The sequence below is a fragment of the uncultured Bacteroides sp. genome, assembly GCF_902491285.1.
In the GTDB taxonomy this organism is placed as follows: domain Bacteria; phylum Bacteroidota; class Bacteroidia; order Bacteroidales; family Bacteroidaceae; genus Bacteroides.
In genome coordinates, this window is record NZ_CABUHK010000032.1 from 1 (window position 1) to 52,181 (window position 52,181).

Here is a 52,181-nt window from a genome sequence, read left to right on the forward strand (position 1 = left end):
CTATGTTCCTAATTTTCAAATAAATAATTCTAACCCTTATATCGAACTCACGTTAAATATTAGTTTTGTTATTCACACCGCAAAGATAGCAGCCACCCGGAAAAAGCACCGAATCCTGAATCCATAAAGAATACATCATGCGTCTACACCCCTTCCCAACATACATTGGGGACTCTAAGCGTAGTATTTTTAGACTCAGAACGTACCTCTTATTTGCCACAAATCCATTGCAAAAAAAGCACATTCAAACAAAAAGACTTATATTTGCAGTCTAACCAACAATCTATTATAAAATGAATTTCGGCAAATTTTTATTTTATATGTATATCTTCTTGCTGTCCGCCCTGAAATGTACGGCGCAGGAAATATCCTTCAACCACCTGACTACGAACGATGGCCTTTCCAACAATTCGGTCATGGCTATCTATCAGGATGGAAAAGGCTTTATGTGGTTTGGTACCCGAAATGGTGTAAATCTCTATAACGGCAACAGATTCATCACCTACAAGTTTAGTAAAAACAATCCCAATAGTCTGATAGACAACAAAGTATTACACATTACCGGTGACGGAAAAGACGAGATTTATATCATAACCGCCCAAGGTATTTCTGCATTTAACACAGCCCGAAATCAATTTAAAACGTTATTGCAGGGTACAACAGGAACCATGTGCTACCATAAACAATTGTATATTTCACAAAAGAATAAAATCTATCGATATGAAAACAAACGTTTTGTGCCTTTTTATGAATTGAAGGACTCCCCTTCTGTCAATATCAACGCCTTATATATAGAAGATGAATATACTTGGATAGGAACGGAAGAACACGGGCTGTTCCGGCTCGATAACAAACAAGAAGCCGTTCATCTCCTTCCACAAGGGAATATTACCAATATCTTCAAGGATTCTACAGGGAAAGTATGGATAGGCACTTGGGAACAGGGAGTTTATATCATCAACGGTGCCTCAATCTCCAATTTCAAACACAACGAGAATGACCCGACAAGTATCAGTTCTAATTTCGCGCGGAACTTCTGCGAAGACAAGGATGGGAATATATGGATAGGCACCTTCAACGGTTTAAATAAGTTCAATGCCTCCAACAATACCTTTACCCACTACCAGAAACAAGAGACGGACAAAAGTCTGACCAATTCGTCCATCTGGAGCCTGCTATGCGACAGACAAGGAACGATCTGGGCGGGAACCTATTTCGGAGGAGTCAACTATTTCAACCCCAAAAGCCAGATATACCGGCACTTCCAAGCTGCAAAAACGGAAAATAACGGCCTAAGTGCTCCCATAGTAGGATGCATCACGGAAGATAGCCTGCACAATGTATGGATAGGTACCGAAGGCGGAGGAATCACTAAATATAATCCTCAAACAAATACATTTCAATGGTACAAACACAGCAGCAATCCCAATAGTCTTTCACACAATAATGTAAAAACCATCTATTACGATCATCCTAACAAAATCTTATGGATAGGTACCCACATGGGAGGATTGAACAAGCTGGATCTTCGCAGTAACAAATTCACCCGTTATCATACAAATAGCGACAAGGGTTCTCTCCCTTCAAATATTATCCGGGAAATTGTTCCTTACAAAGACAATCTTCTTCTTGCCACTCACAAAGGAGTCTGCCAGTTTAATCCCAAAACTGAAAAAGCGGTTCTTTTATTTCAGGATAGTCCTATTAGCGGTACCGTATCGGTTCATGTAGATTATCAGGGAACGCTTTGGATCAGCGGAAACGGAGAAGGTGTCTATGCCTATCGGGACGATACAAAGAAAACAGAAAACTATAAACATAACCATGCGTTAGAACATAGTATCAGCAGCAATCATATCGGACGCATCTACGAAGACAGCCAGAAAAGACTATGGTTCTGTACTTCCGAAAGCGGTGTCGATTTATATAAACACGAAACGAACGACTTCGAGAACTTCGACGAACAAAAGAATGGCTTGGGAAGCAACTGCGTATATGATGTATGCGAGCTTTCTCCGAATAAGATTTTATTCACCACCGATATCGGGTTCTCTATTCTGGACTATCCCAGCCGCAAATTCACAAACTATACGAAAGAGAACGGACTTCCCCTATCTGCCATTAATGAACGTTCTGTTTTTAAAGCATCCAACGGAGACATCTATATCGGAGGAACGGACGGTATGATTTCTTTTCGGGAAGAACATATCAACTATGTCCCCCAAAGCTATCAAATCCATCCTTTCAGCTTGTCTGTCAACGGGCAAGCCGTACAAGTCAACGATGACAACGGGATTCTGCAACACTCTCTTACCGACAGCCCTCAAATCACATTGAAGGCCGACCAGTCCATGTTCAGTATCGAATATGCCATATCCAATTATATTCCTTCCAACAGGGATGACCTTGAATACTTTCTGGAAGGTTTCTCCAAAAACTGGACCGGCCTGTACGGACAGCACACTATCACCTATACCAACCTGAATCCGGGAAAATACACATTAATAGTACGTGCCAAAAACAATCAGCTCATTCCCGAAAGTCATCTCGACATTAAAATATTACCACCGTTCTACCGCACTGTCTGGGCTTACCTACTTTATACGCTTTGCATCGGTGTTATCCTCTATTTCATCGTCCGCACTTACAAGAATCGTATCAAACTTCAGGAGTCTCTGAGATACGAACAAAAACATGCGGAAGATATCGAACAGCTCAACCAGACAAAGCTCCGTTTCTTTACGAATATCTCCCATGAGTTCCGCACTCCATTGACACTCATCATCGGGCAGATGGAAATGCTGTTACAGGCACGTTCCTTCGCGCCTTCCATTTACAACCGGATTCTGGGTGTATATAAAAACTGCCTGCAAATGCGTGAGCTGATTACCGAACTGCTCGACTTCCGCAAACAGGAGCAAGGATATATGACAATCAAAGTGAGCGAACACAACCTGGTAGACTTTGTATACGAAAGCTATCTGTTGTTTCAAGAATATGCCGCGCAACGGCAAATCACATTCAGATTTAACAAGGCACAGGACGTAATTCCGGTCTGGTATGATAAAAAACAACTCCAAAAGGTGATGAACAACCTGATATCCAATGCATTCAAGCACACCAAAGAGGGAGGAAAAATCACAGTTTCCGTGCGTAAAGGCAACAAGGAAGTAGTGATTGAAGTTACCGACAACGGTTCCGGCATCGCCCAGAAAGACTTGAACAAGATCTTTGACCGTTTTTATCAGACCGAACAATCAACTTCCCCATCTTACATGGGAACAGGAATCGGATTGGCACTGACCAAAGGTATTATCGAGCTGCATCACGGAAGTATAGAAGTATATAGCGAACCGGGCGAGGGAGCGACCTTCAGTGTACATCTCCAAACGGGCAAGGAACATTTTACACCCGAACAAATCTGCGAATCCGAAGAAGACTCCCCTATTGAAGGAAACCTGCTCCCGGACTTTGCCCAAAATCTTCTGAGCGAACAAGAAACCTTAAACTCCGACTCCTATGCCGAGAAAAAACGGGATATAAAAATTGTCATTGTGGAAGATAACGAATCTCTCCGGGAAATGCTCGCCGGCATATTCGCCCCATTCTACCAGGTGTTCACCGCTTGCGACGGAGAAGAAGGATGGGAGAAAGTGCAATCGGAGCATCCTCATCTTATACTAAGCGATGTTGTAATGCCCAAAATGTCGGGAACTGACTTATGCAAGCTAGTCAAGGAGAATTTAGAAACCTGCCACATTCCGGTGGTACTCCTCACGGCAAGAACGTCTATCGAACATAGTATGGAAGGGCTGCGCCTGGGTGCCGATGACTACATAACCAAACCATTCAATGTCAACATCCTGTTATCCCGTTGCAACAATCTGATTAACAACCGAATCATGTTACAGGAGAAATTCAGCAAGCACCCGCAGGAAACCCCGCAAATTATAGCTACCAATCCGATGGACAAGGAGTTTATAGACAAAGCCATGAAAATTATAGACCAGCATATAGACAACATGGAATTCAATGTAGATATGCTTGCCCGTGAAATAGGAATCGCACGAAGCAAGCTATTCACCAAGCTGAAAGATATCACCGGCAAAACTCCGTATGACTTCATTGTAACCATCCGTTTAAAACGGGCGGCAATCTTGTTGAAAGAGCATCCGGAACTGAATATATCGGAGATATCCGACAAACTAGGTTTTTCGTCTCCACGGCAGTTCAGCAAGAGTTTCAAAGAAAAATATCAGGTAGTGCCGCAAGCATATCGAAAAGGAGAAAGTGACGAAAAGGCGGTTTAAAACAGTTTTTGGATTCAGGAAGCACCTATTTGGGACTTTAATACCACTTTCTTTAGAAGAAAAGTCACTTTCTTTGCTTCCGAAAACTAATTAAAAATTAAAGCAATGGCTATGAAAACTTATTATCCGACTCTTTTATCCCTAATCTTTGTGCTATATGCGATGCATACTCATGCTCAAAAACTAGAAAACTTACTGGTCATGAAACAACAATCACAGAATGAGTTGTTTCATCGATTGGGCAAAGCTCCCCGCACTCCGGCTTTTGAATGTGAAGGATATTGGAGTTGGGGAAGCTCCGTTATCAAAGGAGAAGACGGAAAATATCATATGTTTGTTTCCCGCTTCCCTAAGTCACTGCCTTTCCATCCGGGATGGATGATTGCCTCGGAGATTGTACATGCTGTATCCGATACACCTGAAGGTCCTTACCAATTCTGCGACATTGCCCTGCCGGCACGTGGTGCGCAATATTGGGACGGACGCTCCACCCACAATCCGCGTATCCTGAAGTACAAGAACAAATATTACCTTATATACATGGGTTCTACCCACCCATTCGGCGAACCGACTTATGATGAACTGACATTAAGCAGCCCATGGTGCATCGTCGGACGTGTCAATAAACGCATCGGATTGGCTGTTGCAGATTCTCCTTACGGTCCTTGGAAACGTTTCGACGAACCGATATTAAAGACAAAAGCCAATACTTTCTATAGCTATTTAGCATCCAACCCTTCGCCTGTTATCCAAGAAGACGGCTCGGTGATGATGATTTTCAAAGGAAGGGCTCATACTGAAAACGGCAAATACTCGGACATGGCATTAGGAATCGCTTATGCTCCCAACATTGAAGGGCCTTACACGGTATTGAACAATGACCAGCCCATCTTCCAGGTAGACGGTCAAGGAGAAGCCGAAGATCCGTTTTTGTGGAAAGACTCTAAAGGGTATCACGCCATTTTCAAAGATCACGTAGCCAAATATACAGGCGAAAGAGGTGGCGGAGTCATGGCTCACTCGACCGATGGCATCCATTGGACTGTAGATAAAGACCCGAAAGCCTATTCACGCACCGTAGAATGGGAAGATGGAAAAGTTGAAATGCAAGGACAACTGGAACGCCCGTTCCTTCTCTTTGAGAATGGAAAAGCCACACATGCCTTCTTTGCAACAATGGATGGTCCCGGCGGATTTGAGAACGCCACAAAATCATGGAATATGGTAATTCCTTTGAAGTAAGGGATAAAAGGTCTTTTTAGTACTAATATCGCAAATAAACTCTGAATGAGAAAGCAACTATTACTATTTCTTCTTATCACGTGCTGTACAGCTCATGCACAAAAGTCTTTCAGCGATTCGATAGCACTAATCAAGAGGAATTATATACATGCAACTCTTGGTGAAGATGAAGGGAAGAGAGTTCTTCTCAAACAGCTTGCAACAATTCCCCGGGAGCAAGAAGTATCCGATCAGAATGTGATTGAGTTACAACAGCTATATCCTATTTCTTCCAAAGAAATCAAGTATCTCACAAATACTCTTTGTGCGGACGGATCATGGAAAGACATCAATTATAAAGATACTAAACGTTCCGGCTGGGAGCCCAAAATTCATGCAGAACGAATCTTGAAGCTTACCAAATATTATTATCAGAAACAGCAACAACTGAAACCTGCCCAAATATCCCGACTGGCTAACACAATCCACCAGGCAATGAATTTCTGGTTCAAACATGAGCTGGTATGTCCCAATTGGTGGTATAATCAAATCGGCATACCACGCACACTCGGACCGGCTTTCTTACTATTCGAAAAGGAAATGAATGAAGAAGAAAAGCAGGCAGCCGTCAAAGTCATGATGAACTCCGCTTTCGGAATGACAGGGCAGAATAAAGTCTGGCTGGCAGGTAATGTATTAATCAGAGCCATCCTGCAAAATGATTGGGAACTGGTTAAAGAAGCACAGAGAAACATAAGTTCTGAAATATTACTTGGTCAAAAAGAAGGAATCAAAGCAGACTGGAGCTTCCACCAACATGGTTCACAACAACAATTCGGTAATTACGGATTGTCCTTTATATGCAATATGAGTTTCTATGCGGAAATGTTTGCCGGGACTTCCCTTGCTTTTTCTAAAGAACAACAGAAAATTCTCACTTCTCTCCTACTCGAAGGTTATCAATGGATTGTCTGGAGAGGATATTGGGACGTAAACGGATTGAACCGGCAACTATTCCGGAATGCGGATATCGACAAAGGATTCAAGTTGCTTTTTGCTGCATATTCTCTGATGAAAAGCAGCGAACCGGAAGTTTCAGGAAAAATACAAGAAATGATCAACCGGAATTCCATTTCTTCAAAAATTCCCGAAACGTTTACCGGAAACAAACATTTTTGGGAATCGGATTATACAATTCACCGTACTTCCCGATGGATGGCTTCCGTACGTATGGCTTCCAAACGAGTAATTGGTACAGAACTGGTGAACGAAGATAATCTGAAAGGATATTACATGGCTGACGGCGCGCTATACACTTATGTGCGCGGAGATGAATACCATAACATTTTTCCTTTCTGGGATTGGAGAAGGATTCCGGGAATTACCACTTATGAAAGCAATGCCCCTATTCCAAATCCCAACAAAACTGATTCCCGGAATCACAGTTCTTGCGTTGGCGGAGCGACTTACGAGAACACAGGTATCACTGCCATGCAACTGAAACGCAATAAATTGGAAGCTAATAAGGCATGGGTATTCACGGATGATTACGTACTATGTATGGGAAGTGACATTCATGCGGACAGCACAGCTACTATTATGACGTCCATCGACCAACGATTCAGTAAAGGCAAAGTATGGTCTGATGGCAACAAACGTTTCTTCCATAATAATACAGGATATATTATATTACAAGCGGACACTTGCATCGCTCTGACCGAGAATAAAGAAGGACAATGGAAAGACTTCATGGGAATGTACAAACCCGAAGTCCTAAAAAACAAACTATTCTCCATTTATTTGAAACATCGCAAAGATATGCCTGCGTCTTATATATATCTGACACTTCCAGCCACCACACAACAAAAAGTTCGCAATTTCGACAGTAACTCTATCCGTATTATCCGTAATGACAAAGAAGCGCAAGCAGTTGTTATCAAAGATTTATGTTACGCAAGTGTTTATCATCCTACTCAAATATTAATAGAAGGTCAGAATCCGATAGCTATATCAGAACCGGGAACTTATATTATTCATACAAAAAAGGGGAATTTCGTTGCTCATAAACCTTTCATAACCGAAAATAACATCTGATTTATTTTAAAAACTAAAATGGCAGAAGTTTCTTTGTATTAGATACAATAATATTCGATAATAGCATAAAACGATATTAACAGATACAATAGTATGTTTTAACTTTACAAATTCGAGTTAGTTGAAAAATAGTAGAACTGCACAAATCTGCCCTTACATACTAAACTTCTTACATTTATTCCCATATTACCACTTCATATCAAAAAAAACATCTATCTTTGTCGCACGTTTTCCATTCATCGGCGTGATGGAATAAATGGAAGGCGGTATTTTATTTCTTAATGGAGTAAATAACGTATTATCTTCCCCCATCTGAAATCTAGCAGTTTCTATCCGTAGGGGAGATGATACAACAGACACTCCACGTGAATAGCTTATATCAACATATCCGTAAGAGATGTGTTATATATAAACGATTGGCGTGGATGCTTGTTGTTATCATTATCTTGCGGAACGGTTTGCTAGGCCTCAGATGGAGATAATGGTTCAACAGCATCCATGCCTTTTTTGTATCCGGTCGGTTATCAAAATCCCCATAATAACCTTAAATCATACGCCCGCCGTCCGACACACAAAAGGCTGGATGCAAGTTGTACCACATAAACAAAATATATATATCACTCACTATTGTGGAACACCTTAAAAAAAAGCATCATGTCGAAATGGATAAACATAAACGAAGCAGCGGTAAAGTATGGATATAACAAAGCAATCATCCAGCTCTGGGCGGAAATGAAAAGATTTCCCATATCATATGAAGAGGATACTCCTGCCATTGACGAGAAAAGTTTCCAAGAATTCATAGATAAATGTAAAAGAGGTATCACAGCAGAGTACATTGACACACTGGAAGAACTATGTATTTCAAAAACAAGAATCTGTGATATTTATGTCGAAATCATTGGAAAACAAGATAAAGAACTGATGCTGCAAAGAGATAAAATCGCCCAAATAAGCGAAATACAAGCTACAATGAAAAGACAAAACGTCCGGTTACGGGATTGCAAGAAAATAGTTGCACAGTACGAAGAATCTTTCCATGTCAGTTGGATAGAAAGATTATGGAGACGTTTGAAACGATTGATAAAATAGCACCTGATTTATTTTGAGAATTCAAATAATAGAAGTACCTTTGTTCTAGCATTTATTAATTCATATAAATGCTATGGCTCGACCAATAAAAGAAACTCCAGTTTTAACTGGAAAAGATGCTAAACGCTTTGCAGAGAAAATGGCAAATCTCAAACCTGAAAGTAAGGAAGAGAAAGAAGCTGCAAAGAAAGTTTACGAGAAGTTCAAAGCCATTGCTTCATTTACATTGTAACAATGGCTATTGAAAATTATGATTTTATACCGTTAAAGGTAGATACTAAAATAAAACCGTTTAAGTGCAAGGATAGTGACTTAAACGGTTTTTTGTTTGATGACGCACAAAAGTATTTGACTGAGCTAATGGCTGTAACTTATCTACTTGAAGATTTACCACAGGGTAAAACTGTTGCCTATTTTAGTTTACTGAATGATAAGATAACTTTTGATCCAGAACAACGTTCCATTTGGAATAAATTAAGCCGACGTGTTGCCAATCCTAAACGGAGAAAACATTATCCTGCTGTTAAGATAGGTAGATTGGCTATATCAGAAGAATTCGCTGGTCAAGGGCTTGGTAGAGATATTATACGCCTGATAAAATTCATGTTTACGCATGATAATCGTACAGGATGTCGCTTTATAACCGTAGATGCTTACCATAATGCAGTCGAATTTTATCAAAGATGCGGATTTGACTTCATTTCAGAGAAAGACCAGAATGATGTCACCCGTTCCATGTTTTATGATTTGAAGCGTTTTCAAGATGAATAAACAAGAAAGGTTATTCATTGGAAGACATGTAAAATATAAACACACAAGAAAAGGGGTATCAAAAGCCGGATTCCATCATAATCCTCAGCTCTAGATACCCCTTATTGAAAAACAAACCCGGACGGTTCTTATTAAAACCAACTAATCGTCCGTCTACCCAATTTTATCAGAAGGCAAATTATACGACCTTTGTCACACTCTTTCCACAATCTTTCCCTGTCGGCAAAGCAATCGTAGCAGAAGTCTTTCCAATTTCCACTTTCATTTCTTTCAGTTGTGTGTTCATCGTCGGGTCTGTTACTGAAATTTTGTAGCCTTTTCCCTCTTTCTCGATAAGCAACACACAAGGAGCGGAAACTTTCACTGGGATTCCCTGCCATCTCAACGTTTCGCCGGCTGAATAGAACACAGCTTCCAGTACTTTCTTATCAGTTGACTGGACAGCTTGTACCAATGTATCATTTCTAAGCACTGCAAACGGATTCTTCTTCGCCGGAAGTCCTTCGCCTGCATACACAGCATAACCATATGTATCATCCTTGACTTCCCGGCCGTGGTCTACCCAAACACGGAGAATATCAGCCGTTTCCGGCAGATTCTTCTTGCCTTTGTTCGACAGGTTTCTCTTCAACCATTCGTTGGGGCGAGTTTCGCAACAGAAGAATGCCTTTGATGTAAATTCCGGCAAAGGCATATAAGCGAAGCCGCCCTCTTGCATTACCCACAACGACTTACCTTTATTTATCAACGAGTTGACACCGGACGACGGTTCAAGCTGCTTCTTTCCGTCATACAGAGTGACTTTCCCTTGATGAGCAGTCTGCTCCATAGTAGTGCATATCGTACCTTCCTGCTCCGGTTCCAGATTGGTGACGCCGGCTCCAAGAGCAATCATATAATCGCCCAGCATGAAATATGACTTATAAGCCTTTACCCCGAAAGCCACCGGATTGATGATGTTCACGTCCTTTCTTTCCCTGGTCATAGCGTCCACTTTCTCGAAGATAAAGCCTGCCACCGCATTCTGTCCACCATCTGTCGCTCCACCTGCAAAGTTGTGCTTACTGGTAAATCCTCTCCAGTTGGTAAACGGTTTCAGTTTTTCCTGTCCTTCACGGGCTGTAATTCCGGGCAGAGCCGTCAAGTCCATAGCTCCTATCACTTTCCGGTATTCATCCCCTTTACGCTGGAAATAAGTAAGTCCGTCATTCGTATAGATATTATACTCATCTGCAAAGTTGTTGGCACTTTCCAAACCGTCACAACGGTTGGAAGCCATATTCACCAACATATAATAATCAGCATTACGCTTAATCAGATCATCATTATTGTAAAACCAGCGCGTACCGTTATAGTGCCCTGCCGGATAACCGTCCATACGGATATTATCTTTTCCCGCTTCCACAATCAACTGTTTCAATTCGCGGACTTCATCATCCGTGAAAGAGTTAGGCCAACGGGTGACAGAAGCTTTCATCATTTCATAATAAGGGATATGAGCCGACTTCCCTTCATAATACACCATTGAATAACGATCCAGGCAAGGGGGGATAAATCCTTTGTAATAATAGAATGTGCTGCCGCGATAGAAATTAAGCAATGCATCCGCATTCTCACGGGTCAAAGTTTCCGCCCAGGGAGTCCCACGGAGCGTCCATAACAAATTCTGTGCACTCTGTGCTCCGTGAATAGGATATCCCCATACGAGACACTGCAGACCATGCCCCCAACCGGCTCCATCTGCGGTGAACCCCTCATTCCAAAAAGCATCCTGATAAGTAGGCTGCGACACACTGCTCAAGCTACCTTTCGCTACTTCCGCCACTACATCTACCATCGGAATGGAATCCATCAATACAGCCGTCTCCAACAGCGGACGATAGGCAAGCGCATTTCCACCCACCCATGAAACATGATGGCGGAACCTTTCCACACTTACCACATTCTTTTCCGTATCATCATTACGTTTGGGTTGCGTCCACGACTGCATCGCCAATTTTTTCAGCATATCACAGGCAGATTTACGAACAACCACCGTATCTCCCGGAATATCCATCTGATTGAACAAAGCGTAATAAACCCCGCAAGCCGCTTTCGGAATAGCGAAGCAAGAAGCATGGAAACGATCGTTCGGCTGACGGCGGGTTTCAATATCCCCATATCTCAACACACCCTTCCAAAAACGTTCGGGAATCGTATCTACCTTTGCTCTCCGAAAGTTGTTGGCTATCACCCACAGGCGTTCAGTTGCGTCGGCAAGGTAAAGTCCCATATTCTGCTGGTCTTGAAAAGAGACGGATTTCAGCCAGTTACGGTCGTGAATCTCCTTTTCATAAGCTATCAAATCTTCAAACTGCCCCTCCTCATTCAACTGTTTCAGGTAAGTATCCGCATTGTTTATTTTCATACGGATAGGATAAGTACCCATATTCTTTGAATAATACTCGCGCAACTTATGTATCGCGTTTTCTTTATCCGACTGTGCAAAAACAGTCACGAAGCCTATCAGCAACAAAAACGACAGGCAAAAATCTCTTTTATTTTTCATATTTTACCGATTTAAAATTTTATTCAATAAACAGCCAGTTCAATCCGAACAGCTCCTTCTTCGGAGTACCTTCAGGACGCACCTTCACAGTATATATCCCGGCTTCCGGAAATTTAACCTTACCCAGATGTCGGGTGTAGAATTCACCGAATCCTTTAGGCCCAGCCAACGTCACAGCCTTCACAGAATCCACACCTTCCACTTCCACACAATAAGGCTGTCCGGCAGAAACCGAATCACAAGCATAGCAGATTGACAATTCCCTCTCCCCTGCTTCAGGAATATACACTTTCCAAGAAGCGACATCATCAGCCGACCCCCATCCGCGGATACTGGTAGGAGATATATAGCCCACTCCGGTGACATCTATCCCTTTCGCACGTTCCAGTCCGCCTGCCAGGGATGCCTTCGCCTGTCCCATCGCAATACCACCGAAGTTGATTTCGCCACAAAAACCGTTTTCCGCCTGCAATTCTCCCTCCACTTCCAGTTCGATGACCGAATCATAAGATACCGGTTCGCTTATCGGGCCCCGTACATGCAAAAGTAATCCTTTCTGTACAAATTCCACATTTTCATTATTCAAAGAAGGGATACGGGCAGTCAATACCTTATTTTTCAAGCCATTGACACGTATGACACCATCCGAAGGCCACTCGAAGACGTGCAGATACACTTTCGTCTTGCCGTCTTCAGCACGTTGTGTGATAAATCCCCAGTCCTGTGACTCCTCGGCAAAAGGAGAAGGATATGTACCGTGGAAGCCCACCTTATTCTGATGTATCATCTTACCGATTTCAGATATACGGGTTTTGATTTCGGGCGGGATGGAACCATCTGCACGAGGGCCGATATTCAACATCACATTGCCACCTTTATATATCCCCTTCACGATTTCGCGTACGAAGTACGTGGTAGAGCGCCAATTCTGGTCATCTCGGTTATAGCCCCAAGTATGATTGAAAGTAGCTGCCGTCTCCCAGGTATGGCCAAGAGGCCGGTCGGGAAATTCGTTATCACCCATCGTCTGAAAGTCAACGCCGTTATCACCCACCTCGTGAATCCCAAGGCGCGTATTTACCAATACGGCAGGATCAAGTTCGCGAATCATGGCAAGCATATCACGCATCTGTTTTTCGGTCATCTGCCCTTCGGCAACAGGGTCTTCACGCCAACAGTCGAACCAGAACAGTTTCACGCCATAGTCCTTTATCAGTTCGGCTACCTGCGGCATTGCCTTCTCACGCCAGTATTTATCATATTCTTCCTCTGTCGGCAACCGGCGGTAAGGCGCCGATATGTCTCCGCGTCCTGCCGCAACGCGGTCAAAGCCCGGTTTCTGTTCATCCGCATAGTCCCAGTCGTTGTTACGTCCGTTCGGATGCCCCCAATCCAGCCAATGTGAATAATAAGCACAAAGTATAATACCGTGTTTCTCACATTTTTCTTTCAGGCATTTCAATACGTCGAAATTGGTTCCCGACAGTTTTCCATAAGTATAGTCACTGACTTTCGAGTTCCAGAATGCAACTCCGTCATGATGCTTCGTCACAAAAGTGAGATATTTGAATCCCCCTTCTTTCGTAGCAATCACCCAATCTTCTATCTCCTTCTCGGAAATCGGCATACGTTTAGCCATCTGATCCCAGTCTGCTTTTTGTACCTTATTATGGCAACGTATCCATTCGGCATATTCCGAGTTACGGACTTTCTCGCCATAAAAACGACCGGATGCCGGAGTACACAATGACCAATGAATCATAATGCCGAGACGTGCTTCTTCAAACCACTTGACCCTCTCCTTCTGTGTCCGGGGAAGAGGATCTTTTTCTTTTTCGGGATTTCGCTTGACGCAACTGAAGAATAACAAACCTGCGACAAGCACCAACCAACTTTTACTCATAATCACTTTTTTGATATTAGATTTTTTGATATTAGTCTTCGCTACAAAAGTAGGACATACCAAAAGTCTTCAGGGGCACATAGCGTACAATGCAGGTTAACTCTACGTACAAATCACCGTCCCAATACAGTACAGCCACGATTTGTACGCATTGTGTCCGTCGTTTGTACTGATGATGCAGGTAGTAAATTGCCATAGTTCCGACATTTGCCGTATCAGTTTAAAAAAACAGAAATGTCTAATCTTAATTTAAGAACATGAAAAAGAATCGAATCTTATTTTCGAAAAGAAGTCAGTCCTTCTTTTGGATACTGCTCTTCTCTATTTCCACTGTCTTCGCACAGGTTGCCATAACCGGAGTGGTGACAGACGAAACCAAAGAACCGATGCCCGGTGTAAGCGTCATTGTTAAAGGGACAAAAACGGGAACCGTCACCGATGCCAACGGACGCTACCGCATATCAATGCCGAAAGGTTCATCCGTACTTACCTTTTCTTTTTTAGGATATGCAGTAAAAGAGGTTACGGTAGGCAACAAGAAACAAATCAACGTAGAAATGAAGGAAGACGCCAAGATGCTGGACGAAGTAGTGGCAATCGGATACGGCTCGGTGAAGAAAAGCGACCTGACGGGTGCTGTCAGCAAGGCCGATATGGGAGACCTGACAAAAGCGGCGGTTGCTTCCATTGACCAGGCACTGGCAGGACGTATCGCAGGTGTACAGGTAGTTGCTACCGACGGCCGGCCGGGAGCCACCTCCAACATTGTCATTCGAGGCAGTAACACCATCTCCGACAGTTCCGACGGCTCTCCTCTTTATGTAATCGACGGATTTCCGATGGAAGACCCCAACTTGGCTGCCTACAACCCGAATGATATCGAATCCATCGACGTGTTGAAGGACGCATCGGCTACCGCTATCTACGGAGCCCGCGGCGCCAACGGTGTCATCATCATACAGACGAAAAGAGGAAAGGAAGCTCCCCCTACCGTGACTTACGACGGTTACTTCTCCTGGCAGACAGAGCCGCAGTTCCTCAAAATGATGGGAGCTTACGATTTCGTGAAGCTACAGACGGAACTGAACCAATACAGCGAACAATACTTGGATAGAACCTACCTGAGTTATGACGAAAAGTTGGGCCGTCATCAAACACTGGAAGATTACCGCAACAGAAAAGCATACAACTGGCAGGACATCGTGCTGGACGGTGCACCGTTCACCAGCCATCATGTTTCGCTCAACGGTGGAACACAACGTACCAAATATAGCGCAAGCGCCTCATATTTCCACCAGAAAGGTACATTGACCGGTTCCGAATACAACAGCTTCCGCACACGTCTGACCCTCGACCAGCAGGTTACATCCAATGTTACCGTAGGATTTACCGTGAACTACGCCAACAACAGGACGCATGGCGCCAACCCGTCCGAGAGTCACGGCGGATGGACATCAAGCCATTACCTGTTCTATTCCATATTAGGATACCGCCCATTGGCTTACAAGTTGGACGAGGATATACTGAACCAGCCTTTTGACCCGAACATCAACAGCGCCACCGACTATCGGTATAATCCGGTGAAAACCGTTCAGAATGAAGATTCCGGCAATTTAAGCCGCCAACTGAACATGAACGCTTACCTGACCTGGAAAATCACCAAGAAACTGGAATTCAAAGTGACAGGTGCCCTGAGTTCGAATATCGTCAGAAGTACTTCATTTAATAATTCAGAGACTTATTGGGGCGACGCACGCTACCAGCCCGACAAACAGAACGGTAGTTTCAACTATACGGAGTACAACAACTGGTCGAATGATTATACGCTGACCTACCGCACCAAAGTGAAGAACCATAATATCTTAGGTATGTTGGGAGCATCAATTTCCAGCAACCAGTACCAACGTCTGGGCGGTCAGGCATCACTGGTTCCCTGGGAAGAACTCGGACTTTGGGGAATAGACCAGGGAACTCCCAAAAAGATTTATGCCGAGAAGACAGAACAACACATGATGTCCTTCTTCGCACGTGCCAACTATGACTGGAAATCCCGCTATCTGCTCACCGGAACAATCCGCGCCGACGGTTCTTCACGCCTGATATACAACAAATGGGGATACTTTCCCTCTGCATCCGGAGCCTGGAGAGTATCGGAAGAAAAATTCATGAAACCTGTCCGGAAGTGGATGTCCAACCTGAAACTAAGAGCAGGCTGGGGTATCACGGGAAACAACCGTACACAGGAGAACTATCCGTCACATCTGCTTTATGCAGGTAATGAGAATTACGCATTCAACAATACAATGTATCCCGCTATTTACATCCGTCAGATGGCAAACAAGGATTTGAAATGGGAATCCACCTATCAGACTAATATCGGACTGGATCTCGGATTCTTCGGCAACCGCATCAATGCTGTCATCGACTATTACAACAAGCATACCAAAGACCTGTTGTTATATGCCGACACTCCCCCATCCATCGGATTCGAACAAGTGCAGCAGAATATTGGCAGCGTACGCAACTCCGGTTTTGAGTTCGCCATCAATACAGTCAACCTGAAAGGTGGAAACAATAAGCTGAAATGGACAAGTTCATTCAATATCTCGTTCAACAAGAACGAAATCACCGCATTGTCCGACGGACAGACAAGCCGCGTAGTGGGAATCCGCTACCCTGAAATTCCGGATATGTACATCGCCAAGGTAGGCCATCCGCTTTCCGAAATGTACGGATATGTATTTGACGGAGTGTACCAATACGAAGACTTCAACGAAGTATCACCGAACAACTTCGTGCTGAAAGACGGTATCCCCGACAACGGACGCAAGAGAAGTGAAATCCGTCCGGGCGACCCGAAACTGAAAGACATCAACGGTGACGGCAAGATTACGACGGACGACCGTACCATCATCGGTCACGGACTTCCGATACATATCGGCGGTTTTACCAACCGGTTCGAATACAGAGGATTCGATTTAAGCATCTTCCTGCAATGGTCTTACGGCAACGACCTGATTAACTACAACCGCAAACTGCTGGAAGAACTCAAGAGTGCGCATACCAACCAACTGGCAACAGCAGTAAACCACTGGACGCCCCGCACGGTCAACGCAGACGGTTCCATCACTCCGGGGAACTACACCAATTACCTGTGGGCTCCCACCAGAGGTTTCTACGAGCCGGGCTTCAATACCGACCGTGAAGTGGAAGATGCATCGGTACTTCGCTTGAAAACAATACAACTGGGATATAACTTCCCCGCCAAATGGCTGAAAAAGGGCAAAATCAAATCGCTGCGGCTCTACGTCACCGGACAGGACTTGATAACATGGACAAATTATTCCGGCTACGACCCCGAAGTATCCACCCGCAACTCGTCCATGACGAGAGGCTTCGACTACTCGGCATATCCACGCTCGGCAACCTATACATTCGGTGTGAAAATGAGTTTGTAATAACTTGATAAAACGAAAGAAAAATGAAGAAACTATTGATATATATCGGATTGACAGCCTGCCTGTCGGCTTGTGACTTTCTGGAAACAGATACTTACGATGAGCTGTCGGAAAACAATGTGTACAACAATCTGGAGAGTTGCGAAGCGGGACTGGCAGGAATCTACGACCCGATGAGCAATTCAAAACTCTACGGCGGCCACCTTATCACTACCTGTGATGCCGGTTCGGACATCATGGTGTACAACAAGCAGTATAGTATCGGAATGACAAAGCTCTATCTCAACAACTATACTTCCGTAGACAAGGAACTGAAAGAGACATGGACGGAACTGTACAGAGGTATCAACCGCGCCAATACCTACATCGAAGCCATCACCGACAAACCGGCGGACGTATGCAAGGATGAACGCACCAAACAACGCCTGCTGGCAGAAGCCAAAGGCCTGCGTGCCCTGTACTACATGAACCTGGTAAGTTTTTGGGGAGAAGTCCCCTTACGCCTGACGGGCACCCGCGACTTGAACTCGCAGAAACTGGCGCGCAGCCCGCAAATCGACATCTACAAGCAAATCATTTCAGACCTCGAAGCCGCCGAACAGGGTTGTCTCACCGCTGATGAACTGGCAGAAGCAGGCCATATATCGGTAACTACCGCACAAGCACTTATGGCAAGGGCATATATGTGGATGTCCGGCTATCCGGTATATGCCGACAAATGGAATGAAGCACTGACCTACGCCCGCAAGGTAAGGGACAGCGAACTGCACGAACTGGTTCAGGAACGGGGTGAGCTGAACGGTTATGAAGCGCTCTTCATCGACTTGTGCTCCGACAAATATAACTGGAAAGAAAATATGTTTGAAGCGGAAATGTATGGTAACGACCTGAACATCACCCGCGAATCCGGTTCTATCGGCCTCTCTATCGGAATCACACAAGGTTCGGCCCTCGACCCCGACAACGGTTTCTGTTACGGTTTCTACAACGGTACACGTATTCTGTTCCGTATGTATGAAGAAAACGACAAGCGCAAATGGTGGAACTTCTCCAACTATGGTTTCCAGACGGAAAAGATAAACGAAAATACGGAAAAGGTAACCCGCAAATACAAGACGGAATCCGAACTGAAATCCATGCGCGACGGAGATGCTGCCAAATACCGCAGGGAATATGAAGTTGTACGCCCGCTGACACAATACACCACCTCCATCAACGTCCCTATCATGCGTTATGCGGATGTATTGCTGATGATTGCCGAAGCTGCCAACGAAGTGAACCAGGCTCCTACCCAAGAAGCGGTAGACGCTATCAATGAAGTAAGAAAAAGAGCCAAAGCCAGCGAAATCAAGCTGAGTGACTATGATTTTGAAAGTTTCCGCGAACTTGTCCGTGACGAACGTGCCCGTGAACTGTGCTACGAAGGCAACCGCAAAATGGATCTCCGCCGTTGGGGCAAAGATTATTTTGAGAAACGCATCAAGATGCTGGCAGACCAGAACATCATCGTAGGCGGAGAATATGACGGTGATATGATTGGTTATCCCATCACAGTGAGTGGTTCTTATGCAGGTGTCAATATCAAGGCACAACCCGGCATCGAACTGCAACCCAAACATATCTATTTCCCCATTCCGGAAACAGAACTGAATACCAATCCGATATGCGGACAAAACGAGGGATGGTAATTTTATAAACGATAAAAAGAACAACGCTTTATGAAGTACAAAAATACAATACTATACGGAATGTTCCTGCTATTTGCAGGTACATTCGGTTCCTGCGACAACAACGGCATTGACGACCTCGATTTCAGCATAGGTCTGAACAATCCGCAAGAAACCTTTAAAGCAGGCGACCCTGTCACTTTCAATCTGTACGGAGACCCCGATTATCTGCTCTTCTATTCAGGAGAATACGGCAAGAAATATGCCAATCGTAACCGGACAACGGCTGACGTGCAAGACTTAAGCCTAACATACAATCTGGAATTAAAATATGCAACCAAAAGATTCAGAAACGGAATACGGGTACTGATTTCAGAAGACTTCAACGGGATTTATGACGAAGAAAACATCAATAAGGCCACTTGGAGCGATATGAACGGACAATTACAAGTACCTGTTATAGAATCGGAATATGAAGGTTATGCACACGGCACCGTCAGCGACGTACAGGTTGATTTGTCCGACTACAAATACAAAAACTTCTATCTGGCAATTGAATATAACCTGCCTGCCTTGAACGATGAAGAAAAAGAGCAAAAGTATGTTCATCCCGATGTCTACTTCTATCCGAAGTTGAATCAGACCATAGATGGAAAGATGACGCAGAAGACATCTCCCAAAGCAGATTTTGGCTTTAACTTCGTAAGAATCAAATCGAACGATACTTCGAGTGACAATCCGACCGTTACCGCAGTGGACGACTCGAAAGTCTCCATCAACGGGCGTAACGGAAAAAACGGCACATATGTATGGGCAATCAGTTTACCAATAGATGCGGCAAAAGTCAGTGCCGACGAAGGGCTTTCCATCAAGAACTATTCCGCCGCCTTGCCCAGCTACACACATATTTACAATGAACCGGGAGAATATACAGCCACTTTCGTGGCACGCAACGCCAACGCATGGAATTTCACGGAACAGGTAAGAGAAATCAAAATCAAAGTGGTGGAATAACAGTCGATGATATATTATCAAACAAATAACATAATTAAACTCACATGAAGAATAAATTATTTTATACGGCATTATTGATGACCGCTGCATCACTCTCATTCTACGGATGCGACAATGACAGTGAGAAGGAAGACGAAATACAGCTCACCGATACGCCTCTTGTATTAACCGGAAAGACTTACAGCTTCGACCCGAAGGCTACAGGTGGAGAGTGGAAAAACGGAAAAAATATCGGCGTATTCCTGACAACGGAGAATGGAGAAAACATTTATGAGAATGTATTGTATAAATCCCTTGAAGTACCTGCGGGATATTTCGCCCCGCCTGTAGGAGACGACCCTATTTATTTCCCGCAAGACGGCAGCAAGACGAATCTCATCGCCTATTTCCCCTATTCGGAAAACCTGACGGAGAACCGCATATCAATGGATATATCCAATCAAAACAGTGCATCGCCTTTCAATTTCCTTTATTCCACCAATTGCAAAGGAGTGGGCAAAGACAATAATAAGGTAGCTATGGAGCTTCGGCCGGTATTGGCGCAAGTCGTACTCGACCTTGTCCCCGGTGACGGAGTGACGAAAGAATACCTGAAAGAAGCGACTGCCATGCTGAAAGGGATAGATACCAAAGCGCAGTTCAATCTTCTGTCCGGTCAGTTCGAGAATCTCGAAGCAAAGAAGGACATCACGATGAAAGCCAGTGCAACAGCCAACAGCGACACGGCACAAGTGATTCCGGCATCTTCGATTGAAGGATACCAGCTTTACGTTTCATTCCCGAAAATGAACCGTGAATATACTTGGGAATTATCGGAGAAGTTGGCCGAACTGAGACAGGGTTACCGTTACATATGTACTGCTACGATCTCTTTGGATAAGATTACCGTTGAAACAACGGAAGAACCGATTGCAGACTGGGCAGACGGCAATCAAATTACGGGAAATCTGCAGGAAAACTGGATACTGAGAACAATCGACGATTTACCGGCAGGAGACATAAAAGCAGAGACAGCAAATGACAAACCCTGGCAATATGAAATCGGTGACTGGATATTTGTAGCAAAGGGAGTCAGTCAGGCCGGAGCGGCAGCAGTAGTCAACGATCCGTCTTTGGGACATAATGTGATACATTGCAAAATAAACGATAACAATACCTGGTATAAGACTTATATCGCTCACAGAATGCAATCTCCGAAACGGGAAGTATATACTCTCAAGTTCAAAATGAAAGGTACTGCCAACAAGTCGGTAAGATGTTTCATCTTGAGAGAAGATAAAAAGATTATAGCTATCAACGCTGCTGACAATAAATATCAAGGAGCTTACATATTCAACCTTACAGATGAGTATAAGGAATACCGGATAGACTTCGATTTCTCCAAACAAGTTTTAAGCATCTATGATACCGTCACAGAATATACAGCAACAACCGATGAAGTTCTGGACAATCTGTTTCTCCAGTTCTCACCTGCGAGCAACGATACCGAATTCTATCTGTATGACGTAGTACTTGAACTCAAAAAAAACTAATTGATAACAACTCTAAAAAACAAAAAGTATGAAAACAATGAATTTTAAACTGGGATTGGCATCCTTATTGGCTGCTGCCCTTCTGACTTCAGTGAACGCAAAAGCATCTGACAACAACGCCGACAAGCAAAAAGACAAAGTGGAGATTAAAGCTATCGCCAGTCTGCCCGTGGGAAGTATAGCCCCGGTACAAGACGATAAAGCCAATCCCGAAGAGACAGACATATGGCTTTACCGCGTGGCGGGAGAACTGGAAACGGGAGACGTGAAAGTAGAACTCGACAAAGCGTTGAAGCACAACGTAATCCGTTGTGACTTCTATCAGCAGAAGAGTTGGTATGGCACTTACTTGTGTTATCGTACCAAGAACCAGGAAATGCAACGCAAAGTGTACCGTCTCACCTTCAAGGCAAAAGGCACTTCGGGCAACAACATGAAAGTTATCATCATCGGCAACAACGGTAAGGAATGCGTCATTGCAGCACGCAACAACGAATCCGAAACACCTTCAGGATACAGACAAATCAGCTTGAAGAAGGATTACACCGAGTATGCGCTCGATTTCGACTTCTCACAGAAAGTGAAAGCTCCTTATCCGTATCCTGACGGCAACGGCGAACTGGGAGAAACATCGGACGAAGTGCTGACTAATTTCTTCATCATGTTCTCTCCGAACAGCGAATTCACCAAATTCGTACTGGACGACGTGAAACTTGAACTGAAAAAGTAACACTATTCCCCTAACAACAAATAATCATGAGAACACAATACATACGATTGGGAATGATGTCATTACTGGCAATCCTTCTCGGCTCGTGCAGTCAGGATGTGATGGACGATATATCCCCCCGGGAAACGGGTAAAGAGATTGTTTTCAGCACCACCATCATGCAGACACGCACGCAGACCACCGATCGGAAGACTGTGTTTGTAGACGAAGACCACATAGGGGTCTTCGTCCTCAACCGGTCCACTTCCACATCTCTTCACACCAACCTGGATTATCTGTATAAAGAAAACGCATGGAACTCCGAAGCTCCTATCACTTTCCCACTCGACGGGAGCGATGTCAACTTCTACGCTTACTACCCGTACGCAGAAGGAAATACGGCAACCACTTTCGACTTTACCGTAGATACAGACCAGGCCACCAACGGCTTGAACCACAGTGACCTGCTGCTGGCTAAGAACGAGACATCGGAAACGAACGACGACGCAGTTACGCTTTCGTTTACCCACGCTCTGGCACTACTGGAAGTAAAAGTCTCCCTGCCCGCAGGAGTAAAAGCAGACAAAGTGACACTGAAAGCCCACACCACCGCTTCAGTAGACCTCAAGGGACAGGCCGCAACTGTAAAAACAGATGTTGCCATATCCGAAATCACCCTGATGAAACTCAACGACGATACCTTCCGCGGTGTAGTCCCCGCACAGGAATTAAGCGAAAAGTGTATCCTAATCATCGGTGACAACGGCGCATCATACAGGTACACAGCCGGCAGTCCGCTGACACTGCAAGCCAACAGTATCAACACCTTAACCGCTACTTGCCAATGAAACTATCGGGAAACATGCTGGGGAAGAGTATCTTCTACCTGCTTTGTTTACTGGTGACAGCGGCCTGCCATTCCGACGAAAAACCGGAAGAGGCAGGCCCTTTGCCTGTTATACCAGAACCGGAACCGGAGCCTGAACCGGGAATTCCCGATTGCAAAGCATGGACAGATTTTATGGCAGGCAACGAAGCGAATGTACTTCTTGATTTCTCCTATGCCGGATACGGACACGGAGAAACGGCACCACCCGATGTATGGACATTGGGATATACTGTTTATGACGTCACCGACTACGGAGCTATCCCCGACGACGGTAAATCCGACCGGGAAGCCTTACTGAAGATTCTCGATAAAATAGGTATCAACGGCAACCGCAAAGCCAACGCCCTGATTTACTTTCCCGAAGGTGAATTCATCCTCTATGATGAAAGCGACCGGGGAGACGCAGCCAATGACGTGAGAATGCAGATACGTGCCGGAAACTTCATACTGAAAGGAGCCGGACGAGACAAGACTACCATCACCATGGCAGCCCCCTACCCGCCCCTGCCCAACGTGGAATGGGCGGGGTCCATGTTCGACATCAAGAACTGGAACGGATTCTCGAACTTGCTTGCAAACGTAACGGGAAGTTCTCCAAAGGGTAGTTTCTCCGTAGAAGTGGCTTCTACGGGAAGTATCCGACCGGGCGACCGCGTCTGTCTGAAACTGGAAGACAACTCTCCCGAACTGATTGCCGAAGAGTTGCATCCTTACCAATGGATGAGCTCCATGACACAGTTACAGACGCAAGGCGTGCAGGTGTACGACTTCCACGAGGTGAAATCCGTCAGCGGCAACCGCATCACCTTCGTCGAACCTATCATGCATGAAGTAAATCCCCGCTGGAACTGGACAGTATGCCACTACGACTGCTACGAGAACGTGGGAGTGGAAGACTTGTCTTTCAAAGGACAGGCAGGAGAGAACTTCATTCACAGTCAATGGTATGAAAATTCAGCCTACAAGCCACTCAGCTTTCAGCAGATAGTCAATGGCTGGGTACGCCGGGTAGACTTCTACAGTGTCAGCGAGGCAGCCACTTTCACCTTGTGCGCCAATATATCCGCCTACGATATCCGCATCGGCGGAAACCGTGGACACTGCTCCGTACATACTTCCGGCTCATCGCGGGTGTTGATAGCGGACGTAAGGGACGAAGCAAAATCAACAGCTATGGCAAATGCAGGACAATGGCACGCAGTAGGCGTCAGCAAGCAATCATTGGGCACCGTCATCAAGGACTGCACCTGGGGAAATGACACTAATTTCGAATCACACGCCACACAGCCCAGGGCGACTTTGCTGGATGGCTGTACGGGTGGTTTTCTCCAGTCCCACCAAGGTGGGGACACGAACCAGTTGCCCAATCATCTGGACGACTTGGTGCTTTGGAATTTCTGCGCCACCCGCGTGCTCTCCAATGAAGCCACCAACTGGATATGGTGGAGTGACGAACGCGGCTGGAAATTTCTTCCGCCGGTTATCGTAGGTTTTCATGGAGAAAATGTTGATTTTGAAGTATCACAAGTGAAACTTATGGAGAGTTACGGCCAAAAAGTTAATCCGAAGTCTCTCTATGAAGCACAGTTACAACGCCGGCTGGGATATTTGCCGGACATTGATTATCTGCAATAGAGTTTACTCCCGACTGTCTTCCTCTTCCTTATTCCCCGTCCGGTAATACAGCGGACTGATACCATACATATCTTTGAAACAACGGCTGAAATAACGCTGGGAGCTGAATCCTGTACGTTCCGAAACTTCGGTAACGGACAGGTACAGCTCATGTTTCAACATCCAGGCGGCCTTCTTCAAACGTATAGTCAAAATGAACTCATTCGGTGTCTGCCCTGTGATAGCCTTTATCTTGGTGAAGAAGTTGGTACGGGAGATGTATAACTCCTTAATCAAATCGGACAACGAATACTCCGAGTTATCCAGGTTCTTTTCGATAATGGCAACCGTGCGATCCAGCAAATCCTTATCCATCGGATTAGTAGCCAACATCTGCACCTGTGTCTGCGGCTGTCTGCTGAACTTCTCCTGCAATACCCTGCGGCTGTTCACCAGATTATTACATCTTGAAATCAGCAGGCTCACATTGAAAGGTTTGGTGATATAATCATCCGCGCCAATCCGCAATCCTTCGATAGTATGCTCGATGGCAGTACGCGCCGTCAACAGTACGACAGGGATATGGCACGTCTCAAAGTTCGCCTTTATCTGCCTGCAAAGCTCTATCCCCGTCATCTTGGGCATCATAATATCACTTATAATAATGTCCGGCATCACTTCCTGCGCCTTTTGCAATCCCTCCTCTCCATCAGGAGCGGTAATAACCTCATAATAAGGTTCGAATAAGCCTGCCAGCATCTCCCTCAAAGAAGCATTGTCTTCTACAATCAGCATTTTGGCCCCTTTGATTCTGTTCTGTACATCTTCGTCCATTACTTGCTGTTCCAGTTGCAACTGCGGTTCGGCAGGCATACTCAAAGGTTCTTCCTTTACAGGTTCCGTATCAATCTGCTCTTTCAGGAAGTGTTCTTTTCCCAGTTTCAGGTAGATGGTAAAGGTGGTACCTTTATCCAAATGGCTGCTGACCTCAATGCGCCCTTTATGCAGTTCGATAATACCCTTGCTCAAAGCCAGGCCGATGCCCGTTCCCTGTGTACCGACCGAATCGCTGCCCACCTGATAGAAACGTTCAAAGATCTTTTCTATCTCTTCCGGACTGATGCCTGCACCGCTATCACGGACTTCAATCACCGCTTCTTCTCCTTTCTTATATACATTCAAAGAGATAGTCCCCCCTTTCGGCGTATATTTGAATGCATTGGACAACAGGTTGTTTATCACTTTCTGCAACTGTCGCGAGTCATACCACACTTCCAGTTTCTCCTCTCCCTTGTCGAACCGGAAATGTACGTTGCAAGTAGCGGCATACTCCACATAAAGAAGATAATTCTCATACAGAAAATCAACCAGCTCATGCCTGCTCACCTTTATCTTCATATGCCCCTGCTCCTGCTTGCGGAAATCGAGCAACTCGCTAATCAACTCGCGTAGCTGCAAACCATTCTTATAGATGTTCAGCAACTTATTGTAAGCCGCAGGCGAGAAAGACTGCCCTTGCAACAGCATTTCTATCTGCCCGATGATGATGGTCAGCGGAGTGCGGAACTCATGCGAAATATTGGTAAAGAAACGGAGCTTCGACTGGTTCAGTTCCTCTACATCACGGATATGCTGCTGCTCGTATTTCAAAGACTCCTGCAACCGGATGCGGTCACGATATGCCTTTATGAGATAGAACAGGATAATACCTGTGACAATGACATATAGCAGATAAGCCCAACCGGTCTTATAGAACGGCGGCAGGACGGTTATCGCCAGGCGGCACTCCGACTGGTACACGTGATTCGCACCCGCAGCCTTGACAATCAGCGTATAATCTCCCGCGGGAAGATTGGTGTAGGTAATCATCTTCTGCCCGTGAGTTTGCGCCCACTCATCCGAGAAACCTTCCAGTTTGTAAATAAGCTCGTTCTTGTTCGCTGCAATATAATTAGTCATCGCAAATTCAATGCTCAATACGGAATGGTTGCTTTTCAAAGTTATGGAAGAAGCATCATAGAGAGAAGATTTCAGTATGCCGGTTTCATCATTGATACCGACTTCATTGCCGTTTACCCATAACCTCACAGGTATAATATTATAAGGTTTGAGAGGAATATCCAAATCTTTCTCATAGAAAGAAATCATGCCTTTCACTCCACCCAGGAATATTTCTCCGTCCTTACACTGATACAGTGAGTTCTCGTTGAGCGTAGTAAAAGGAAAGCCGTTTTCACTATTATGATTGTAGAATAGCTTGGTGTAATAGTCAAAGATGGTAAAGCCCTGGTTGGTAGTCAGCAACAGTTTTCCGTTTTGGGATTCTGTGATGGAATAAACACAGTCGCTCCCAAGCCCGTTGTTGCGTGCGTTGAAGTTCTCGAACTTACCCGTCTCACGGTAATAGACATCTATGCCCGAGCTGACCGTAGAGAACCACAGGTTATGATGCCGGTCTTCGATAATACTGGTAATAATATTGTCGCTAATCGTATTCTCCGCTTCGGGAGTATATTTGTAATTCACCAGTTGCCTGGTATCAAACCGATAGGAAAACACTCCCTTACCTTCCACCGCAATCCACAGGATTCCTTGTGAGTCAATGAACAAACGATGGCAGAACAAGTCGAGCAACAGGGTAAACTTCTCCGTTTTCGGATTGAAGCGATATACTCCGTCATATGAAGCTATTAAAAGTTCCCTACCATAAGGAATAATATCCAATACGACATTCGATGTCATTTCACCCGCCATTTCAGGCATCCTGTATTGTGTAATCCGGTCGGTTTTCATATCCAGCTTGTTCATCCCTTCCTGATGAGTGCCAATCCAGAGCACATCGTCCTGCGCATCATAGTACAAAGACTTTATATTATTATGAGACAGCGAATTGCTTGCTCCTTCTTTATGCTTATACCACTTGAAACATTTCTTCCTGCGGTCATAATAGTTCAGTCCGCCCCCTTCGGTGGCAATCCACAGATTCCCCAGCCTGTCTTCCGCCATGCATCCGATGACGGGATAGTTCAGCCCTTCACTTTCATGAATACCGGGACGATAATAAGTATAAATTTCATATTCGGGATTAAAGTAGTTCACTCCGCCGAAGTAAGTTCCCACCCACAGCGTACCTTGATGGTCATTAATAATACAATAGACGGATGAATTACTCAAGCTGCCCGCCATATCCGAAGGCGCATAACAGGTAAACTTCCGTGTTTTCTTATCAAACTTGTTCAGACCGTTGAAGGTGGCAATCCACATATTCCCCTGATTATCTTCGCAACAGTCTCTTACCGAATTGGACGAAAGTTCTTTCCGCCCGTTTTTCCTGCCATCCGTATAATTGACTATTCCACTGTCCGACAGGTGGAAAAGTCCGTCCTCCCAAGCAGATATCCATATATCCCCGGACGTATCCTGATACAGATTATAAATATAGACTTGAGGCAATACACATTCCGGCACACTGTGTCCTTTTTTGAGGCAATACAATCCTTTACGTGTCCCAATCCACAGATTACCGTCCCTGTCTTTCAACAGAGACACAATCAGCAGATGGACATCCAAAGAACAATAAGGTTTCAACTGCCGCGATTGCGGGTCGTAATAATTCACCTGCCAGTCTCCACCCGTAAACAGCGTATCGGCTCCATAGGTAATATTATATACTCCGCCTTTCTGGATGGTATGAAACTTTTCCGAATGCATATCAAACTCACATAATCCTTCCGAAGTCTGTATGTACAGCGTTCCTTTATCGTTTCCACAAATAGCTCTCACAAGATTACCCACAAGGGAACTCTGGTCTTCCTTATCATGCTTATAGTATTGTATCCGGTTGCCGTCATACACGTTAAGCCCGTCACGCGTACCCATCCATATCCGTCCGAGTTCGTCCTTATGCAGAGCATAGACGGAAAACTGAGAAAGTCCGTTTTCGGTAGATAAGTAATTGAAAGAAATGTCTTGGGCAGAAAGAGTGGTGGTTCCTAAAACGGCTATCAACCAAAGGCATAACCGCAAAAGCGCATTTAAAGAGTATAAATGTGTGTATCTCATAAATATTCTGTATTATAGAAACGGAACAAAGATACTAAAAAAACAAGTATAGTTATACTTAATTATAAAATCTCTTATTCACATTCATCACGGTTTCCTTAGGTACTCATTCATAGACAGTTCCGGTGAAGAAACGACAAAAAATACAGTATTCACCAATCTTCACGCCTTCACGTCCCTCATAGGATTTGCATTCTTCCGACTCATATCAGCAATAAAATGACACATAGTACATAAAGGAAGGAGGACCGATTATGGTATAATTCAGGTAGCCAGCAGTCTTTTCAATATCAGCCAACTCCAGTTGTCCACTTAGACAACTATAGCCGTCTGATTGGCTGACTAAAGTTGACCAGATAGCCGACTTCAGTCGGCTTATGTGCGGATTGGATGATTGAGCAAACAAGAATTAGACTTTGTGTCCATCTCTCTTGATATATTTCCCTCAGCAGTGAAGGCTGTGAAGATTGTGAAGCAAACATTTCCCCCTTGTATGTTCACAGTATTCAATTTATATAATGACAGTTATCTTCGTGTGAAAGAGATGAATAGAAGAATAGTAATTTATTTCTCCAGAAGTCGCTGTTTAATTTCCGCTATCATTTTCAAGACTCCCGTACTCTCGACTTTTACTTCCATATTCAAGATGTATTCGCCCATCAGCCGGAAACGCAACATATCTCCCATTTCATAGTAGAGCATAGCTAATTTATATCTCGGAGTTACGCGGCAAGGAATCATGTCCGCACTCAATTGATAAGCCTTTATTGCCTCATCAAGACAGTTACACGCAACATACAAATCACCTATGTCACACCACAATTCAGAAGTTGGAATAACAGTTGCCGAAAATCTCATAATATCCAAACTCTTGGAAGTCGGGTAATATCGGAAACTATATTGAGCATAAATATCCAGTAAATGAGGAAATGCCGCCAACTCTTTCTTATGGCGGTTGAAATACAGTTCCGATTCACTAATCGATTCTCCGAACGGATTTCTATAAAACTCTTTTATAGAAGAATCTAATATGTAATATCGATAACATCCATAAGAGAAGAAGCACAAACAGACAATACTTACACCATATATAATAAATTTTTTCAAAGGCAATTTGCATACGATTTCCTGCCAGACATTCATTCCTCCCAACAAAAAAGGAGTCATTATCCATAATAAAAATGTATGACTCGGATATGAAAACATCGAAAATATGACAAATGCAATAAATGCACCTCCCAATATAAGATTATCCTTTTGGAGAGCATTCAATAACACCACTATGCAGATAGCAAGTGCAATGAATAACCCTAATATCCCCAGTTCAACCGCTATTAGAAAGAATTCATTATAAGGATAAATTATATTATCTGCCAATATCTTGTATTGTGAATCCGGATTTTTCTGAAAATAACAGGCTTGATAGTACATATATTCTTTAGGAAAACTTCCGATACCATGCCCCGCTATCGGAGAATCGGTTATCATGTCGGCTGTGATTCTCCAAATTAATAAGCGACCATTTGCAGAATCTTGTTTATAGTAATAAGCACCTATAATGAGAAGAACTCCAATCAACAATAATATACAACGCACCCATAGCCGTATTTTCAAATATCCTCTATATTTATACCAAATAAATCCGCAACCAATCATTGCAGCCAGCCAGCCGGCACGAGAATCCGACAGGACAAGAACGTATGCAAACAACAAAATCAGCCCCGACAAAACGAGTTTCAATAATTTATTATGTAAGACTTGCATTTGAAATATCCCAAATGCTACCGTAATGGCCAAACTCATGAATATTCCCAATTGTCCGGGGTTACCGAATGTTCCGGTTATTTCAAAAGTTCGATGAAGACTTTCTGCCCAATGTAATTGCTGGCAAACTGATAAAAAAGATTCGTAAACACTGATAATTATAATAATCCATGATATATACAGTTTCTGACGTAAACTCCGGGCAACAATATAGCAAAAACAACCTATCGCTCCTTTTGACAGAACAAACAAATTGAAACCTTCCGGATGAATACATAAACTTATTATGAGTATGATGACATAACATACTAACAAGCAATCTATACAGTTTAGTTTTACTGTCTCTTTTCCGAAAAGGCTAATCTTATGCATACTAGTTTTAAAATATCAATTCATCACTACAAAAGTAACTCTACTCAATCATCATTATGGATAAAATCTGCAAAGTCTTTTTCAAACTGCTTGAATCCTCCTGAATAGATTTTGTCTATTCGTTCAGAAATTGTTGATGAATCATCCACATCTTTCAGAGAGTACACAAACCTTTTCAGCATATCTCCAGGTAGTTCTTCAATCCAAAACGCGACAAGCGCATGTGAGAGCGTGTAAGAATACCCCTCATTAGTAAATTCTTCAATCATAAATTCATCTCGCAGACCATTTATAAACTCAAGAAGATTAATTTCTCCCAACATATACATTGAGCGGATTCTACCAAATTCATAATCCGTAAGTGAATGCCGGACTCCTTTCTTTGTTATCACGCTATTCTCAAAATATCTGGCCAAACCTTCATTAAACCATTTAGGAATATGTACCCCTATTATATGTCTAGCGAAATGATGACTAAGCTCGTGATAAATAATGGAAAGAGTTCTTTTACGTCCATTTTCCGCTCCCAATATTACAATCTTATTCTGAGCTGTCACATACAAGCCGGCCACTTTTTCCCATGTTGTTACACCAATACTTTTTAGAAATATCTTAGCCGCTTCCTTCTTCTCAAACATATAGAGGTGAACAATAGTCAGAGTATCGGGCAATCCGAATTGCGAATAAAATTCAGCTTCGTGCACAAACATCTTTTCTATTTTTCCACGCTCCTCTTCAGACAGAGGGTCACCGTTATATTCAATCTGCAATACCTGTCCGCAGAGTTGAACACAAAAAATAAACAGTGACAAAAGAATTAATGATATACGCATAATGTCATTTCGTAGATTTCTGTTTCAAATATTTTTTCTTTTCGCGCTTATCCATGTCCTGCATGATAAGTTCATCATCAGTCAATGCCTGATAATAAGACCTTTCCTTAAGCTTCACGTCTCCTTCAGCCGTACGGAACATCGGAATGAAATGAGAATAAGGATAGCCGTTAAACTTCTCTCCTGTGAATTTATTTTTGTCCAGGAAGAAAAAAGAAATTGATATGCCGTTACTACCGGCCAATCCTATAGGCTGTCCGGTCAGTATAGCCTCTCCCGGCTGAACAAGAATTTCAGCCATGAAAATATATATGGAAAAAGTATTGTCGGCATGGTATATGAGCAAATGGTCGGGATGATGTATTCTGCAAACAACCCCACCCCTTGTTGCATAAATTGTATCTCGTTCGTTCAAACGAAACCTCATAGTCTTTCGTGATTCCCTCATGTCAGTTTCCCAATTAATCTTTTTACCACTTTTCACAGGTAACGCATAAGGAGTAGTAATCTTAAATTTGTCAGGGAATTTGCCACGACAAAGATAATAGTAACCCCACTCTTTAAACGAATTGTCTACTTTCGATTCAAAATCTTTAGTATATACCGTATTCTTTCCCGGAGACAGGTTATAAGACTCATCCATTTCGCGATACAAATAGTAATCGCAAAAATCCTCATTGTAATAATTCAAGTCCAAATTTCTCAGATTATTTCTTTCCCATTTGCCTTGAATATCACTGCGTTGGCGTAATAATATCACATCGTTTAATGACTGGGCATGAATGTTACCAGCAAATAATATCGAAACTAATATTATGGAAAATCTAACATTTTGTTTTATGAATTTCATAATAATCTTTTTTATAATTATTTTACTCAAACAGACTTTGAATAGAGATAAAGAAGATGCCCATTTGTGCGTCATCTTCTTTATCGAATTCTATTTATCAATTTATACTAAATATAAATCTCTTATTTTAAAATGAAAAAGCTTCCCAACGATATACATAATTAAATGTTTTAGCTAATGGGCTCAAAGTGTATTGTAAACCCACTAATTTTGTTTCCAATTCACGAAATACTGAAACAGGAATAGTAGCATAAGGTCCAGCATTTGTAAAGGTATAATAAACCTCATCTATTTTTCCCGTTTCTGAATTAACACATACTGTTATAATTACCTCGCGTCTTTTCAAATGCTCCTTATACTTTACAAAAGCATTCTTCATAGCTAATTCCATTTTCTTATCAGAAGCGTCCCCAATAGCATCTTCCACCAATACAGGAACATAATTTTCTGGAGTAACATAAAATATTTCACCCGTACTTTTTATCACCTGTGGAGTATATGTCCATTTATTATTTTTATTGTACAGAGTTACAGAACGTGATACAACATCACATTGATAGGTATAACCTTGCTCATGAAATGTCTTCGTAACAGCATAGTAATTAGTTTGTGACATCATACTTATAGTATAAATCAAAAAAGTTATTAATATCATAATCTGTTTCATATTCATTCTTTTATTTATTACAATCAATTGTTATTTTTTGTATATTAGATAAATTTTTGGAACCTTTCCTGCTAGATAACCAAGAATAATCAAGATTATCATAGCCGACTCTTCGAAATCCATCTATTGTATGCTTCATAAATTCATCCTGTAAATCATTTTCCGTTATTCCAGGTAGTAGCCTTCCATGATTATCAATATAATTTTTTAAATCACGAACTGCTTTCCAACGAGAATCAAATTTTGTTCTTTCTTTCCATAACTTCCATTCATTTTCAGACATCTGTTCAATGAATATTTGTTGAGCAAAGTGTGCCTCAAATTCCAAATTTAAATTAGCTCCATTCCATGTTTCCTGTTCTGTATAAGATTGTAATGCATGAAACATTTCATGAAACAAATAACTACTTTCAGCATTCGTTCTCAATTTAATACCACCAAAACCTGGATCAAATTTAGAGTCTCCTTCATTAATAAAATCTAATTTAAGTGTTTTGCCATCCAACACTCCAAGCAGTTCTTTTATTAATTTATCACCAATGCAAGTATTCGTTATTTGTAGAATTTTCTCATTGGCTATTATCCAATTAGATTCTATCATCTTAGAATTTCTAAACAACTTTTTTGCTATCATAGTAGTATCCGGTCCAATAGGTTCGCCAGGTTCTGTCGGCGGAGTAGGTTGAGGTAGATCTCCAACACAACTTCCACCACAACCTATACTACCACAAAGTGGACAAACATCAGGTATTGGGTCCGGGTCAACTGGAAATACCGGATCAGTCCCTTCGCCTGGATCGAAAGGTTCACCAGGACCAATAGGCGGTACAGTCTCGCCGCCAGTTCCACCAGGCACGCCGGGTTGCTCCGGTTGACCAGTTCCACCAGGGGTATCAGGCGTAATATCCACTGGAGGAATCCATACGCTATCCGGTTTTCCGTCCCCATCGGAATCATACAAAATCTCATTATTATCTTCATCCCAAAAGTAACCGTCTCCCAAATCTGTATAATTGCCTAATCCATAGTTCCAGTCGTCATTATCAGGCAAAGGGGGTAAAGAAGGATATCCATCTCCATAATCCCATTCGCCAAAACGGGTAGTGGCAACAGCCATACGTCTGAAAGTCATTCCTTCCAATATTGAACGCAAAACCTTTACTCGCTGTCCAAGGGTTTCCATATCACCCGGTATAAAAACGCCCTGCATTTTCACACCGTCGATATAGCGATTAACCCTCACAAGACGACCATTCAGAGGATTCGTATAGATAGCTACACCAGAGAAACAAGCTTTATCACTGCAATTGATAAACAAGTCACAAATATTCTTTTTGTGTTTTACATAGCAATCTTTAGTAGGTATAAGAGTGAGGATGTATTGCCCCAAGGCTTCCGTCTCAACATCTTTCACTATAATAAGTTTTTGAGAAACAGGCACTACACTGACACGTGCTACTCCTCCTTTAAAATCATAAGATGTAACCTGATATCGGGTGTTTGTCTCTATTGAAATGTCATAACCCGCCAAATTCCTTTGAGCAGAACCAACTACATTATCCCACTTTGGAGTAAAATCCTGCGGAGACAGAGATGTCTTACTCATTTTTCCACCTGTACGAGTATTTGTGCTACCTTGCATCATCTTCTTTTCAAAACAATGCGCTCTTTATGCTTTCTATTCATCTCATTCTCTTTTTCATACTTCACGGACTCTTCATCCGTCCCTTTCCATAACGCATTATGTTCTTTAAATTGCTCTCTCTCCATTTCATACAATGTACGCATCTTATTGTAAGGAATGAGACGATTGTCACTCAACATCTGGTAACGTTCCCCATCTTGGGTACAGTAACTCCAAGTACGATATTTACCGCCATAAAAGGTCTGATTAATGATTGTTCCGTACCTCTTGTACAATTTGCTTTGCTCTGTTCGGAACTGTTGAGAAGTCATCTTCCGACTCTTCAACCCATCATTCTCCCGATTTAAAGACGTTAGAATTTCTTCGTAAGCATCCGCCTTTTCAGCATCCACCCCATACGTCTTCATTACATACTCTTTGTGCTTACCTACATCTGTGTTCTGCACATTTCTTGTTTGTGCATAGCCTATGCCTCCTGTCAGAAGCAAAGCCAGGGAAAAAATAATTTTTCTCATAAGTTAATAATTAAAAGTTAGAATATATTTACCACCATATCTGGCGGCCATTTTCGTATGTGAAAGGACGTTCTTCACGTCCCTTTGTCAGATTTCGAAGCCATAACAGGGCATTTTCAGGAACTTTATCATAAATAAGGCTATCTCCTTCAGTTTTTTTCCGCCCCAAACTTTTCCATTCGCCGTTCCAATAAAACAGTTCGTAAGTATCTGTAGAAATGATAGCATTATCATCATTACGCGGGGCAAAGCCAAGTGCCCCTATCCGAACTGATTTATACAAATCAACCCCGACCCACATATCCACACCGCCACCAACCTGATAATAAGTGAGGGGATTTCCATCAAAGACATTCATCATTGCACTATCATCCTGAATGGCTTCACAAGCTATAGGACGAAACGATACAGGTGTTCCATCTGAATGATAAACAGAAAATTCGGCTATACTGAATGTTCCTTTAAGTCTTAAATAACGCACATATCGAAAAGCCTTATCCGTGCTTATATTTACTTTCTGTATCTTGCTTTCCGGTATCTCCGTTATTCTATAAATTTCTTCTGCATCCGAGAAGTCGGATTGATTGGCTCCTTCAAATCTCCCCATCACCATTGTCTTGGCAAAATCGACAATACGCATATTCAAGGGAAACTTACGTTTCAACACCACCTTCTCACAACGAAAGGTATCCAACGATATTTCCCGAACCGAATTTCCGGTTACTACCACCGGATTGGCTACAGGAAAAAGCTCTCCTTTTTTCCATTGAACAGGCAGATAGACTATCCCGTCACCAAGGTCAATTGCTTCTTTCTTACCATCATCAGTCACCTTTACTCCTGTCCCCACATACGAGAATGTAGTAGAAGTGGAAGAAGCAACCGGTATCCAACCGGCAGGTGAAAAGACGGATAAATAGTTAGTATCTGTTGTCTTGGATTTGTCTACTGATATTTGTACATTACGCGAACCTATCTGATGTAATTCCGTGACATCGACAATATCATTATATAGGAATAAATCGGGAACATCAGAAGTTCTTCCTTCCGTTGTCTGTACACTGTAGACTTTACGATATATTTTAGGTGTCTTTCGTGACAAATAAGCATCGTTTGTCACTTTATCTGTATTTGGCAACGGATAGATTTTCCCGTCAGGCAGGATAACCGAAACAAAGGAATGTCCATTATTACTGCTCCCCCAATAAGGAACAAACTCATAGGAACATGGTATTCCGGATGCCCTCAAAGCCATGACTAATAACGCGGATCGATCGTCACATTTACCATATCCGTTGCGAATAAGAGAAGAATAAGATTGTGGAAGTTCTCCATTATTTGCCGGAGAAAGGTTTAACTTCACTTGAGAATTGATATCTTTTGCTGCTTGAATGATATCAACCATATTCGCAGACCTAAAATGCCGTTTACAATCCTGCTTCCAGTAATATTCCAGAGGCTCGTCTACTATTCTATAGGGAAGAATGTATTCTAAGAATTGCTCAAAGCTATAATCTTTCAGAAAAGAAGATTCTTCTTTCAACAGGAACGATTCCTCTAAAGAAGAAATCAAAGAATCGGACTTTACAACGTCAATATCATAAACGATATTCTCTCCTGCCGAATGCTTGCCTGGCATATTACTAACCAGGAAACAAGCAGCTTCATACTTTTCACTGTCGCCGGAAAGTTTATAGTGTTCCAAGAAAGAGGTTAGCTCTGTTTGGTTACTTGTCGAACTCTTTGCTGTCTCCCAAGCTCGACTCTCATAGTTGTTAGAAGTGCATCCATACAGGGCAATGATGCCTGCATAGACAAAATGTTTTATTTGCATGTTTTTTTATTTCATACTGATGTTTACCCTTTGTTGAGCAAACATCAGCTTATTAATTGTATGTCTTATCGCACCGACAATTCTTCTATCGAAACCTGTGCCGGATTGCCATTCAAAGAGGTAGCATCCAAACGGATGAAGCGAGTAGATACTTTATCTTTGAATTGCACCGTTTGCGGAACGGGGTTATTGATGATATTACTGAACTCGCCATTGGTCAGTACTTCTGTCCATGTCTTCCCATCGTTACTTATCTGAAATTTATAGCGGAAAGCAGTGGTCGGCTTTGCTTCGGCTCCTGCGGGAGCGTATGTAAATCCTGCAATAACAGTCTGCTCTCCCAAGTCAATCGTGACAGGAGATGATGACAACAGACGCCAGGCATCTTTGGACATACTTTCTTGTGCTGCCTGCGGTGATTCGTCTTGCAGCGGACCGGCATAGTAGGCTGCTATCCGGGATACGTTGGCTGTCAAGCGACATTCGTCGATAGTCACCCGGATTTTATTGGCTTTCACGGTAGGGATACGCAGCAATCGTTTATAGCCAATTGTGGTTCCCTGTCCTACGATTTGCCATCCTTCGGGCGTCAGCGCCTCTACTGTGAACTTCTCCACCCGCTGTCCTTTACCGATGTCTTCCTGCAACATTATTACGTTGACAGAAGTTTCCTGTTCCAACTGATAAATCCGGCTGTCTTGCGGTGCGGCACACCATAGGTTCATTCCGTCTTTTATCTTGTCCGATGCGAATATATGATTTCTGCATTCGGCAAATTCTTTCAGCCGGGCGGCATCCGCTTCGCTGATAAGTCCCCGTTTATCCGGCGGGATATTGAGCAGAAGAACAGAGTTGTAGCCCACGGATTGATAATAGATTTCCATCAAGTGTTTCAGTGTTTTCACTTGTGCATCCTGTTCTTTATGGTAAAACCACCCCGGACGGATAGATACGTCCACTTCCGACGGATACCAGAACAACTCACGGGCTTTCGCCAATATCCTGCGACTGCCCAAATCATTGGTGGTGCTGGAGATTCCGAGATATTTGTTGTTTTCGGCAGCACGGCTGTAAATACTCGGAGTACGTACCGTAGCTCCCCATTCGGTTTCACGGCCAATACCTTTCTCGTTGCCTACCCAACGCACATCATCGCCCATGATAGCCGCAACAGCTTTGGGTTGCAGGCGGCGGATGGTTTTATAATAAGTATCCCAGTCGTAGACCTGCTTCTTGCCGTTAGGCCCTTCGCCGTTGGCTCCGTCGAACCATACTTCGTGCACTTCCCCATAATTAGTCAGCAACTCAGTAAGCTGGCGGACAAAGAAAGCGTTGTATTTCGGAGAATCCCCATAACAAGCAGCATTCCTGTCCCACGGAGAAAGATAAACACCGAACTTCATACCGTATTTGTCGCATGCCTGACGAAGTTCTTTCACAACATCCCCTTTCCCCTGTTTCCAAGGAGAGGAAGCAACAGAATGAAGAGTCGTTTTCGTAGGCCACAGGCAAAAACCGTCGTGATGTTTGGCAGTGAGGACTACCATTTTGAATCCTGCATCTTTCAACGTCCGAACCCATTGTTCGGCATCCAACCCGGAAGGATTGAAAAGGGCGGGGTCTTCTTTGCCGTCTCCCCATTCATTACCCGTGAAAGTGTTAATGCCGAAGTGCAGGAAAGCAGTCAGCTCCAGTTGCTGCCAGTTCAACTGCTCCGGAGTGGGAACCAGACGGGCTGCCATATCCACTTTCTGTTCCAAGGTGGCGTCTGCCGGAAACCGGAGATGTTTTACAAAGTAATCTTCTTCGGCATGATATAGTTGCGGATACGATAATTCTCCCTTTTCATTGATTAAGCGGAAACCGCGGTTGTTCCAGTAACGATGAAAACCGCCTATATTGCTATTGATATAGATTAATTCAAATGAATGCACGCCTTTCTCCAAGGCAATTGATTTACGGCTTACCGAATGGCGGATTAGTTTGCCGCTATTGCTAATCAGCAATTCACCGTCTATTTTCAGTTCGTCCATCTCTGTGGTCATATAATACACACCATCAGCGGGAACTTTGAAATATCCCCGATAGAGAAAAGCGCCGTTCGCTTCGGGAGCAATATCCAGGTTGAAGTCAGAAACAATCTCCGGATTGCCCCAACCTGCATCCAGCAGGTCTGTGACGTAGTAATACTTGCCGGAAACGCGTAATAGTTCTGCACCGGGAAGCAATTTCTTAGTATCAGTCAATGCAGGACGCACTGTTTCTTTTCTGACAGTTATTGTCCGTGTACGACTCAACTTACCGGAAGGAAGACGGGTCGCTATTTTCAGGACGGCATCGTTTGTGAACGATAGTGGAGCCGTGTAGAGCGCAGATTGCGCAGTAGGCGTACTTCCGTCAAGCGTATATACCATGTCCAGATTGCGGCTGTTACGAAATGAGAGAGATGTTTTGTCTATCACCGCTACATAGTCCGACTGAGGCCCTTCGGGCAAAGGTATGTGATAATTGACATTGTACGCATCCAAACGAGGGTGCTGGTTATCAAGGCGACGGACAAAAGAAGCGAAATCCTTGCGGGACTTTTGCGTCCATGTCAGCTCTGCCATTGCGAGCAGACGGGGGTACAGCAAGTATTCCGTATGTTCCGGAGTAGGCGAATACTCCGTCCAAAGGTTAGCTTGCGCACCAAGTATGTGGTGCTGCTTGTCAGGAGATATTCTAGCTGCCACAGGCTCATAGTGGTACGCCTTTTCGAGGGAAATGCCATAACCGATAGCCACAGGCTCCACTTCCGGCGCACCCTGCCCGTTATAATCATAGTAGGCGTATTGCAGGGGAGTCATAATGACATCGTGTCCCATATTGGCAGCCGTAATCCCCCCCTCTTCTCCTGTCCATGACATGACAGTGGCTGTGGGAGCCAGCCCGCCTTCCAATATCTCGTCCCAGCCAATCATTGCCTTTCCATGTTTCAGAAGCATCGCTTCCGCACGGTGCACAAAATAACTTTGCAGTTCGTGCTCATTTTTCAGATGTTCGTCCCGCATCCGTTTCTGACATTTCCGGCAGCGTTTCCAATGAGTCTTGGGGCATTCGTCTCCCCCGATATGGAAATACTTACCGGGAAAAAGAGGGACAACCTCATCAATCACATCTTCCAGAAAGTCGAAGACACGGTCGTTTCCCGCACAATATACGTTGTCTTCCACTCCCCACTGGTTGCGAAGCCGGAAAGGTCCCTCTATACAGGATAGTTCGGGATACGCCGTAATTGCGGCAAGTGCATGACCGGGAAGTTCTATCTCCGGAATAACGGTGATTTGACGGGCGGCGGCATATGCTACCACTTCTTTTATTTGTTCCTGGGTGTAAAAGCCCCGGCAGATACTTCCGTCTATATTATGACGAACGGAGCCTACCTCTGTCAGCAAAGGATATTTTTTCACTTCAATCGTCCACAAGTGGTCGTCCGTCAGATGCCAATGGAAATAGTTCATCTTGAACATTGCCATCAAGTCGAGTTGCTTCTTGATGAAATCCACATCCACAAAATAACGGCAGACATCAAGCATCATGCCGCGATAAGCAAAACGCGGTTCGTCTTCTATGGAAACGCAGGGAAGACCCCAATGTATATTTTCTACTTTATGGGGATTCTGGATGGCAGGCGGAAAGAGTTGCATCAAGGTCTGCATCCCATAAAAGAGTCCGCGCAGGCTCTTGCCTGTCACGTCGATTTTATGATTGGCTACATCCAGCCGATAACCTTCTTCGTTTAAGGGCAAGGTGGTGTCTATCTTCAATGTTATGCTGTTTTCGTACGCTTTGTTTCCCTGCGTGTTGCTTTCTTTACCATTATTCCAGATTGGGAACGGGTATCCGGTGGAACGTTTCATCTGCTCCCTAAAATACCCGGCAATGCGTTTCACCTCTTCCGTACCGGCAACAAAGGCTGTTTGGGAAGTGAGTTCAAATACTCCCTGCTTCATCCGGATATGTTTGGGGTAAGGAATGACAGAAACTTCTTTCTCACTCTGACCGGCTGCGGACACTTCTAACGACAACACGCAAAGTACCGCTATTAACCAACTATTTAATAAAAGTTTTCTCATCTTTATTCGTTATTTTACATAGCATTCTCGCCATAAGTCATTTTCACATTCAGGGAAGTATGATTATTTACGGGTACTTCCTGTTTCAGGTATCCTTTCTTTTCAAAGACCAGGATGTCGCCTGCGGATACACGTACCTTGTATTTCCCTTTTGAATCGGTTCGCCCTACTTCACGCCCGGATACCTTCGAACGGATGGAAACACCATCTATCAATGTAGCCTGCACATCTCTGACAGTGCCGCTTACGGTTATCTCTTTTCCGCTTGCCACGGATTTGGTTACGGAAGACGACGGAAGATTGTCCGGGGCAGAAACGGGTTGCCCGTCTGCTCCAAGGAGCTGTCTGTCCGCTCCGATATGAATAGTTTGCCTTAATAAAATACGGTCGGAAGCGGTTCCCAATTGCAGTTCAAATGCACCGGGTTCTATCAATCGCCGCCCGTCCTCTAATGTAAGGGCAAGGTCGGCAACCGGGAAGCTGAGAACGACTTCCCTGCTCTCTCCCGGTTGCAATTCAACTTTCATAAATGCGCGCAGTTGCTTTATGGGGGTGACAACTGAACTTACTTGGTCGCGCACATAAAGTTGAACAACCTCTTTCCCTGTTTTATTTCCTGTATTTCGAAGTTGCGTCTTTACTTGGACGGAATCATGTTCCAAAGTGACCGTCATCTTCTCCAAAGAGAAAGTGGTGTAGCTCAATCCATGCCCGAACGTCCATAAAGATGCGGGAGACGAGAAGACGTAATCCCTGCCGGGGGCTTCATAACTGCCCGGCTTTTTATAAAATCCCTTGTCGGAAGGCAAATGATTGTAGTAAGCCGGCAGATGCCCTACACTTTGGGGAAAGGAGAAGGTCAGCTTTCCCGAAGGGTTCACCTTACCGAAAAGAATATCGGCTATGGAGTTGCCAGCCTGTTCTCCTGCGTACCATTGCGCAAGAATGGCAGGAATATGTTCTTTCTCCCAAGGTATACAAAACGGTTTTCCCGACACAAGCACAAGCACTACCGGTTTTCCGGTTTTATAGATTGCCCGGATCAGGTCGCTTTGCGCTCCCGTCAGTTGAAGGTCGTGCAGGTCAAAGCCTTCTCCGCAATTCACCTGGCTATAATCGCGTGCCAGCGATGCGCTGGAGCTACCGCAAAAGAGCAAAGCGACATCGCTCCGGGAAGCAATCTCCACCGCTTCGGAAATAGCAGAGGTATCCTGGGACATCAGACTGCATCCACGCGCATACCGGACGATAGCCTTGTCTCCCACCAAGCGCTTTATCCCTTCCAACGGAGTGACACCATCCTTATTATCCCGGCTCCAAGTGTAATCACCGAACTGTACTTGCGCGGCATTCGGCCCGATGACGGCAATCGAACGTATCCGGCCGATATTCAACGGTAGCAATCCGCCTTCATTTTTCAACAACACGGTAGATTCATCCGCAATCTTACGAGACAGGGCGATGCTTTCCGCATCATGCATTTCCTGTTTGCCGAACTTCTCCCCATACGGGTCTTCAAACAAGCCTGCCGCAAATTTGGCAGTGAGTACGCGGCGTACAGACTCATCAATCACGCTTATGTCCATCTGTCCCTTTTCGACCAGTTCTTTCAGATACGGATAACATTCGCTGGAAGCCTCTACATCGAGCCCCGCACTGATGGACTGCACGGCACATTCTGCCGGGCTGCCGGCTGTGTGATGAAAGTTCTGCAACATATCAATGGCTCCCCAGTCGGAATAGACATATCCCTTAAAGCCCCATTGCTTCCGCAGAATATCAGTCAGCAGATAGCGGGAAGCGGAATTGGGAACACGGTTCCATGAGTTGTAAGTGGACATCACGGCCATCACGGGCAACCGGGTGACTACCATCTCAAACGGTTTCAGATATACATCGTGCAAGTCTCTTACTCCGCATTCTACGGATGCAAGGTTCAGCCCGCCCAGCGGATTGCCATGAGGACCGAAATGTTTCAACATCGGAGAAATGCCATTATCCAGATAACCGACCGTTTCCGCACGGGCGAATATCCCGCAAAGGAAAGGGTCTTCTCCATAGGATTCTTCCACCCGTCCCCAACGCAAATCACGGACCACGTCAATGCAGGGAGCCAAGACCTGACGCATTCCCTGCGCATGCAGGTCACGGGAGGTACAGGCAGCTTTCTGATAAGCCAGCGCCGGATTGAAAGTACTTCCCAACGCTATATTCTGAGGATAAATGGTGGAACCTTCGTGTGCGGAACCATGCAGGGACTCCGCTACGGTAAATACAGGAATTCCCAACCGGGTACGCTCTGTCATATACTGCTGGACAGCACGCATATTCTTGCTGCAATTCTCCCCCGTCAACGGGAAACCTTCTACAAATCCCCAGCCGATATTCCCGGCAAAAGCGGATAGTTTCTTTTCATCCAGCACCTGTCCGTCAAATATATTCCAGGAATGTAAATGGCGGATCTGGGCTATTTTCTCTTCGAGCGTCATCCGTCGCAACAGGTCTTCCACTCTTTCATTGATTGGCAAAGACGCATTTTTATAAGGATACGCTTGTCCGCTCGCATCAGAAAAAGAGCACAAAAACAATACGAATGATAGCAGCGGATAATTGATATAGTGTTTCATCTGTTTTCTATTACCGGTTACAGTCAGTTTTTCAATGGTTTCAATGAGATATAACGGGGACGGAATAATTCTACGGCAGTAACGGATTCCGGTTCGATACGTATATCGTACTCTCCGGCAGGTAATGTCACCGTGCCTACCGCTTCGGTGATATCGGCTCCATTGCTGACTTTCTTTGTCAGTCTCTTGCCACCTAATGTAACCGAATATACTCCCGCTGCTCCCTTGCTTGCTTTACGCACTTCTTTTCCGGCATCACCTTCTACCAATTCATCCTCATATTTAGGTGCAGGAGCGACATAGGCGATACCGACTTCATAAGCCATCGGTTTGCCCAGACGGACAGACCATACTACCGCATCCCCTTTCTGTGTCATATTCTGTACACACTGTGCCTCGACTTCTTCACCGCCATAACGGGCATTCCCTTCCAGACGGGCATCAAACGTACGCAGATAATCCACCGGTTGAGTGGTAGAGAGACGACGGCGGGAGTCCGCTTTGAGTTCCGATGTACATTCCAGTACAACGACTGTATTGACAGCATCCGGACAATTCAACGGGACGTCCACCCATACGTCTTTTCCGGAACGGACATATTTCAGGCTCTTTTGGGGATTACTCAAGAGATAGGCACGCTTCACGTCCGTAAGCAGTCCGCCGACACATAACTTTCCGTCTTCCGGCCAGTCGAACACGTGCAGATAGAGTTTGTTGCCTTTCCGGGTCGTTTCTCCCCACGACTGAACTGCAAGCGGGGTGGCTTTGGTTCCTCTGATAGAAGCTTCGCCGTTTACTTTCCACCAGTCGGCTATTCCTTTCAGAATCGTCCTGTCCGGTGTGCTGAACTTCCCGTTCCCCATCGGGCCGATATTCATCAGGATGTTGCCGTTACGGGCCGCCGCTTTGACAAGCAACTTTATAAAGAAAGAAGCGGGCTTGTAGTCATTGTCATTCTCATTGTAGGCATATGAGTTGTTGGTCGTAGGGATACCTTCCCAATAGCTGTCTCCGTAGTTGCTGAATTCGTAGGGGCAGTCGTTGGTATTGTAATAGTCATAACGGTCGAATCCGGCGATAGCACGGCCGTTGATAATAATATCGGGACTTGCCTCACGGGTAGCTTTCACTATACGGATACATTCTTCCACCGGAAGCTTATGGGGAGTATCATACCACATGATATCGGGGTCGTAATTAGCGATTAGTTCGCGTATCTGCGGAATCGCTTTCTCATCTACATATTTACGGGCAACGGGAAGAAATTCCTTACGGGTTTCCCACCAGTCGCGCCCGCCCAGCAGTTTATCCCCGCCCGGATTGTCATAGTCCCAGTCGTTGCCCACTCCGTTCTTCTCGCCCCAGTCGAACGCGTGAGAATAATAAAAGCCAAATCTGATTCCGGCTTTGCGGCAGGCTTCCCGGAGTTCCTTCATCGGGTCACGACCGAATGGGGTTGCTTTGACGATATTGTAATCACTCACTTTCGAGTCGTACATGGCAAAGCCGTCGTGATGCTTGGACGTAATGATGAAGTATCCCATACCCGTCTCCTTGGCTATACGTATCCATTCTTCCGCATCGAACTCTTCGGGATTGAATCCGGCCACCACTTCTTTCTTATATACTTCGACAGGAATCCGTGCCATACGCTGTATGTGTTCTCCGTATCCGTTATAACGCTTCCCGTTCCATGAACAGGCTAACGGGGAGTAGACTCCCCAATGAATGAACATACCGAAGCGGGCATTGTCGAACCATTGCATTCTTTTATCAAGTTGCTCTTTATCGGGCACCATTGCCGACAACCCGGTTTCCGATGCCAGCTGTTTCTGCGCAAAACAGGATAATGTACTTGCAGACAATGCTGCTGTCAGGATAATAGTACTAAAATGTTTTTTCATGTTTTTCATTCTGATTATACTTTCTTCCCCATAGGAGAGTTTATTGTAAACTGTATCTTTTCACCCGGTTTCATCTGTTTCTCCGTTATCTTTCCCAAGAAAGGATTGAGCAGTTTCATCACCCCTCCTTTTTCCGATTCGATGGTGATGGAACTTACCTTGCCTTTTTCGTAAGAGGCAGTCACCAGGAATGCCCCCATCGCCCGCAGGTTACAGTAGGATGCATCCTGCCATTTGGTCGGCATGGCCGGGAATACCTTAATCACTCCGGTATGGCTTTGCAGCAACATTTCCTGAATGGCAGCGGCACAGGCGAAGTTGCCTTCCAATGTGAACGGACGATAAGTAAATTGTGAGAAGCCTGCTTTCAACTGGTCGCCATTCAGATGGAAACTGTTCGGGCCGCAAAAGGCTTTGATAAAGATGTGCAGGTTGCGCAAGGCTTCGTCTCCGTCGAATACACGGGCTTTCAAGTTGGCAAGCCATGCGTAAGTATATCCTGTCCACCAGTCCGGTCCCAACTGCTCGATATTCTTAATGGAACGGAGAATCAAGTCGATGTCTCCGTTACCTCGGCTGGCATCAATGATACCGAAAGGATGAAAAGCCAGCAAATGGGAGAAGTGACGGTGAGATTCGGTCAAGGGAGTCCCCGGAGCAATCAGCAGGCCGCTTTCATTCTTCGCGAAGTCGGGCCACTCGGTTAATTGTCTCTTCCAGTGGGCGGCTTCGTCTGTCAATCCCAACGTATCCGCCATCTCTTCCGCTACCATATAGGTAAGGCGGATATTAGCCAGGTCGTAGTTGGTGGTTTCCTGAAACCAGGCATCTATCCGGTTGTCATTGATTTCCGGTGATGAGGAAAGCGGTAACTTTCTCCAGCCTTTCTTATCCCTGACGGAAATGTTCTCGAAATAACGGGCTACCTCTTTTACCCATGGATAGGCTCTCTGAGACAGAAACTCCGTATCCATGCTATACTTCCATTGCATATAGAAATGATGTGCAAGCCATCCGGCAGCAGTAGGCGAATTGGCGTACTGGCTCCATCCGCCGATAGGTTCTCCTGTCAACGTGGCGATGCAAGCTACGTTCATACCTTCCACACCATAGAACTTGCGGGTAAACTTCCCGGAGTTTTCTTTTATCTGCCATAACCAGTCGGTGAAAACGGATGATTCTTCCAGATGATTGGAGGAGTAGCCCGGCCAATAACTTAACTGGGTGTTCAAGTCATTATGGAAATCTCCGCGCCATGGCGGGGTTTGCCCGTTATCGGCAGTCCACACAGCTTGCAGGCAGATGGGAGGCGCTCCTTTGCGGGAAGCAGAGGCAAACTTATACATTTCAAGGTGCCATTGCTTTTCCAACAGAGTGTCCGGTATATGTATGCTTGACTTCTTCCAATACGCTTTCCACCATTCTTTGTGCTTGTCCAAGCTGCTTTCAAAATCATCATTCATGGATTGGGATATGTGATTCAACGCTCCTTCCTTTTCGGAATACCATGTACCGGCGGAAGTCACACAATACTTTCCTTCCAGTTTTTTACCGGGAAGTGAATTCCAGTTCACGGCTATTTCGTAGGAGACGTCTCCCCAGCCTTGTTGATGATAGAGCAAGGTGGTAGGGGCAATTTGTTTCACTTCCCCCAGTTTATAACCTAAAGAAGTTAATTTATTCACACCCGGCTGATAATCCAATGCGGCTTCATTTTCTTCATATTGCGGTGTCAGCAGTCGTACCGTCAGCGCATCGGGCAAATTTTCAAATAAGAAACGCCCGCCTTTTTCGTTGGCAGGAACAAAAATACGGGCTTTCGCTCCTTTCTCCCATTCTATGGTACAGACAGCCGAAACCAGGTCGAGTTTTACATTCGTTACTTTTCCCAAAGAAGCCGTATTTAATTCAATAGCTCCGGCAGGTATCTTTGTCGGTGCGGAGTCGTGTCGTGTCCGCTCATCAATCAGTTCATGAACAGGGGTTATATTCTTTTTGGCAATCACCTGGTCGCAAATGAACCGATACGTATAATCGGGAGTGTCGAACTCCTCGACCGGACGCAAATCCCATAAGTCCGCACGGTCGATTGCAATACGCAACCGTCCTTCCTTTTGCCAGATTAAAGCACCGGTCAATCCATTTCCCAGCGGAATAGCCTCATCCCATACTTCCGGAAGCTTATCGAAAGCGAGGTTATGATAAAAGGGGGATGATTCGGTTTCCACCGTTCCTAACTTACAGGAACAAAGTAATCCTGCAAAAACAATCATCTGTAAAAAATACACTACCTTCATATATTACTTAGATTTCATAAATATTCTTTCATCTCGACATTGCAAAGATGCGACAAGCAATCAATATCAGTATGCACTTTACGTACTTTCAACGTACACATACAATACAAATAACGCTGTATTTGGATTATAAGCGGGGTATTGTACCTCAAATGGAGCTATCTGCACACAATGTACGCCCATGAACGGCAGATATAAAAACAGAGCAGCCGTTTCAAGTGATTACCCGAAACGGCTGCTCTGTTTTTGTCATATGTTATTTACAATATCTCTCTATCTTCCCACTTTCCGCCGTGCCACTCCACTACCGACGTGAAACCTGCTTTCTTCAAAGCTGCCAAGCCTTCGAGACGGGCATTGTTTATTCTTTCGGGATAGTGGGCGTCACTATTCACTTGCACGCGGATACCCACGTCTTTCAAGAAAGTGAAATAACGTTCATTGGGATAGAACGTGCCTAATTCGTGATAAGCCTTGGTGTTGATTTCGACAATATATCCATGACGGGCTATCTCTGCGAAATAATCGCGGACTAAAGTATCATACCACGGTTCGTCCAGTAATCCGGGACGGTAGCAGGAAGCATTGTAATGCATCTTGTCCGCATGACCGACAATATCGAATCCACCCAGTTCGACCATACGAAGCAGGTTCTTATAATAAAGGCGGACAACGGAATCCAGGTCACCGTCGAAATGCTTGTCTATTAACTGGCGGAAAGTATCTGCCGGAGTATCAATATCTACGATATTCCCTTCCGGAGAATACAGCATATGCACGGAACCTATCCGGTAATCGAGCGACAGTTCCCGGAAACGGAGTGAAGCGGGATTGCTGTCTTCGTTCAGGTAATCTATTTCAAGGCCGATGGCAAGCTCTATCTTATCCGCGTATTTCTTTTTGAGACGGGAAAATTCGGAAAGGTAATCTTCCATTCTGTCCCATTCCATTGTCCATGCAGTAGAAAACGGCAACGGGGCATGGGAAGAGATGCCATAGGAAGTAAAGCCTTCGCTGATAGCAAAACGGATAAAATCTTCCATGTTGGCTCGTCCGTCGCAATAAAGACAGTGGCTATGATAGTTAGTAAGGTTTGTCATACCAGATTATGTTATCGGGGTTACAGCGACACAAGTCAGCCTTCTATTTCGCTGAGCTCCAACCAGCGCATTGTTTTCTCGTCAATCAGGTCGTTCACTTCGGGCAGGCGTTTCGATTTCTCGGTCAGTTCGTCAACGGAAAGCGTACCGCTGCAAAGGAGTTCCTCAATCCGGGCTTTTTCCGCTTCCAGGTCGGCTATCTCCTTTTCCAGTTGTTCGAATTCGCGCTTTTCCTTGAAGCTCATCTTCCGCTTGTCGTTCAGGCGGACACGGGCGGTCTTTTCTTCCTGCGGCTTTTCGGCTTCTTTCTCCTTTTGGGCTTTCGCGTCTTTCCAGTCGCGGTAGTCGCTGTAATTTCCGGGGAAGTCGCGGATGTCTCCCTGTCCGTTGAATACCATCAGGTGGTCTACTACCTTGTCCATAAAGTAACGGTCGTGGGAAACGACAATGACACAGCCTTTGAAGTTCTGAAGATATTCTTCGAGCACATTCAATGTGATAATATCGAGGTCGTTGGTAGGCTCGTCCAGTACGAGGAAGTTAGGGTTACGCATCAGGATGGTACACAGGTAAAGACGGCGGCGCTCGCCCCCACTCAGTTTGTAGACATAGCTATGCTGGGTTTCGGGGGTGAATAGGAAATGTTGCAGGAATTGTGAGGCGGTCAGTTTCTTTCCGTTGCCCAGTTCGATGACTTCGGCAATATCCTGAATGACGTCAATCACTTTCATTTGTTCGTCAAACTGGAGTCCGTCTTGCGAGTAGTAGCCGAAACGGACTGTTTCGCCAATGTCCACCGTACCGCTATCGGGCTGCACATGCCCCATTAGTATTTTAATGAAAGTAGATTTTCCGGTTCCGTTGTTTCCTACGATTCCCATCTTTTCATAGCGGGAGAAGATATAAGAAAAGTCTTCCAGAATCTTGAGGTCGCCGTAACTCTTGTACAGATGGTCGGCTTCGAATATCTTGCTGCCGATATAGGATGCTTTTACTTCCAATTTTACGTTATCGTTATTGAAACGTTGCTTTGCCACCTTTTCCAGTTCGTAGAAAGCGTCTTCACGGTAACGGGCTTTGTGTCCGCGTGCTTGCGGCATACGGCGCATCCAGTCAAGTTCCGTACGGTAGAGGTTGTTGGCACGTTCTATTTCTACGCTTTTAGCTTCGATACGTTCCTGGCGTTTTTCGAGGTAATAACTATAATTACCTTTATATTGGTAGACTTGCTGATTATCTATTTCAATGATTTCCGAGCAGACACGGTCGAGGAAATAGCGGTCGTGGGTCACCATCAGCAGGCTGAGGTTGGTACGGCGCAGGTAGTCTTCGAGCCATTCGGTCATATCAAGGTCTAGGTGGTTGGTAGGCTCGTCGAGAATCAGGAGTTCCGGTTCGGTAATCAGGGCGTTGGCGAGGGCGACACGTTTCAACTGTCCGCCGGAGAGTTGTTTCACCTTCTGGTCGAAGTTACGGATTTTGAGTTGCGAAAGGATTTGCTTGGCTTTCTGTTCGTATTCCCAGGCTTTCTCCTGGTCCATACGTGCCAAAAGGTCTTCCAGTCCCGGATGCCCTTCGGTTTCCATGCAACGTTCGTACTCTTTGATGAGTTCTACGGTGCTGTTGCCGTGATGGAAACAGGCTTCGAGTACAGTCAACTCTTCGGGGTATTGCGGGTCTTGTTCCAGGTAATCCACACGAAGGTCGCGACGGAAGACAATGTTACCGCTATCATAGCCTTCTTTTCCGGCGATGATATTCAGTAAGGTGGTTTTTCCACTGCCGTTCTTCGCTATCAGTCCTACACGCTGACCTTCGGCAATGCCAAAAGATATATTTTCAAAAAGAACCAAGTCGCCGAAGGACTTGGTCAGGTTGTCTATCTGTAAATAAGGTACTGCCACGTAATTTAGTGATTAGTCGGTTAGTGATTAGTGATTAATAATCACGGATTTATACTCTTCAATGACGTTGCAAGGCTCTCCTGCCTTTATCTTGCTCCATGCCAGTTTCATCGGGTCGATGATGCGGTCATTATATTGGAGCACAGGGGCTTCACGGTTGCCGTCAATCAATGTCTTCCATTCCATGCCGTCCACTTCGTTGGCAAGAATCGCGCAGACCGTGATACCGACAGCCAGCCATTCGTCTTTCTTCTTCGAACCAATCTTGCCGCTGTCAATCACTTGCTGAAGTTTTTCGAGGTCTTCTTCGATTCCTTGAAAGTCTTTCTTCAGTTCTTGTTTCACAGTAGATACCACCCATTCATATCCTTCATTAATCTGGTAGATTTCTGAAAGGCGTACGGGAATCAGTTCGGCGGGATACTTCTCTCCTTCCCTACGTATTTCCAAAGTGGCGATTACGTCTTCGGCTTCTTTCACTATTCCGCCTTTGGGGACAGTGAAAGAGCATTCGAAAGCAATATCGTCAATGCCTGTAATCCATACATGGGAAGTATAATAGGTTCCTTCTTCCTGGAACATTTCTTTGCTGTACGCACATTCCAACGTTCCGACTTTTACCAATGAAGCCGAATCGTTCTCACTCAGTTCCTGGCGGATGGCGTCTTTGCCATAACCGGCCTTGCCTTTAAATGCGGAAATACGGAAGTTGCCCGACCATACATCGGGATTATAGAAAAGAAAAGAGCCTTCGCCATCTTCAAACTCATTCCAGTCTGATGGATAGTTCATAGAAAACCATGCTCCGGGAGAGATAAATTTCTTGCCTTGCATCCTTTTTCATTAAATGATTACTTGGCAAAAATACAA

Annotated in this window: 31 protein-coding genes; 13 read left to right on the forward strand and 18 right to left on the reverse strand. The window is 44.5% G+C overall.

The window, feature by feature from the left end; translation table 11 throughout:
* Positions 1-320: 320 nt before the first annotated feature.
* The 6 genes from RDN93_RS10255 (at position 321) to RDN93_RS10280 (ending at position 9,488) form a co-directional block, all read left to right on the forward strand.
* The gene (locus RDN93_RS10255; RefSeq protein WP_308745429.1) at positions 321-4,310 is read left to right on the forward strand and encodes a two-component regulator propeller domain-containing protein; all 3,990 of its coding nucleotides are present in this window, start codon (positions 321-323) and stop codon (positions 4,308-4,310) included.
* A 162-nt stretch (positions 4,311-4,472) separates the two neighbouring features.
* On the forward strand, positions 4,473-5,552 hold the full coding sequence (locus tag RDN93_RS10260; RefSeq protein WP_374047396.1) for a glycoside hydrolase family protein: 1,080 nt from the start codon (positions 4,473-4,475) through the stop codon (positions 5,550-5,552).
* Between the two features lie 45 nt (positions 5,553-5,597).
* Positions 5,598-7,625, forward strand: coding sequence for a polysaccharide lyase family 8 super-sandwich domain-containing protein (locus RDN93_RS10265; RefSeq protein WP_308745430.1), 2,028 nt, complete (start codon positions 5,598-5,600; stop codon positions 7,623-7,625).
* A gap of 654 nt (positions 7,626-8,279) precedes the next feature.
* Entirely contained in the window at positions 8,280-8,717 is a 438-nt protein-coding gene (locus tag RDN93_RS10270) for a hypothetical protein (protein WP_308745431.1), read from the forward strand.
* A gap of 73 nt (positions 8,718-8,790) precedes the next feature.
* Positions 8,791-8,949: a hypothetical protein gene (locus RDN93_RS10275; protein WP_022139652.1), complete on the forward strand. Its 159-nt coding sequence runs from the start codon at positions 8,791-8,793 to the stop codon at positions 8,947-8,949.
* Positions 8,950-8,951: 2 nt separating this feature from the next.
* Positions 8,952-9,488, forward strand: a complete 537-nt coding sequence (locus RDN93_RS10280; RefSeq protein WP_308745432.1) for a GNAT family N-acetyltransferase — start codon at positions 8,952-8,954, stop codon at positions 9,486-9,488.
* A 178-nt stretch (positions 9,489-9,666) separates the two neighbouring features.
* Here the strand turns inward: RDN93_RS10280 and RDN93_RS10285 are convergent, their stop codons facing one another.
* The 3 genes from RDN93_RS10285 to RDN93_RS10295 are packed head-to-tail and all read right to left on the reverse strand — an operon-like array spanning position 9,667 to position 14,135.
* The gene (locus RDN93_RS10285) at positions 9,667-12,036 is read right to left on the reverse strand and encodes a polysaccharide lyase family 8 super-sandwich domain-containing protein (RefSeq protein ID WP_308745433.1); all 2,370 of its coding nucleotides are present in this window, start codon (positions 12,034-12,036) and stop codon (positions 9,667-9,669) included.
* A 19-nt stretch (positions 12,037-12,055) separates the two neighbouring features.
* Complete coding sequence (locus RDN93_RS10290) at positions 12,056-13,939, reverse strand: alpha-L-fucosidase (protein WP_308745434.1); 1,884 nt, start codon at positions 13,937-13,939, stop codon at positions 12,056-12,058.
* Between the two features lie 31 nt (positions 13,940-13,970).
* A complete protein-coding gene (locus RDN93_RS10295) occupies positions 13,971-14,135 on the reverse strand; it encodes a hypothetical protein (protein ID WP_308745435.1) in 165 nt (54 codons plus the stop codon).
* A 61-nt stretch (positions 14,136-14,196) separates the two neighbouring features.
* Between RDN93_RS10295 and RDN93_RS10300 the strand changes: the two genes are divergently transcribed.
* The 7 genes from RDN93_RS10300 to RDN93_RS10330 are packed head-to-tail and all read left to right on the forward strand — an operon-like array spanning position 14,197 to position 24,843.
* Positions 14,197-17,397 carry a TonB-dependent receptor gene (locus RDN93_RS10300; RefSeq protein WP_308745436.1) on the forward strand — a complete coding sequence of 1,067 codons (3,201 nt, stop codon included), beginning with the start codon at positions 14,197-14,199 and terminating at the stop codon, positions 17,395-17,397.
* 23 nt (positions 17,398-17,420) lie between these two features.
* Entirely contained in the window at positions 17,421-19,085 is a 1,665-nt protein-coding gene (locus RDN93_RS10305) for a RagB/SusD family nutrient uptake outer membrane protein (protein WP_308745437.1), read from the forward strand.
* A 30-nt stretch (positions 19,086-19,115) separates the two neighbouring features.
* The gene (locus RDN93_RS10310) at positions 19,116-20,078 is read left to right on the forward strand and encodes a DUF5017 domain-containing protein (RefSeq protein ID WP_308745438.1); all 963 of its coding nucleotides are present in this window, start codon (positions 19,116-19,118) and stop codon (positions 20,076-20,078) included.
* 44 nt (positions 20,079-20,122) lie between these two features.
* Positions 20,123-21,610, forward strand: coding sequence for a fimbrillin family protein (locus RDN93_RS10315; RefSeq protein WP_308745439.1), 1,488 nt, complete (start codon positions 20,123-20,125; stop codon positions 21,608-21,610).
* A 28-nt stretch (positions 21,611-21,638) separates the two neighbouring features.
* Entirely contained in the window at positions 21,639-22,340 is a 702-nt protein-coding gene (locus RDN93_RS10320; protein ID WP_308745440.1) for a DUF4627 domain-containing protein, read from the forward strand.
* Between the two features lie 26 nt (positions 22,341-22,366).
* Positions 22,367-23,167: a fimbrillin family protein gene (locus RDN93_RS10325; RefSeq protein WP_308745441.1), complete on the forward strand. Its 801-nt coding sequence runs from the start codon at positions 22,367-22,369 to the stop codon at positions 23,165-23,167.
* Entirely contained in the window at positions 23,164-24,843 is a 1,680-nt protein-coding gene (locus tag RDN93_RS10330) for a DUF4955 domain-containing protein (RefSeq protein ID WP_308745442.1), read from the forward strand. Before RDN93_RS10325 ends, RDN93_RS10330 begins: the two co-directional genes overlap by 4 nt.
* A 3-nt stretch (positions 24,844-24,846) precedes the next feature.
* Here the strand turns inward: RDN93_RS10330 and RDN93_RS10335 are convergent, their stop codons facing one another.
* The 15 genes from RDN93_RS10335 to RDN93_RS10405 form a co-directional block, all read right to left on the reverse strand.
* On the reverse strand, positions 24,847-28,884 hold the full coding sequence (locus RDN93_RS10335; protein ID WP_308745443.1) for a two-component regulator propeller domain-containing protein: 4,038 nt from the start codon (positions 28,882-28,884) through the stop codon (positions 24,847-24,849).
* A gap of 564 nt (positions 28,885-29,448) precedes the next feature.
* Positions 29,449-30,687, reverse strand: coding sequence for an O-antigen ligase family protein (locus RDN93_RS10340; protein ID WP_308745444.1), 1,239 nt, complete (start codon positions 30,685-30,687; stop codon positions 29,449-29,451).
* Positions 30,688-31,064: 377 nt separating this feature from the next.
* Positions 31,065-31,853: a hypothetical protein gene (locus RDN93_RS10345; RefSeq protein ID WP_308745445.1), complete on the reverse strand. Its 789-nt coding sequence runs from the start codon at positions 31,851-31,853 to the stop codon at positions 31,065-31,067.
* A gap of 4 nt (positions 31,854-31,857) precedes the next feature.
* A complete protein-coding gene (locus RDN93_RS10350; RefSeq protein ID WP_308745446.1) occupies positions 31,858-32,703 on the reverse strand; it encodes a M23 family metallopeptidase in 846 nt (281 codons plus the stop codon).
* 127 nt (positions 32,704-32,830) lie between these two features.
* Positions 32,831-33,370: a DUF5043 domain-containing protein gene (locus tag RDN93_RS10355; RefSeq protein ID WP_308745447.1), complete on the reverse strand. Its 540-nt coding sequence runs from the start codon at positions 33,368-33,370 to the stop codon at positions 32,831-32,833.
* Positions 33,371-33,380: 10 nt separating this feature from the next.
* Positions 33,381-35,015: a hypothetical protein gene (locus RDN93_RS10360; RefSeq protein WP_308745448.1), complete on the reverse strand. Its 1,635-nt coding sequence runs from the start codon at positions 35,013-35,015 to the stop codon at positions 33,381-33,383.
* Entirely contained in the window at positions 35,012-35,530 is a 519-nt protein-coding gene (locus RDN93_RS10365) for a hypothetical protein (protein ID WP_308745449.1), read from the reverse strand. The genes RDN93_RS10360 and RDN93_RS10365 overlap by 4 nt, the downstream gene beginning before the upstream one ends.
* 28 nt (positions 35,531-35,558) lie before the next feature.
* Positions 35,559-37,364: a transglutaminase-like domain-containing protein gene (locus RDN93_RS10370; RefSeq protein WP_308745450.1), complete on the reverse strand. Its 1,806-nt coding sequence runs from the start codon at positions 37,362-37,364 to the stop codon at positions 35,559-35,561.
* A gap of 65 nt (positions 37,365-37,429) precedes the next feature.
* The gene (locus tag RDN93_RS10375; protein ID WP_308745451.1) at positions 37,430-41,479 is read right to left on the reverse strand and encodes a family 20 glycosylhydrolase; all 4,050 of its coding nucleotides are present in this window, start codon (positions 41,477-41,479) and stop codon (positions 37,430-37,432) included.
* 14 nt (positions 41,480-41,493) lie between these two features.
* Positions 41,494-44,106 carry a glycoside hydrolase family 3 N-terminal domain-containing protein gene (locus tag RDN93_RS10380; RefSeq protein ID WP_308745452.1) on the reverse strand — a complete coding sequence of 871 codons (2,613 nt, stop codon included), beginning with the start codon at positions 44,104-44,106 and terminating at the stop codon, positions 41,494-41,496.
* Between the two features lie 23 nt (positions 44,107-44,129).
* Entirely contained in the window at positions 44,130-46,019 is a 1,890-nt protein-coding gene (locus RDN93_RS10385) for an alpha-L-fucosidase (protein ID WP_308745453.1), read from the reverse strand.
* Between the two features lie 5 nt (positions 46,020-46,024).
* Positions 46,025-48,307 carry a glycoside hydrolase family 95-like protein gene (locus RDN93_RS10390; protein ID WP_308745454.1) on the reverse strand — a complete coding sequence of 761 codons (2,283 nt, stop codon included), beginning with the start codon at positions 48,305-48,307 and terminating at the stop codon, positions 46,025-46,027.
* Between the two features lie 260 nt (positions 48,308-48,567).
* Positions 48,568-49,407, reverse strand: a complete 840-nt coding sequence (locus RDN93_RS10395) for a histidinol-phosphatase (RefSeq protein WP_308745455.1) — start codon at positions 49,405-49,407, stop codon at positions 48,568-48,570.
* Between the two features lie 35 nt (positions 49,408-49,442).
* Positions 49,443-51,311 (reverse strand): ABC-F family ATP-binding cassette domain-containing protein, encoded by a 1,869-nt coding sequence (locus tag RDN93_RS10400; RefSeq protein WP_308745456.1) that lies wholly within the window; start codon positions 51,309-51,311, stop codon positions 49,443-49,445.
* 27 nt (positions 51,312-51,338) lie between these two features.
* On the reverse strand, positions 51,339-52,145 hold the full coding sequence (locus tag RDN93_RS10405; RefSeq protein ID WP_308745457.1) for a DUF3805 domain-containing protein: 807 nt from the start codon (positions 52,143-52,145) through the stop codon (positions 51,339-51,341).
* Positions 52,146-52,181: the final 36 nt, after the last annotated feature.

Excerpts from the sequence above, each read along its gene's own strand:
- RDN93_RS10255 (WP_308745429.1), top strand. The coding sequence starts at position 321 with ATGTATATCTTCTTGCTGTCCGCCCTGAAATGTACGGCGCAGGAAATA.
- RDN93_RS10260 (WP_374047396.1), top strand. The coding sequence starts at position 4,473 with ATGCATACTCATGCTCAAAAACTAGAAAACTTACTGGTCATGAAACAA.
- RDN93_RS10265 (WP_308745430.1), top strand. The coding sequence starts at position 5,598 with ATGAGAAAGCAACTATTACTATTTCTTCTTATCACGTGCTGTACAGCT.
- RDN93_RS10270 (WP_308745431.1), top strand. The coding sequence starts at position 8,280 with ATGTCGAAATGGATAAACATAAACGAAGCAGCGGTAAAGTATGGATAT.
- RDN93_RS10275 (WP_022139652.1), top strand. The coding sequence starts at position 8,791 with ATGGCTCGACCAATAAAAGAAACTCCAGTTTTAACTGGAAAAGATGCT.
- RDN93_RS10280 (WP_308745432.1), top strand. The coding sequence starts at position 8,952 with ATGGCTATTGAAAATTATGATTTTATACCGTTAAAGGTAGATACTAAA.
- RDN93_RS10285 (WP_308745433.1), bottom strand. The coding sequence starts at position 12,036 with ATGAAAAATAAAAGAGATTTTTGCCTGTCGTTTTTGTTGCTGATAGGC.
- RDN93_RS10290 (WP_308745434.1), bottom strand. The coding sequence starts at position 13,939 with ATGAGTAAAAGTTGGTTGGTGCTTGTCGCAGGTTTGTTATTCTTCAGT.
- RDN93_RS10295 (WP_308745435.1), bottom strand. The coding sequence starts at position 14,135 with ATGGCAATTTACTACCTGCATCATCAGTACAAACGACGGACACAATGC.
- RDN93_RS10300 (WP_308745436.1), top strand. The coding sequence starts at position 14,197 with ATGAAAAAGAATCGAATCTTATTTTCGAAAAGAAGTCAGTCCTTCTTT.
- RDN93_RS10305 (WP_308745437.1), top strand. The coding sequence starts at position 17,421 with ATGAAGAAACTATTGATATATATCGGATTGACAGCCTGCCTGTCGGCT.
- RDN93_RS10310 (WP_308745438.1), top strand. The coding sequence starts at position 19,116 with ATGAAGTACAAAAATACAATACTATACGGAATGTTCCTGCTATTTGCA.
- RDN93_RS10315 (WP_308745439.1), top strand. The coding sequence starts at position 20,123 with ATGAAGAATAAATTATTTTATACGGCATTATTGATGACCGCTGCATCA.
- RDN93_RS10320 (WP_308745440.1), top strand. The coding sequence starts at position 21,639 with ATGAAAACAATGAATTTTAAACTGGGATTGGCATCCTTATTGGCTGCT.
- RDN93_RS10325 (WP_308745441.1), top strand. The coding sequence starts at position 22,367 with ATGAGAACACAATACATACGATTGGGAATGATGTCATTACTGGCAATC.
- RDN93_RS10330 (WP_308745442.1), top strand. The coding sequence starts at position 23,164 with ATGAAACTATCGGGAAACATGCTGGGGAAGAGTATCTTCTACCTGCTT.
- RDN93_RS10335 (WP_308745443.1), bottom strand. The coding sequence starts at position 28,884 with ATGAGATACACACATTTATACTCTTTAAATGCGCTTTTGCGGTTATGC.
- RDN93_RS10340 (WP_308745444.1), bottom strand. The coding sequence starts at position 30,687 with ATGAGTTTGGCCATTACGGTAGCATTTGGGATATTTCAAATGCAAGTC.
- RDN93_RS10345 (WP_308745445.1), bottom strand. The coding sequence starts at position 31,853 with ATGCGTATATCATTAATTCTTTTGTCACTGTTTATTTTTTGTGTTCAA.
- RDN93_RS10350 (WP_308745446.1), bottom strand. The coding sequence starts at position 32,703 with ATGAAATTCATAAAACAAAATGTTAGATTTTCCATAATATTAGTTTCG.
- RDN93_RS10355 (WP_308745447.1), bottom strand. The coding sequence starts at position 33,370 with ATGAAACAGATTATGATATTAATAACTTTTTTGATTTATACTATAAGT.
- RDN93_RS10360 (WP_308745448.1), bottom strand. The coding sequence starts at position 35,015 with ATGATGCAAGGTAGCACAAATACTCGTACAGGTGGAAAAATGAGTAAG.
- RDN93_RS10365 (WP_308745449.1), bottom strand. The coding sequence starts at position 35,530 with ATGAGAAAAATTATTTTTTCCCTGGCTTTGCTTCTGACAGGAGGCATA.
- RDN93_RS10370 (WP_308745450.1), bottom strand. The coding sequence starts at position 37,364 with ATGCAAATAAAACATTTTGTCTATGCAGGCATCATTGCCCTGTATGGA.
- RDN93_RS10375 (WP_308745451.1), bottom strand. The coding sequence starts at position 41,479 with ATGAGAAAACTTTTATTAAATAGTTGGTTAATAGCGGTACTTTGCGTG.
- RDN93_RS10380 (WP_308745452.1), bottom strand. The coding sequence starts at position 44,106 with ATGAAACACTATATCAATTATCCGCTGCTATCATTCGTATTGTTTTTG.
- RDN93_RS10385 (WP_308745453.1), bottom strand. The coding sequence starts at position 46,019 with ATGAAAAACATGAAAAAACATTTTAGTACTATTATCCTGACAGCAGCA.
- RDN93_RS10390 (WP_308745454.1), bottom strand. The coding sequence starts at position 48,307 with ATGAAGGTAGTGTATTTTTTACAGATGATTGTTTTTGCAGGATTACTT.
- RDN93_RS10395 (WP_308745455.1), bottom strand. The coding sequence starts at position 49,407 with ATGACAAACCTTACTAACTATCATAGCCACTGTCTTTATTGCGACGGA.
- RDN93_RS10405 (WP_308745457.1), bottom strand. The coding sequence starts at position 52,145 with ATGCAAGGCAAGAAATTTATCTCTCCCGGAGCATGGTTTTCTATGAAC.